Origin of the sequence: Archangium sp. Cb G35, assembly GCF_001896145.1 — a bacterium.
Classification (GTDB): domain Bacteria; phylum Myxococcota; class Myxococcia; order Myxococcales; family Myxococcaceae; genus Archangium; species Archangium violaceum.
The window spans coordinates 57,672-113,091 of sequence record NZ_MPOI01000016.1; the positions used below are offsets into that span (position 1 = coordinate 57,672).

A 55,420-nucleotide genomic window follows, 5' to 3' on the forward strand; every position below is an offset into this window, starting at 1 on the left:
CCTCGAGGAGGAGGACGAGCTGGACGACGAGGACGAGGACGACGAGAAGGTGGCGTAGGCGCGCCAGTATCTGCGCGTGCCGGGGACGGCGGGTGCGGCTAGGATGCGCCGCCCATGCGCGTCGAGCTGCTGTGCACCGGTGACGAGCTCGTCACCGGACTGACCACCGATACCAACAGCCCGTACCTGGAGGCGCGGCTCTTCGAGCTGGGCCTCAAGGTGACGCGGGTGGTGCTGGTGGGGGACGTTCGCGAGGACATCACCGGGGCCTTGAAGGAGGCCGCCCACCGGGCGGACGTGGTCATCGTCTCGGGAGGGCTGGGTCCCACCGCGGATGACTTCACCGCCGAGTGCGCCGCCGCGGCCGCGGGTGTGCCGCTCGTCGAGGACGCGCGGACGCTCCAGTTCCTGCGCGAGCGGGCGAGGAAGCAGGGCCGGGAGCTGCTGCCCAACGTGGCGCGCATGGCGCTGGTGCCCCAGGGCTCGGAGGTGGTGCTCAACCCGGTGGGAGCCGCGCCCCTGTTCATCGTGAGGATGGGAGGCTGCCGGCTCTTCTTCCTGCCGGGCGTGCCGCGCGAGTACCGGGCGCTGGTGGACGGCGAGGTGTTGCCGCGTGTGCGCGACGAGCTGGAGAAGCAGCCGGGCCGCACGTACCGGGCCTTCCGCCTGCTGCGCACGGTGGGCATCCCCGAGTCCGTGCTGGACGCGCGTGTGGCCCCGCTGGCGGCGGCGCATCCGCGGGTGGTGTTCGGCTTCCGCACGCACGCGCCGGAGAACCAGCTCAAGCTGATGGCGGAGGCACCCTCGCGGGCCGAGGCCGATGCCGCCCTGGCCGCCGCCGAGAAGGCCGCTCGCCAGGAGCTCGGCCTGGCGGTGTACGGCGCGGATGGGGACACCTATCCCGTCGTGCTGGCGAAGCTGCTGACGGAGGCGAAGGCCACGCTGTCGCTCGCGGAGAGCTGCACGGGAGGCCTCATCGCGGCGCAGCTCACCGGGGTGTCCGGTGCGAGCAACTTCCTGCTGGGTGGAGCGGTCGTCTACACCGAGCCGATGAAGACGGCCTGGGCCGGAGTACCGCCCGAGCTGCTGGCCACGCACGGCGCGGTGTCGAGGCCGGTGGCGGTGGCCATGGCCGAGGGCATCCGGGCCGCGTGCGGGACGACCCATGGCCTGTCGGTGACGGGCTTCGCGGGCCCGACGGGGGGAACCCCCGAGGATCCGGTGGGCACCGTCTACTGTGCGCTCGCCACGGAGGGGGCTCCCACCCGCTGTGAGCGTTTCTCCATTGCTGGCGATCGGGACCTCGTGCGCCTGTTCGCCGCCTCGTACGCGCTCGAGCTGCTGCGTGAGCGCCTGTTGACCCCGCCTTCCGCCCCATGAGCCGCTCCAAGTCCAAGCGTCCCAAGCAGTCCTCCGCGCCGGTGCCCGAGTCCGCGCCGTCCGCCGCGCCGGCCAGTGAGTCCCGGACGGCCCCGCCGGAGTCCACTCTCCCCGAGCAGCCCGTGGAGCCCTCCGTATCCACGGGAGCGCCAGGTGGAGTCGCGGGAGCCGCGTTGAGGATCTGGCTCTCGGCGTACCGGGTGGAGGTGGTGCTCTTCCTGGTGAGCTTCGTGGTGTTGGCCAGCTTCAGCTCGCAGCGGTTCCTGCGGCAGAGCGAGGCGCCGCACTTCGTGTACCAGTCGAAGGCGTGGCTGGAGGGACGGCTGGACCTGGACCCCGAGGTGCTACCCAACCTGGAGGACTGGGCGTGCGTGCGGGAGGGGGCGGGGGAGAAGGTCCGGTGCGAGGGCCGGGTGAGGCCTGGGGACCGCTGGTTCGTGAGCTTCCCGTCGTTCCCGGCGGTGGTGATGCTGCCCTTCGTGGCGCTGCACGGCTACCAGTTCAACGACACCTCGTTCGGGGTCATCGTCGGGGCGCTGGCGGTGGCGCTCTTCTACTCGCTGCTGCGCTTCCTCGCGAAGGAGGGGGAGACGTCGAGGGACCGCACGGAGAACATCGGCCTGGCGCTGACATTGGCCTTCGGCACGTTGTTCTTCTACGCGGCCATCCGGGGCGAGGTGTGGTTCAGCGCGGAAGTGATGGGCGTGGTCTTCACGTGCCTCTACGTGCGCAACGCGGTGCGGGCCCACCGCCCGGTGCTCGCGGGACTGTTCTTCTCCATGGCCACGCTCACCCGCACGCCGCTGCTGTTCTCCGGGCTCTTCTTCGTGCTGGAGGCGCTGTGCCCGGGGCCGGACCGGCTCGGACAGCTCAAGGCGCTGGGCGAACACTGGAAGCCCGTGGTGCGCAAGCTGGGCCTGTTCGCGCTCGGGGCCGCGCCGCTCGCGCTGCTGGCGGCGGCCTACAACGTCTACAGGTTCGGCAGCCCGGGCGAGTTCGGCCACGCGTTCCTCTACAACAACCGCGTCAACGTGGACATCGACCGCTGGGGCCTGTTCGATCCGGTCTACCTGTCGCGCAACCTGGAGGCGGCCTTCTTCAAGCTGCCGAAGGTCTCGTTCAATCCGCTGCGGCTGGGCTACGACCCGCATGGCCTGTCGCTGCTGCTGACCTTGCCGCTGCTCGTCTTCCTGGTGGTGCCGAAGCTGAGGCCGCGCCTGCACTGGCCGCTGTGGCTCACCGTGGCCGTGACGGCGCTGCCCGGGCTCTTCTACCAGAACACCGGGTACATGCAGTTCGGCTTCCGGTTCAGCATCGACTACACGCCCTACCTGCTGTTGCTCTTCGCCATCGGTGGCTGGTCCCTGCGAAATCGCGCGGTGCAGGCCGTGGTGGTGCTCGGCGTGCTGGTGAATTTCTGGGGCGCGGTGGCCTTCCGGGGCTACACCGAGCTTGTCCGGAACTGGTAGGGCCGGGCACGTGGGCTTGACCGGCCGCCCTCGGGCGAGCAGATAACGAGACGTGACTCAACCGCCCTCAGGACCCACACCTCCCTCGGGACCGCCGCCCCCGGGCAAGCGCTGGCACACCCGCGAGGACAGCGGCATCCGGCTCGATGCGCGGCTGCGCTGGTGGCACGACGACGAGCCCATCGAGCACCCGCGCATCATCGAGCTCTTCAACAGCTCGCTGGTGCTCGACGAGCAGGGCCGCTACCAGCTCCAGATCGGCCAGGACTGGTGCTTCATCCAGGTGGAGGACGCCGCCTACGAGGTGCGCACCGTGGACGTCACCGCGGACGAGCGCGTGTCCGTGCGCCTGAGCGATCGCACCGCCGAGGCGCTCGAGCCAGACACCCTCGCCGTGGACTCCGAGGGCGTCCTCACCTGCCGGGTCAAGCGCGGCCGGGCGAAGGCGCGCTTCTCCCGGGATGCCCAGTACCAGCTCGGCGAGCTGATGGAGCAGGGCGAGGACGGCGGCCTGTACCTGCGTGCCGGCCAGCGCCGCCTCGCGGTGCCCGTGTCGCTCGAATCCCTGGGCGCCTGAGCTCCTTCAGCAAAGTGAGCGAAGACATCCCCTCTCCCCTCGGGAGAGGGTCGGGGTGAGGGTTCCCGAGCCCGTTCTTCAACCCGTGGCCAACAGTGTGGGCAGGGGATTCAACCCGGGATGCGTGGCACCCTCACCCCGTCCCTCTCCCGGAGGGCGAGGGGATGGGGTCACGGTCAGCGCATGGAGCGCTCCTTCGTGGACTTCCCTGAAGGGGCTCAGGCCATCGCCGCGGGGGCTTCCATCTCGGCGGCCGCCGGGTTCGGTGCGGGGACGGGGAGGCTCATCCCCACCACGTCACGGGCAAGCGCCTCCATGGCCTCGGGGTGCTCGCGCAGCCACTCCGAGGCCCGCTCCCGGCCCTGGCCGATCCGCTCGCCGCGCAGGCTGAAGTGGCTGCCCGCCTTGTCCACCAGCCCCGCTTGCACTCCCAGGTCGAGCACCTCGCCCGGGCGGTTGATGCCCACGCCGTACAGCAGATCGAACTCGGTCTCCTGGAAGGGCGGGGCCACCTTGTTCTTCACCACCTTCACCTTCGCCCGCGTGCCCACCACGCTCTCGCCGTCCTTGAGGTTGCTCGTGCGGCGGATCTCCATGCGCACCGAGGAGTAGAACTTCAGCGCGTTGCCGCCCGTGGTCGTCTCCGGGTTGCCGAACACCACGCCGATCTTCATGCGGATCTGGTTGATGAAGATGATGCAGCACCCGGTGCGGCTCACCGCGCCCGTGAGCTTGCGCAGCGCCTGGCTCATCAGCCGCGCCTGCACGCCCATGTGTGCGTCGCCCATCTCGCCCTCGATCTCCGCGCGCGGCACCAGCGCCGCCACCGAGTCCACCACGATGAGGTCCACCGCCCCCGAGCGCACGAGCTGCTCGGTGATCTCCAGTGCCTGCTCACCGGTGTCCGGCTGGGAGATGAGCAGCTCCTCCACGCGCACGCCGAGCTTGCGCGCGTAGTTGACGTCCAGCGCGTGTTCCGCGTCGATGAAGGCCGCCACGCCGCCCTGCGCCTGCACCTGGGCAATCGCGTGCAGGGTGAGCGTCGTCTTGCCCGAGGACTCGTTGCCGAACAGCTCCACCACGCGCCCGCGCGGGTATCCGCCCACTCCGAGCGCCCGGTCCAGTCCCACCGAGCCCGTGGGGATGACCGCCACCCGCTGCTCGCGCACCTCGCCGCCCAGGGGCATCACCGCGCCCTTGCCGAACTGCTTCTCGATCGCCGCCACCGCCGCCGCCACCGCCTTCAGCTTCTCCGTCAGCTTGTTCATGTCGCTCCTCGCCGCCCTTGTTGAGTGGGGCTTCGCCTCGGAGCCGGAATGGCCCGGGCGTGCCGCGAGGAGCATGAGCAACAGCCGTGCCGTGCTCCGCTCACTCGGAGCGCGTGGCGCGGAGGGGTCTCATCTGGCGCGAAGGGTCCCGCTTGGTGGAACGGTGGGGTTCACGGGGAATGAGGACGGAGACGGATACCCTCGGAGAGAATCTCAGGCGGGCGTCTCGGAGAGGCCATCGTCGCTTCCGGCCGAGAGCGCGTCCTGGGGCACGCCGCCCTCTCCGCCGATGTCCCGGTGGAGCTGGATGATGACGTCCCGCACCTCGTTCATGAGGGCCTCGCGCTGGGGTCCCTTGCGTCCCGCGGTGGCGATGGGCTGGCCCACCTTCACGCGGATGGGGTGGCGCCGCAGCCGGACGCTGCCTCGGGGGAGCATTCCGCGCGTGCCCTCGATGGCGATGGGGATGATGGGGACGCCCGCCTCCACGGCCAGCGCGAACGAGCCCTTCTTGAAGGGGAGGATGCGCCCGTCCATCGAGCGGGTGCCCTCGGGGAAGGCGAGGATGTTGGAGCCGGCGCGGATGCGCTCGCCGGCCTGCTTGAGGCTGCGCATGGCCTCACGCCGGTTGGAGCGGTTGAGGAAGATCATCCCCGTGCCCGCCATGTACCAGCCGAGGAAGGGAATCCACTTGAGCACGTGCTTGGCGATGAAGCGGATGTTCACGGGAATCGCCGCGAAGGCCACGGGGATGTCGAAGGCGGACTGGTGATTCATCAGGAAGATGTGGGGCTTGCTCCAGTCGACATCCGGCAGGGGCTCCACGAGCAGGGGCGAGCCGGTGATGTGCCAGTGCATGGGGGCCCAGAAGCGCCGCGCCATCATCAGGGGCACCTCTCCGTTGAGGGTGAGGATCGCCGCCAGCCCGGACACGGTAATCCAGAACACCAGCCACAGGACGAGGAAGACGGCCTGGAAGAGTGCGATGAGGGGTGACAGGAGCATCATCACCCGGCCTTCTAGCTCGCCCAATCAACGGCGGGTACGGGGTAGACGCGGAGACGTCGATTGCCTTGAAGTTGCTCCCACTGGGAGGAACATCCTGAACATGACAGGCCCACGCGACACGCTTCCCCATGTGGTCATCCTGGGTGGTGGTTTTGGTGGTCTGTATGCCGCCCGTTCGCTGCGCAACGCTCCGGTGCGCGTCACCGTGGTGGACCGGCAGAACCACCATCTCTTCCAGCCGCTGCTGTATCAGGTGGCCACGGCCACCCTGAGCCCGGGAGAGATCGCCTCGCCCATCCGTGGATTGTTGGGGCGGGAGACGACGGTGCTGCTCGCCGAGGTGACGGGCGTGGACGTGGCGGGCAAGCGTGTGCTGCTGGCGGACGGGGAGTTGTCGTACGACTCCCTCGTCATCGCCACGGGGGCGACGCACTCCTACTTCGGCCACGATGAGTGGGCGAAGCACGCCCTGGGGTTGAAGACGATCGATGACGCGCTGGAGATCCGCCGCCGGGTGTTGCTGGCCTTCGAGCGGGCCGAGCGCGAGACGGATCCGGTCCGCCGCCGCGAGCTGCTCACCTTCGTCATCATCGGCGCGGGGCCCACGGGGGTGGAGATGGCGGGGGCGCTCGCGGAGATCTCCCGCCACACGTTGACGCGGGACTTCCACAACATCGACCCGTCCCAGGCGCGCATCCTGCTGTTGGAGGGACTGCCGCGCGTGCTGCCCGTCTACCCGGAGCACCTCTCGGAGAAGGCGCGCCGTTCGCTGGAGAAGCTGGGGGTGGAGGTCCGCACGGACACGCGGGTGACGAACATCGACGAGACGGGCGTGTACATCGGCGAGGAGCACATCCGGGCGAGGAGCATCATCTGGGCCGCGGGCGTGGCGGCTTCACCGGTGGCGCGCTCGCTGGGCGTGGAGCTGGACCGGGCGGGCCGCGTGAAGGTGGCGCCCGAGCTCACGCTTCCCGGCCACGAGGACGTCTTCGTCATTGGCGACCTGGCGCACTTCGTCCAGGACGGCCATCCCATTCCGGGAGTGGCGCCCGCGGCGATGCAGCAGGGCAAGCATGCCGCGCGCAACATCCTCCGCAGGTTGCGAGGCCAGCCGATGGAGGCCTTCCGTTACTGGGACCGGGGCACCTACGCGGTGATCGGACGAGGCAAGGCGGTGGGGGTGGCCTTCCAGCGCTTCGAGTCCTCGGGCTTCAGTGCGTGGCTGGCCTGGCTGGGCATCCACGTGCTCTTCCTGATCGGCTTCCGGAGCAAGCTGGCGGTGCTCATCAACTGGGCGTACTCGTTCATCGCCTTCAAGCGCTCGGCGCGGCTCATCACCGGCCCGTTGCCCGAGCTGGTGCGGCCCGAGAGGGCAGGGGAGGGCCCGCTCACGGGTCGTCCGGGGACCGGGGGCCCCGTCCGGGACGCGGCGGCGGGTTGACGTCGCCCTGCCAGGGGGGCGGGCCTCCCAGGGTATTGGTGTGCAGCCACGTCCGCCGGTCGATCTGCCGGCAGTCGATGGCCAGGTGCACGTCCGCGTCCTCGATGCGCTCGTGCCCTTCCAGGTCCGCCCGGGACAGGGCCAGCTTGAGGATGCGGTCATGGGCGCGCGCGGAGAGGCCGTACCGTGTCATGGCTTTCCCCAGGTCCTCGCCGGCCTTCTGGGACAGCTTGCAGTAGCGGCGCAGCAGCCGCGAGGGCATCTGCGCGTTGCAGTACACCCCGGGCTCGTCGCGGAAGCGGAACCGTTGCCGGTCGCGAGCTGCCTCCACGCGCTCGCGGTAGTACGCGCTCGTCGGCTCCTCCCCGTCGTTCCGGGCGATGTGGTGGTACTCCACGGGGCGCGTCTGCAGGGTGATGTCGATGCGGTCCATCAACGGTCCGCTCACCCGTGAGTGGTAGTCGTGGATGCGGAACTCCTGGCACGAGCACTTGCGGCCGGGGACGTTGAAGAAGCCACACGGGCACGGGTTCATCGCGGCCACCAGCATCACCCGGCAGGGGTAGGTCACGTGCTGGACGGCGCGCGCCAGGTGGATGGTGCCTTCCTCCAGCGGTTGCCGCAGCACTTCCAGCACGTTCTTGCGGAACTCGGGCAGCTCATCGAGGAAGAGCACTCCATTGTGTGCCAGGGACAGCTCGCCGGGCCGAGTGGCCGGGCCTCCGCCCACCAGCCCCGCGTCGGAGATGGTGTGGTGGGGCGCGCGGAAGGGCCGCTCGCGCATCATCGTCTGCTCCTCCCCCAGCAGGCCGAGCACGGAGTAGATCTTCGTCACCTCCAATGCCTCGTCGAACGCCATGGCGGGGAGGATGCCGGGCAGCCTCCGGGCCAGCATCGTCTTGCCCGAGCCCGGCGGACCGCACATCAGGATGTTGTGGCCACCGGCGGCGGCCAGTTCCAGCGCCGTCTTGACGTCCGCCTGCCCCCGCACGTCGGACATGTCCGGGGGCGTCTGGCGTCCGCGAGACGGGGCAGGGGAGCCTTCCTCGCGGGTGAAGGGGGCCAGGGGTTTCTCTCCGGTGAGGTGGTCCACCGCCTCGCGCAGATGGTGGACGGCCAGCACGTGGATGCCCGCGACGAGGGCCGCCTCGGCCGCGTTGGCCGCTGGCACCATCACCCCCTGGTAGCCCCCGTTCCGTGCCGCCACCGCCAGGGGCAGCACGCCCTTGATGGGCTTCACGGCCCCGTCCAGCGACAGCTCTCCGCCGAAGAGGTAGCGCGACAGGGGCTCCTCCTCCATCAGCTTCGCCGCCCCCAGCACTCCCAGCGCGATGGGGAGCTCGAAGGCCGCCCCTTCCTTGCGGATGTCCGCCGGGGCCAGGTTCACGGTGATGCGCTTGGAGGGCAGCTCGAAGCCACAGTTCTTCAGCGCCGAGATGACGCGCACCTTGGACTCACGCACCGCGCCTTCCGGCAGCCCCACCACGTTGAAGTAGGGCAGCCCCAGCGCCATATCCACCTCGCACTCCACCACCACCGCGTCGATTCCCATCAACGCGCCCGACCGCACCCGCGCCAGCATGTCCCGCCCTCCGAATGGTTTCCGCCACACGGGAGCAATGCGCGTACCGGCCTCTCTCCGAGGAGACGCCGCACCGAGGGGGTCCCCGGGCCCGGATGGCACGTCTCACCTCCGAGGGCTCTTCGTCGCTCGCCCGCTCGTACCGTGGGAGAGGAAGAAGACAGCTACCGTGAAAGTCAGGTAATCTGGCAAGCCATGGAACACTCCGTCCTGGCCCCGCACCCGGGAAGTCATTCCCGGTCGTCCTCCATCCACGTTCGTCGAGGCGATCTGAAGCGAAATGCCCGGCTGAAGCTGACGTTCGCGGTCTTCCGCTTCTGCCTCTACGGGATGGTGGGCCTGTCCTCGGAGATCTTCTTCTACAACCTGGTGCGCATTGCCCGGCACGTGCCGCTGCTCGAGATGCTCTTCCGCTTCCAGTGGCGGGTGGATGATCGGCTGCCCCTCAACGACATCTGGGACACGCCCATCGTCGCGGCGTACGGCCAGTGCTCGCTGTGGATGTTCCTCATCTACGGCGTGGCCTGCTTCTTCTTCATCGAGGCCATCTACCGCCGCACCTTCCGCCAGCACACGCTGCTGCGCGCGGTGCTCTACGGCCACGCCATCCTCCTCTTCGAGGGCCTGAGCGGGGTGTTCCTGGAGAAGCTGACGGGCTACCGCATCTGGTACTACGCGGACAGCGGCGCCATCCTCTGGCAGATGACGTCGCTCTACATCCTGCCCATCTGGATGGTGACGGGGCTGATCGCGGAGTTCATCTACAGGGAGATGATGGATCCGGATCTGGTGGCGGCGCTGGAGTCGCCCTTGCCAGCCACGCCCGAGGAGACGGAAGCCTCGCTCCAGCTGATGCAGTAGGTGCAGGCGTGGTTGTCGTAGCCGGACAGGCCGATGCGGATGTCCGCCGCGCCGGCCGTCCTCAGGCCCGCGTGGAGAATGCCGGCGGTGAACGTGGGCAGCGAGCCCACCTCGTTCATCCACAGCTCGAACTGGCGCGGGCCCAGTTCCTTGAGGCGTGACTCGGTGTAGTTGTTGCCAGCCCGGAAGTTCTTCGTGGTCCTCATCAGGGCCCGCCGCGGCCCCAGCACGCGCAGCAGCGAGAGCACGGCACGCCCCGGCAGCGTCTCGTGGAAGCCGTCGATGAAGGCCTCGCCCAGCTTGAAGGCTCCCTGCTCCAGCGGCTCGTCGGGGTGGAGTTCCTGCGCCGTGATGCGCAGGAACGTCATCCACGTGTCGAGCGGGTAGGCGGTGCGGAGCTTCAGATCCAGATCCAGCCCCGCCTGGCGCAGGCGGGCCTTGCAGGAGGGCGGGATGCGCCCGTGCAGACCTCAAGCGAAGACCGCCTCGACGGTCTGCTCGAAAACCAAGAGCTCGTCGGCCATCAGAGTCGAGGACTCTAGCCGACGAGCTCCTGGGTTGTGAATCTCACTGAGACTACGGGGCCGGGGCGGGGGCCGGAGCCGGAGGGGCGTTCGGATCCACCTCACCACCCGCGGCGGCGGCCGGGATGTCCTCGGTGGCCATGCCCAGCACGAAGGCACCGGCCTGCTTGGCGCCGTCGAAGGCGGCCACGAGCAGACCGTAGTTCGCCTTGTCGTCCGCCACGAAGAAGACGATGCGGTCCTCCTTCTTCTTGGCCGTCAGCATGCGCCGGAGCTTGTTGACGTACTCGTCCTTCTGCACCGTCTCGGTGTTGATGGAGTAGGTGCCGTCGGCGTCCAGCTTGACGATCAGCTGGCTGTTGTCCTGCGGCATCTGCTCCACGGGGACGTCTTCCGTCTCCGGAATGCGCACCTCGATGTCCTTCTCGAGGAGCGGCGTGACGACCATGAAGATGATGAGGAGAACCAGCACCACGTCCACCAGCGGCGTGACGTTGATTTCCGAGTTGGGCGGAGTTGAGGCTTTGACAAACTTGCGCGTGGTGCTCATGGCTAGTTCTTCAACTCCTCGACGCCCAGGAAGATCTTCTTGGCCTTGGCCTTGCGGGTGACCTCCATCACCTGGCGCACATCGCCCACGGTGAGGGCGCTGTCACCCTTGAGGAGGATCTTCTTGTTGGGCAGGTAGGCGAGCGTGTCCTTCAACTTCGCCTCCAGCCCCGCGGCGTCAAACTCGTCCTGCTCCACGAACATCTTCTTGTCCGTGGTGACGGAGAGGATGATCGGATCCGGGTCGGTCGTACCGCCCTTGTCTTCCTCCACCTTGGCCGCCTTGGGCAGGGTGACGGACTTGCCACGCTGGAGCATGGGCGTGACGACCATGAAGATGATGAGGAGCACCAGCACCACGTCTACCAGCGGCGTGACGTTGATCTCGCTCTTCGGGCCCCCTTGGGAGCCGCCTGCGGACATTCCCATGCGTGCACCTGTTCCTGGAGAAGAGAGCGCCCGCCTCCCACGGAGGGTCTCCGGTTCGCGGAGATCCGTTGGAAGGCGGGCCTTTGGCTCTCGTTGGGATTAGGCCTGGGGCGCGTGCGAACCACCCAGGTTGCGCGCGACCACGTCCAGGAACTCGTTGGAGGACTCGGAGATGTCCACCGAGCGAGCGTCCACCCAGCCCGACAGGAAGTTGTAGGCCATCACGGCGGGGATGGCCACCAGCAGACCGAAGGCCGTGGTGATGAGCGCCTCGGCGATACCGGCGGAGATGGTGCCCAGACCACCGGAGCCCGCGGCCGCCATGAGCTGGAAGGCGTTCACGATACCCATCGTGGTGCCCAGCAGACCCACGAACGGGGCCGTGGAGCCCACCGTGGCCAGCACGCCCAGGCCGCGCTTGAGGCTCTGCACCTCACGCTGCGCCTGACGCTCCAGGGCGCGCGCCACCGACTCCACCGCCACTTCCTTGTCGGAAGGGCTGATGCGGTACGCGGTCAGGCCGGAGCCGATCACGCGGCCCAGGTGGCCGATTTCCTTGCCCATGTTGGTGTTGGCGGCCTGCTGCAGATCGCCCTTGGCCAGGATGGAGCCCATCTTGGCCGCGAAGTTGCGCGAGTCCCTGCGGGTCTTGCGGAAGACGATCATACGCTCCGCCATGACCACCAACGACGCGACGGACATGATCGCCAGAGTGAAGATGATGCAACGGGCGAAAAGACCCGTGTGCGCCCAGATTTCGGCAAGCGTGAATTGCATGGTTGGGGGAAGCGCTCCTCCTCGAGCGCGGTTGGGGTACGGCGATTACGACAATGGCGACGCCCTGGACTAGCGGGGCAGGCTCAGACGGATGTTGAAGGTGTAGTCGACCTGCACGGGCCGACCCTGGAACGTCACCGGCTTGTAACGCTGAGCATACAGCGAATCCAACACCGCCTGCTCCATGTGGGGCAACGGCTTGATGATGCGGCAGCGCTCGATCGCTCCCTCGGTGGTGATGACGCACTTGACGATCATCAGACCCTGAACGCGCGCCTCGAGGGCCTCGCGGGTGTACTGCGGCGCCGGACCCGACATCTTCTCCGGGCGGGTCATTCCCGCGCCGAACGGAAGCACGTCCGTTCCGGTGCTGCCCACCTGGCCGCCGAGCACTCCGCCAACCACACCACCCACCACACCGCCGATCACGCCGCCGGCCACGCCACCTTCGACACCGCCCTCCACCTCCTCTTCAGTGGACTCCTCCTCCTCCTGACCCGCGTTCGGATCAGGCTCCACCTCGGGCGGCTTCTCCTGGGGGATCTCCTTGGGCTGGACGATGACGTCCGGCTTCTTCACCACCGGCTTCTTGGTGGGGTTGCTCTTCTTCGCCGGAGGAGGCGGAGGAGGCGGAGGAGGCGGAGCGGCCGAGACCGGGGGAGCCATGGCCTGCTTGAAGGTGACCTCCACCTCCTTCTCCTTCTCCTTCTCCGACGGCCGGGAGATGAACACGGCGAACACGAAGAGACCGATGTGAAGGACGACCGAGATGAAGGTGCCCACGCCGAAACGCGTCTTGGGGCCTTGTCCGCGGTCAAGGACAGAGTCGAACATGCGCTACGCTCCTGAACTCCGGTGGACACCCACCTCGTCCCGCCCGGATCGCAAAAGGCGCGCTACATTACAAAAACCGGGAACGGGTGCAAGTGACCCCACCCTGGAAGGCCACCTGCGTGATCGGCCAATGCCCCAGTAGTCACCAAAATGCAACGGCATATTGACAACTGGTGGACCCCAGGTATTTTCCCGTACCATTTTAGTTGCAGTGCAAGCCCACCTTGGAGGGGTTCCCAGCATGCAAGTGAGACGGATGCTCCGGGCAACTGGAGTGGTTGTGGTCGCGAGCCTGTCGTACGGCACCGCGGCTTACGCCGATAGCGTGATCATCGGTACGGTTGTCGGTGCCGATAACAAGAAGCCTGTCGCTGACGTGGTCGTCACGGCGACGTCGCCCAACCTTCTGGGCGAGCAGGTCGTGGTGACGGACGCTCAGGGTAACTACCGTATTCCCCAGCTCCCGCCCGGCGTGTACACGCTCCGGTTCGACAAGGAGTCGTACCGTCCGTTCTCGCGGTCGGAGATCCAGCTGCGCCTGGATCGCACCATCCGCGTGAACGTGGAGATGCTGCCGGAGGAGATGAGCGAGACGATCGTGGTCACGGCGACGCCGCCGACCATCGACGTCGGCTCGACGAGCGTCGGCGTCAACGTGGATCAGGAGTTCATCAAGCGCATCGCGGTGAACCGTCCTGGCGGCAAGGGGGGCGCGGCGCGCTCCTTCGAGTCCCTGGCCGAGCTCGCCCCGGGCGCCCAGAGCGACACGTACGGCGTGTCCATCAACGGCACCACGTCTCCTGAGAACGGGTACGTGGTTGACGGTCTGTCCACGAACGACCCGGCCTTCGGCGTCAACGCCAGCCCGCTGAGCGTCGAGTTCGTGCAGGACGTGAACATCATCACCGGCGGTTACATGCCGGAGTACGGCCGCTCCACCGGCGGCGTGCTCAACGCGGTGACGAAGTCCGGCTCCAACGAGTTCCACGGCTCCGTCTACGGCAACCTGACCCCGGGCATCTTCGAGGGCCAGCGCACCCCCGTGGTGAGCAACGCCTCCGTTATCACCGGCCGCAACAACCTGCAGGCCATGGGTGACTTCGGCGCCACCTTGGGCGGTCCGATCATCAAGGACAAGCTCTGGTTCTTCGCCGGTGTGGCCCCGTCCTTCAGCAACTACACCCACACGCGCGCGGTCAACGCCTACGAGATCGAGGAGTTCACGCGGGCGGACGGCACCACGGGCCGCCGGGTCGCGAAGGATCCGGTCACCGGCTTCAACAAGGCGACCAAGATCCCGGGCTCCGATCGCGAGTTCGACGTGTTCGGGCAGAGCCTGCAGTACATGGGCAAGTTGACGTACCTGATCAACCAGGACCACAACGTCTCCGTCTCCCTCGCGGGCACCCCGAGCGTGTCGGGTGGTAACGGCGCGCTGGGCATCAACGCCCGCTCGGGCGCGCTGCCGGGCACGCTGGCCGGTGATCCGGACAGCTACGGCAACATCCAGAACCTGTCGGGCGCCACCACGGTGGCCCTGAAGTACGCCGGCGCCCTGATGGACAAGAAGGTGCTGGTGGACGCCAACGTGGGTTGGTTCCACCAGACGGCCTCCACGCTGCCGGATGACGGCTCGAAGATCGGTGACACGGGGAACGTCCTCGCCAACCTGTCGCTGATCCAGTTCCGCAACCTGCGCTCCATCGCCGACGTCGAGACGAACCTGAACGCGCAGGCCCTGTGCAACGCGGACGGCCAGGGCGGCACGCTCGCCTGCCCGGTGCGCACGTACGCCGCCGGTGGCGCTGGCCTCATCACGGACGGTCTGCTGGACCGCTACCAGGCGAACGCCAAGGCCACGTACATGTTCTCGGCCCTCGGCAACCACGTCCTCAAGGCGGGCGCCGACCTGGAGCTGCTCACCTACCAGCAGCGCAAGACCTTCTCGGGTGGCGTGGTGCTGGCCGAGGAGCTCGACGGCAGCTGGCTGGACTCGCGCCGCTACGGCTACCAGAACGGCCCTGACCTGCCGGAGAACCTGCGGTTCCAGGACTCCCTGTCGCGCAGCACCACGGTGGGTGGCTTCATCCAGGACAGCTGGACGATCGCCAACCGCGTGACGCTGAACGCCGGTGTCCGCTACGACACGCAGTGGATGTACGGCGCCACCGGTCAGCTGGGCATCGTGCTGCCCAACCAGGTGTCTCCGCGCCTGGGCCTCGTCGTGGACCCGCTGGCCAACGGCCGCATGAAGGTGTACGCGAACTTCGCGCGCTACTACGAGCAGGTTCCGCTCAACATGGCGGACCGCGCGTTCCCGCCCGAGGCCAGCTACGCGGCCTACCGCCAGGGTGGCACGGGCGCTCCGTGCGATCCCGCCACCATCACCACCTACGAGGGCCAGGAGGCGTGCCGTCAGCAGTCCTCCGTCATCGAGAAGGAAGGGTCGCTGACCGGTCTGGATCCGAGCTTCAAGTACCTCGGCGGCAAGGTGGACACCACCCCGGTGGATCCCGCGCTGAAGCCGCAGGGCTCGGATGAGTTCCTCGTGGGCGCCGAGTACGAAGTGCTCGCCAACATCCGCGTGGGTGCCAACTACACCCACCGCTACATGAACTCGGTCATCGAGGACATGAGCCGGGATGACGGCCACACGTACTTCATCGGCAACCCGAACGAGGGCTTCGCCAAGGAGTTCCCGAAGGCCACGCGTAACTACGACGCGGTCACGGTGCTCCTCAACCGCACCTTCAGCGATGGCTGGCTGGCGCAGGCGAGCTACACTTGGTCGCGGCTGTACGGCAACTACGCCGGTCTGTTCCGTCCGGAGAACGGCCAGCTCGATCCGAACATCACCTCGGACTTCGACCTGACGTCGCTGCTGGAGAACCGCGAGGGCCTGCTGCCCTACGACCGCACCCACGCCATCAAGCTGTTCGGCGCCAAGGAGTTCAACTTCACGAAGGACCTGAGCGCCAGCCTGGGCCTGTCCTACCGTGGTAACTCCGGTACGCCCATCAGCGCCCTGGGTGGTCACCCCATCTACGGCGGCACCGAGGCGTTCATCCTCAACCGCGGCTCCGTGGGCCGGACCCCGTGGCTCCACAACGTCGACTCCAACATCGGCGTGAACTACCGGATCAGCAAGAGCAACGTCGTGTCGTTCAGCCTCGACGTGTTCAACCTGTTCAACTTCCAGGAGGTCGCGACGGTCGACAACGCCTACACCAACGCGGGCGTGTACGTGCTGCCCATCGAGGGTGGCAAGATCGACGGCAACCCGATGGACCTGCAGGCTGGGCAGGTGACGCAGTCCAACGGCAATCCGATGACGGAGAGCCAGCGCAACCTGAACTGGACGAAGGCCACCTCCTACCAAGCCCCGCGTCAGATCCGCCTCGGTCTGAAGTACACGTTCTAGGAACCTCCAGCCGGATTGGGATTCGAAACAATGAGCAAGCGTATTGTTACTGCAGTGGCTCTCATCGGTGCGGCTGGCATCATCTCCGGTTGCGCCCTCGAGCAGCCTTCCGCCGGTTGCATCGTGCAGGACTCCACGGACTACCCGTGGCAGGCCGTGTACGTGCTGAAGAGCGGCGACGCGACCAAGTCGTGCGGCCAGCTGAAGGGTGAGGCCCTGGGCGTCTGGAAGTACGTGCAGTTCACCAAGGACGAGCAGACCCAGCAGCTCACCAAGGTCGGCTCCAAGCTGGCCCTCCGTCCGCAAGGGCTGGCCGATCGGTTCTTGCCCTACGTCTACGAGGACGAGGCGCTCAACGCCGATGGCTCCGTCAAGGTGGATGAGGACGGCAACCCGGTGATGGAGGAGAAGGAGGTGGATCGGGTCGAAGGTGCTCGCGCCGACGACTACAAGATCGCCAAGGCCTCCACGGCTCTGTCCGAGACCCTGGCCGACGAGCCGGATGACAAGGGTCTGTGCGCGACCACGGGCTTCAATTCCGCCTCCGTGACGTCCAAGGCGGTGACCCGTACGGTCGAGGAGTCGGGCGAGACCATCACGGTTGTCCCCGAGGAGACCCTGTCCTACACGTTCACCGACGTGAAGGTGTACTCGGATCCGTCCGCGCCTGGCACCCAGCTGACGGGTACGCTGAAGTACGCGGACCCGGAATGCGAGGCAGAGTACCAAGTGCTGGCCCTGTGGCCGCAGGTGGAGTGCGATGTTGAGGCCTTCAACAATCCGACCGAGGCCAACGCGGCGGATCGTTGCGACGTGGGCTCCGGTCTGAACCCGGACTTCGACGCGGTGTGCGTGGACGGCATCGGCCCCGGTGGTGCGGCCGCCTGCGTGCCGAACCCGGCGACGGGCGTGCCTGCCTTCAAGAACAAGTAGGCAGCCAGCCTCCGAGAGGCTGAACTGAAGTGAATCGCGGCCCCGGTTGCTCCTCCCCCACGCGGGAGTGGCGGCCCGGGGCCGCGGTGTTTATGGACGATTGAACTCCGTTTCGAATCTTTCCGGGAAGGTGCATGGAGGGTCGGTACTCACTGGTTGAACGTGTCGCGGCGCTGCTGGCCGATGAGCAGGGAACGCTCCGCAAGGAGGCGCCCTACCGGGTGGCCCTCTGCTACCCGAGCCCCTACCACGTGGGCATGAGCTCGCTCGGCTACCAGGCCATGTACCGGGAGATTTACGGCCACCCGGGAGCCACCGCCGAGCGCGCCTTCCTGCCCGACGACGTCGAGGCGTACCGCCGCACGCGCACGCCCCTGTTCACCTTCGAGTCGCAGGCCCCCGTCTCCAGCTTTCACATGCTGGCCTTCTCCGTGGCCTATGAGCTGGAGATGACCGGCCTGTTCTCCATGCTGGAGCTCTCCGGCATTCCCCTCCTCAAGGAGGAGCGCGACGAGCGCCACCCCCTCGTGGTGGCCGGCGGGCCGCTCACCTTCTCCAATCCGGATCCGCTCGAGCCCTTCGTGGACGTGCTCGTGCAGGGCGAGGCCGATGACCTCATCCACGTCCTGCTGGAGGCAGCGGAGTCCATGGAGAAGGATGCCCTGCTGGTGCACCTGGCGGGCGTCCCCGGCTTCCGCGTGGCCGGGCGGGGAGGGAAGCGCTACCACGTGGCCAAGGCCACGGACTCCCGGCTGCCAGCGCGCTCCGCCATCATCACCCCCCACACGGAGCTGCGCTCGATGTTCCTCATCGAGCCCGAGCGCGGTTGCTCGCGCGGGTGCCACTACTGCGTCATGCGGCGCACCACCAACGGCGGCATGCGCACCGTTCCACCCGAGCGGGTGCTGTCGCTCATCCCCGAGCATGCGAAGCGCGTGGGACTCGTGGGCGCCGCCGTGACGGATCACCCCCGCATCGTCGAGCTGCTGCGCACCCTGGTGGACTCGGGCCGCGAGGTGGGTGTGTCCTCGCTGCGCGCGGACCGGCTTACCCAGGAGTTGGTGGATCAGCTGCGGCGCGGAGGTGCCACCAACCTCACCGTGGCCGCGGATGGGGCCTCGCAGCGCATGCGGGACCTGGTGGATCGCAAGCACTCGGAAGAGCAGATCATCCGCGCGGCCCACTTCGCCAAGACGGCGGGGATGCGGCAGCTCAAGGTGTACAACGTCGTCGGCCTGCCGCTGGAGGAGGATGCGGACGTCGACGAGCTGGCCCGCTTCACCACGGAGCTGTCGAAGATCCTCCCGGTGGCGCTGGGCGTGGCGCCCTTCGTGGCCAAGCGCAACACCCCGCTGGATGGAGCCCCCTTCGCCGGTATCCGCGAGGTGGAGGGCCGGCTGGAGCGGCTGCGCAAGGGCCTCAAGGGACGCGCCGAGGTACGTCCCACCTCGGCCCGCTGGGCATGGGTGGAGTACATGCTCGCCCAGTGCGGTCCCGAGGCGGGGCTCGCCGCCATGGACGCCTGGAAGGCCGGTGGGAGCTTCGCCGCCTTCAAGCGTGCCTTCCAGGAGCGCGAGTGCCAGCCCTTCATCGCCCGCCGGGTGGAGGATGGACGGCGCCGGCCCACCGAGTGGCCCCGGGTGGAGAACATCGCTCCGCCCTACGTCTGACACTGGCGCGGCCAGACCTTGCCCCGGGCCGCCCGCTCTCTGCTACAAGGCCGCACGCGCCGCTTCCAGGCGCCAGGAGGCTTTCAGCGGCAGTGAGCACGGATCGCGTGGACAAAGCGTGGCAGCGCAAGGGGCTCAAGGACTACTCGACGGAGTCCATCGTCGGGACGCTCGGGCACTATGGCGTGACGGTCAGCGAGGCGGACTTCCGCCAGCTCGCCGAGAAGCAGTACCCGGCTGGAATCGCCGAGAGCTGGATGCCGAAGTGGAAGGGCACCGGCCAGTTCGCTCCCTTCCCGTATGCCGCCGCCGGGGAGCTGTGGAAGCGCTGGCTGTCCGGCCGGCTCGCCCCGTACGAGCTCTCCGAGAGCCTCGCCCAGTTGATGGGCGCCCTCGGGCAGCTCCTCCAGGGCGTTCAGCAGGCCCCCGTGGCCTCCTCCTTCGAGCGGATGAACGAGGTGCGCAAGCGCGTGCCCGTCAATGACAAGGGCGAGCCCGACACCGGCTTCATGCAGGAGGCCCTGCGCGTGTTCGACGAGCGCGCCGCCCGCGCCTTCGACGACCTGGCCGAGATGCTCGCCAAGGCCGGCCACCGCGAGCACGCCGAGGCCTTCGCCGACCTGGAGGAGTTCATCCTTCCGGATCGCCGCGGCATCTCCAAGCCCATCATCCGCGCCTCTCTCGGTGAGCGGGACGCGGCGCTCGAGGAGCTGCAGAAAGCGGCCACGGACAGCGCGCGCACGCCCATCTCCCGCGTGCTCGCCGTGGACGGCCTGCTGCACCTCAAGGCCAATGACAAGGTCGCCACCGTGGGCCGCCCCATCCTCGAGGAGGCCGAGCGCGTCCAGGACTGGCACCTCGCGCTGGATATCGTCGCCCGCCTGGAGCACGCCAACAAGCAGCTCGGCGATCGCACCGCGCTCGCGGCCCTCGAGAAGGACCGCGCCCGCATCGAGAAGGCCCACGACGAGGCCCACCCCACGCACCGCCGTCACCAGCATCAGCACTGAGCGGTGTTCCCAACCCGTGGTTCCCAAGTGGGGCCACGGGGTTCAACCCGCGAGCCCAGATACCCTCACCCCGTCCCTCTCCCGGGGGGAGAGGGGAAGTGGGCTCAGTACGGGACGTCTTCCTCGGTGGGTCGTGGGGCTTCCGCGGTGGCCTGCGCCTCCGCGGCGGCCTGGATGTCCTCGGCCGTCTGTCCCCGGCGGGGCAGGGGAATGTACTTCACCTCCGGCACCGCCTCCTGCACGTCCTTCACCGGTACCACCGCACCCACCGTCGTGTAGCGGATGGCTCCCGTCTGCGTGAAGGTGTGCCGCAGCTCGTACGACTTCGCCCTCGGCAGGAACCACTCGCGCACCGTCTTCAGCGGCAACACGTGCAGCTCCCCCTGCGCCAGGAACACGTACACCAGCAGATCCGCGCCGCTGTACAGGAAGCACCCCGGAGTGTCCCGCTCCAGGTTGGACACCAACTCGAAGAAGTAGCGCCGGCGCCGGGGTTGCCGGTCACCCTTCACCTCGATGCCGCGCACCTCTCCCGAGGGCAGCTCCCACAAGAGGTCCACCCCTCGGTGCTGGAAGCGCGGATCGTCCTGCACGTCATGGACGCGCGAGCCGGGCTCGGTCGCCAGCAACCAGTTCCGGGCGTATTGCACGGCCCGATCGGCCGCGCCCATCACGCCCCTCATGCTGAAGCCGCGTGCCATCGCTCAGCGGCGCAGCTCCACACCCGTGGCCACCAGCTGCACCTCGCGCGGCTTGCCGTCCGCGCCGCGGGGCACGATGGCGCCCTCGGCCTCGTAGTGCTTCGCCATGGAGTCGCTCAGTTCCGTCACCTTCACCACTCCCTCCACCCGCGCCGCCGAGCCCGCCGAATCCAGCGGCACGAAGAAGCCGTAGTCCTTGAACGTCACCCGCACCCCGGCACCCTTCGCGCCCTCGGCGAGTTCCATCCAGCAGCCCTTCTTCTGGCACGCCTTGCGCACCTGGCCCTCCACCCGCACCGTCTTGCCGTCGTGCGGCTGCGGCTTCGCCAGCAGCTCGGAGAGCTTCACCGCCGGAGCCCCCTTGAGCGCCTCGCCACGCGTCAGCGTCCAACCGTCGGTGGACTTCTTGGCCTCGGCGGGCGGCGGCGGGTGGGGGCAGTCCTCTTGAACGGCCGGCTTCGAGGCAGGAGCCTCGGCGAGCGCCATGAGGGGAAGGGCCAACAGCGTCAGCAGGGCGGAGCGGAAGGTCTTCATCCCCCACGGATAGCCCGAAGCCTTTGTCCGGGCAAGGTGCCCGCCATCCCGGTTACACTACCGGACGTGAAGGTCACCCTCCCCAAGCCCAACCGCACCTTCGGCCCCGCCGATGTGCTCGGCCTCGTGGGCCTCTTCGGACTGCTCATCGCCCGCTACATCCCCGTGGCCCGGATCGTTCCCTTCTGGGGTTGTGTCCTGCGAGAAACGACCGGCTGGCCCTGTCTCGGCTGCGGATTGACGCGGGTGGCCGACCGGGTCGCCCACCTCAACCTCGCCGGCGCCTGGGACGCCAACCCGCTCGGGACGGTGGCCGCCCTCTTCTTCGCCCTCATGATCGTGGTGATGGTGCTGCACCTCGTCTTCGCCATGCCCATCCCCCGGCTCCACCTGTCCCCCACCGAGTGGCACTGGGCCCGCATCACCGTCGCCACCGTGATCCTGCTCAACTACGCCTGGGTGGTGGTGAAGACGAAGTTCCCCCACCTGCTCGCCTAGGACGCTCCCGTGCACCCCGCCGCCCTCCTGCTGCTCGGCTACCTGGCGGGCTCCGTGCCCTTCGGGGTGCTGCTCACCCGCTGGGTCCGCGGCGTGGATGTGCGCCAGAGCGGCAGCGGCAACATCGGCGCCACCAACGTCACCCGCGTGGCCGGGAAGAAGCTCGGCGCCGTGGTGCTGCTGCTGGATGCCCTCAAGGGGGCCCTCGCCGTCGCCCTGGCCCTCTGGCTCGAGCCCGAGGCGCCCCGCCTGCATGCCGCCGTGGGCCTCTCCGCCTTCCTCGGCCACGTCTACCCCGTCTGGCTCAAGCTCCACGGCGGCAAGGGCGTGGCCACCGCGCTCGGGGTGCTCGTCGTGCTCGTGCCGCTGGGGGCACTCGCCGGGGCACTCGTCTACGCCGGGCTCGTGGCCGCCTGGCGCGTCAGCTCCGTCGGCTCCCTGGCCGGGGGGGTCACCGCCGTCGCCGTCGCCTCCCTCACCGCCCGCGCCCCCGAGTACGCGTGGCTCTCAGCGCTGCTCTTCGCCCTCATCGTCTGGACGCACCGGAGCAACATCCAGCGGCTCATGCGGCACTCCGAGCGGCGCTTCTGACTTCGGCTCGCCCCCGCGCGGCGAATAGCCCAGCAGCGTGCAGGCGATGGGGCCGTTCCACAAATCTCGCCGGCTCCGGGGCCGCGAGTGGAAGGCGCTCTCGAAGGCCGGGTTGCCCGAGAGCACCCAGACGCGCCAGCCCGCCTGCGCCCGCAGGCTGTCGCCCAGCTTGAAGTAGAAGCTCTTCATGCCCTTCTGCCCGCCCGAGCCCAGCCGGTCTCCATAGGGCGGATTGGTGAGCAGCAGGCCCCCCGAGGCGGGCAGGGGAGGCAGCTTCGTCGCGTCTCCCTCCTCGAGGAGAATCTCCTCGGCCAGCTTCGCCGCCTTCACGTTGCGCCGCGCCGCCTCCAGCGCCTCGGGGTCCTTGTCGAAGCCGAGAATCGGGACGGCCACCTTGCGCTCGTTGCGGCGGGCATCCGCCCTCAGGTCCTCGAGCAGCTCCCGCGCCCGCGCGCCCAGGTGCGGCCACTTCTCCACCGCGAAGTCCCGGGCGATGCCGGGCGCGCGCCGCCGGGCGATGAGGCCTCCCTCGATGAGGATGGTGCCCGAGCCACACATCGGGTCCACCAGCGCCTCCTCACCCGTGTAGCCCGCCGCGCGCAGCAGGGCCGCCGCCAGCGTCTCCTTCAGCGGCGCCGGAGTCGGACGCACCCGGTAGCCCCGGCGGTGCAGCGGCTCGCCACACAGGTCCAGTGAGAGTGACAGCCGCTCGCGCACCAGGTGGGCGACCACGCGCACGTCCGGATTCCGGGGGTCCACGTCCGGCCGCGCGCCCCGCTTGTCGCGCATCCGGTCCACCACCGCGTCCTTCACCTTCAGCGCCACGAAGCCCGTGTGGCTGTGCTCGCTGTCCTTGAGCGTGGCCTCCACCGCGAAGGTGGTCTCCGGCGTGAGGTGCTCCTCCCACGGCACGCTCGCCACCGCCTCGTACAGGCCCTCGGCTCCATGGGCCTCGAACTCGCCCAGCGGGTAGAGCACGCGCATGGCGATGCGCGACCAGAGGCATACCTTGAGCGCCTCGTCGAGCGAGGCCATGAAGCGCACCCCGCCCCGGTCCTGCCGGATGCGGCGCGCTCCGAGCTCCTTCAACTCCTCGGCCAGGAGGTCCTCGGTACCGCGAGCAGTGGTGGCGAAGAGGGCGAGACGTTCAGCCATAGGGGGCCCGCCTTATCAAGCTGCTCACTCCGCTACCACCTCGTACATGCTGAAGGTGGCGTCCTGCCGGGCACTGGCCGCCTTGGTCGCCTTGAAATCCTCGGACTGGAAGTAGGCCTTCAGGCTCTCCCGGTCCCTCCAGCGCGTCACCAACAGGAACTCGGGCTCCGGCTCGAAAGAGCGCAGGACCTCCAGTCCCAGGAATCCCTCGTACTGGTCCACCCGGCGCGAGCGCTCCCGGAAGGAGGCCTCCAGGTGCTCGGCTTCCTCCGCGGATGTCCGGAAGCGATTGATGGTGACGATCATCGTGGGGGCAACGGTCCTGCGCGGGGCTTGCTTCCCGCTTCAGTGGCGCGGGTGCGATGGGGGCGGTCTGGGTACTGGAGACCCTCACCCCAGCCCTCTCCCAGAGGGAGAGGGGGCATACACGGGTTCAACCTGGGGCCTCGATACCCTCACCCCGTCCCTCTCCCGGAGGGAGAGGGGATATTGGCGGGGGAGGGGCATGGGCGGCGTGGGATTACGCGGCTCCGGCTCCGGGCATCTCGCCCACTCCGCGGATGAGCACCTCGCGCGGCTTGGCTCCGTCCGCCGCGCCCACCACTCCGTCCCGCTCCATCCGCTCGATCATGCGCGCCGCCCGGTTGTAGCCGATGCGCATCTTGCGCTGCAGCATCGAGATGGACACCGCCCTCATCTCGCTCACCGTCGCCAGCGCCTGGTCGTACAGCTCGTCGGACAGCTCGTCCTCCTCGCCACCACCGCCCTCGCTTTCATCGTCGCGCGGCTTGAGGATGGAGTCATCGTAGACGGGCTTGCCCTGCGCCTTCAGGTGGTCCACCGCGTGCTTGATCTCGTTCTCCGAGACGAACGCGCCGTGCACACGCTGCAGGTGTGCACTCGTGGGCGGCATGATGAGCATGTCGCCCATGCCCAGCAGCGCCTCGGCGCCCACCGTGCCGAGAATCGTCATCGAGTCCGGCTTCGAGCGCAGCATGAAGCTGATACGCGTGGGGAAGTTGGCCTTGATGATGCCCGTGACGACGTCCGTGGACGGACGCTGCGTGGCCACCATCAGGTGGATGCCGGCCGCTCGAGCCATCTGCGCCAGGCGCGCCACGTACGTCTCCACCTCGCGGCTGGCCACCATCATCAGGTCCGCCAGCTCATCGATGATGACCACGATGTATGGCAGCTTCTTCCACTCCCGCTTCTCCTCCCGCGACGACTCGGACTCCCCGGCCGCCTCGAGCGCCGCGTCCACCGCGTCGGACATCCCGTCGTCGTCGTCCTCGTCCGCGGCCTGCATGCTCTCCGGAGCCTCCTCGGGCTCGGGCAGGGCCTCGCGCAGATCCTCCACGTCGTCCTTCGGGGCGGCGACCCCGGGACCCGCGTTGGCGCTGGCGGAATGGGACTCCTCGATGACGGCGTCCTCGGGCGTGGCCACGTCCACCACGACCACCTTCTTGGGCTTCTTCGGCGCGGCCTTCTTCGCGGACTCCTCGGCGGGCTTCGCGTTGGACTTCTCCGCGTCCTGCGTCTCCACGAACTTGTTGAAGCCGGCGATGTTGCGCACGCCCGCCTCGGACAGCATCTGGTAGCGCCGCTCCATCTCCTCCACGGCCCAACGCAGCGCGAGCGCCGCCTTCTTCGGATCCGTCACCACCGGCAACAGCAGGTGCGGAATGCCCTCGTACACCGAGAGCTCGAGCATCTTCGGGTCCACCATGATGAAGCGGACCTCCTCCGGCGTGGACTTCAGGAGGATGCTCATGATCATCGAGTTCACCGCCACGGACTTACCCGAGCCGGTGGTGCCTGCGATGAGCAGGTGGGGCGCCTTGGCCAGGTCGAAGACGTACGGCATGCCCTCGATGTCCTTGCCCACGCACATGGTGAGCCGGCTGCCCGCCTTCTGGAACACGTCCTGCTCGGCGATCTCCTTGAGGTACACCGTCTCGCGGTCGCGGTTGGGCACCTCGATGCCCACCACTCCCTTGCCGGGGATGGGCGCCACGATGCGCACCCGCATGGCCTCCATGGCCATGGCCAGGTCATCCTGGAGCGCGGCGATCTTGCTCACCTTGATGCCGGGCCCCGGGAGGAACTCGTACATGGTGACCACGGGGCCGGGACGGATCTCCACCACCTCGCCGGAGATGCCGAAGTCCGCCAGCTTGGCGCGCAGCTTCTCCGCCGTGGTGAGGAAGGCGTCCTTGTCGAGCGCCGAGCGCTCCTTCTTCTCGATCTCCAGCACGTCCAGCGGGGGCAGCGAGAAGCTGGTGCGGCCACCGACGAACTGGAACTGCTCCTGATCCTTCTTCTTGATGGCGACGGCGGTGGGCTTGGGCGGTGCCTTGGGCTCCACGATGAGCGGCGTGCGCGCCAGCGCCGAGGGCGGAGCCGGCACGATGGCCGCGGGCGAGGCCGGAGCCTGGGCCGCCGGAGCGGACGCCGCTGCCAGGGGCGCGGCGGCCACCATGGGCTCGGAGTCCTGCGCGTCGGCGGGCGTCTCGGGACCCGTGACGATGTTCGGTGCCTTGCCTCGCTTGCCCTTCGCGGTATCGGCCGGAAGCGCGGCGGCAGCGGGCGCGGCGGGGACGTTGGGCAGCGCGTTGGCGGCGGGCGAGGGCGACAGGAAGGCGGCCCACGCTGGATCCGCTCCCGGCGCCGGGCGAGCGGGCGCGGCCGGAGGCGTCACGATGACGGGCTGCTGGCCCGCCTCGAGCTTCTTCTCCCGGGCCTCGCGTGCGGTCTGCTTCGCCGTCTCGCGTGCATCCTTGGCGGCCAGCTTCGCCGCGGTGGCGCGCTCCTTCTCCTCCTGGCGGGCCAGACGCACGGCCTCCTCGGCCATGGCCTCCTGCTCGGCCTCCTCCGCCTCGAGGGCCAGACGCTCGGCCTCCTCCAGCTCGGCCTCCTCCTCCTCGAGCTCCGCGAGGAAGGCGTCCTCCTCCTCCTTCTCCTGGGCGGCGCGCACCTGCCGCTCCTTGTAGGCCTCCTTCTGCTGCTCCCAGAAGAGCAGGGCGTTCTCCTGTACGCGCCGGCCCACCACACAGGCCCCGGCCCACGCCAGCGAGCACAGCTTGAGGAAGGTGTACTGCGTGCCGACGATGAGCGCGGCGGCACACACCGTGGTCACCAGGATGATGGTGCCCACCGTGGAGAACATCCCCACCATCATGCCGCCGAGCGTGGCGCCCACGAAGCCTCCAGGCGGGTGGGCCTGGCCGGGCTGGGTGCCGATGAAGAGCTGGGCCAGCACCGCGCCGCTCAGGGTGAGCAGCACGAAGGCCACCAGCTGCGGCCAGCGGCGCCGCTCCCGGTTGCCCACGAAGACGACCATGGCCGCGTAGACGCCGCACAGGGGGAGCAGGTAGGCCCACACCCCGAGCATTCCCCTCAAGCCCTCGGCGATGAGGTGGCCCATGGGACCCACCGCGTTCTCGAAGCCCGGGCCCCTGCGGTCCTTCGCGCTGAAGGTCGCCACCGACACCAACGACAGGACCGAGGCTGCCATCAGGACGAGGCCGAGCAGCGCCCGTTGTCCGGGCCCTGACTCTCCTCCGATTCCCTTCTGCGCCTTCTTCTCAGCCAGGGCCTTGCGGCGCGTGGCGATGTCCTGCCGCGAAAGGACCGTCTTCTCCGCTCTGGCCTTCCGTTCCGCCATGACTTCCTCTCACTCCCCGTAGCGGGCTGTAGCAGCCGTCCGCGGAGTGTAGGGAGGGAGGGGGTCCGGTCAATTTTCCGGCGGGCGTCCAGAGGTACACGGCGCTACCACTTTGAAGCACCACCCGGGAGCGGAGCATGTATGTTGCTCCGGCCGCGTAGTGAAACCAAGGAGACCTACATCATGTCCACCCAGGACAAGCCGTCGTCGACTGAAGAGGAGTACTTCGCTCGCGAGGAAATCGAGAAGAAGCGCAAGCTGGCCCTCCAGCAGTCCCAGTCGCTGGCCGCCCAGCAGCGCGAGGACCTCAAGAAGCTGCACTTCATGAAGTGCCCCAAGTGCGGCATGGACCTGCAGGCCGTCAAGCGGGGCGACATCGAGATCGACACCTGCTTCAACTGCCACGGCATCTTCCTGGATGGGGGCGAGCTGGAGCGGCTGCAGCACCAGATGTCGCACGAGAAGGATGGCCGGTGGATGGGCGCCGTCCTCAACCTCTTCAAGAACAAGTAGTCCAAGGGAGGTCGGGTCCATGAAGCTCACCGTCGAGCAGGTCCGGCACGTGGCCACCCTGGCCCGGCTGTCGCTCTCGCCCGAGGAGGAGGAGCGCTACGCCACGCAGCTCTCCGCCATCCTGGACGCGGTGGCGCAGTTGCAGGAGCTCGACGTGAGCGGAGTGGAGCCGACCTCGCATGCCACGCTCGCGTCCTCGCTGCTGCGCGAGGACGTGACGCGGCCCTCGCTGCCGCCCGAGAAGGCGCTGGCCAACGCGCCGGCCAAGGTGGGCACCAGCTTCGCCGTCCCGAAGATCCTGGAGTGACGCCATGCAGCTGACCGACCTCACCCTGCTGGAGCTGGCGGCGAAGCTGGCCTCGGGGGAAACCACCTCCGTGGAGGCCACGCGGGCCTGTCTGGCGCGCATCGCCCAGGTGGATGGGAAGGTGAAGGCCTTCCTGCGGCTGGACGAGCACGGCGCCCTCGCGGCCGCCGAGGCCAGCGACGCTCGCCGCAAGAAGGGCAACCCGCTCGGGCCCCTGGATGGCGTGCCCGTGGCCGTGAAGGACATCTTCCTCACCGAGGGCGTGGAGACGACGTGTGCCTCGCGCGTCCTCGAGGGTTTCGTTCCCCCGTACGACGCCACCGCGGTGCGGCTGTTGAAGGAGGCGGGGGCGCCCATCCTGGGCAAGCTCAACCAGGACGAGTTCGCCATGGGCTCGTCCAACGAGTCGAGCGCCTATGGCCCCTGCCACAACCCGTGGGACGTGACGCGCACGCCGGGAGGCTCCTCGGGAGGCTCGGCGGCGGCGCTGGCGGCGCGCGAGGTGTTCGGCACACTGGGTACGGACACGGGTGGCTCCATCCGTCAGCCGGCGGCGTTCACCAACACCGTGGGCATCAAGCCCACCTACGGGCGCGTGTCGCGCTACGGCGTCATCGCCTACGCCTCCTCGCTGGATGCGCCGGGCCCCATGGCTCGCACGGTGGGAGACGTGGCGGCGCTGCTGCAGGTGCTGGCGCGGCATGATCCGCGGGACTCCACCTCGGCGCCGGCGGACGTGCCGGACTACCTGGCGGACCTGGAGCACGGAGTCGCGGGCCTGAAGCTGGGCGTGCCCCGCGAGTACTTCGTCGAGGGCATGGACCCCGAGGTGGAAGCCTCCGTGCGCGAGGCGCTGAAGGCCTACGAGCGGCTGGGCGCCACGTTGGTGGACGTGTCGCTGCCCCACACGAAGTACGCGCTGGCCACCTATTACCTGCTGGCCCCGGCGGAGGCCTCGAGCAACCTGGCCCGCTACGACGGCGTGCGCTACGGCCGGCGGGCGCGGGATGCGAAGGGCCTCCGGGACATGTACGGCCTGTCGCGTGACCAGGGCTTCGGCCCCGAGGTGAAGCGCCGCATCATGCTGGGCACCTACGCGCTGAGCGCGGGCTACTACGACGCCTACTACCTGCGGGCCCAGAAGGTGCGGACGCTCATCCGCGACGATTTCGCGAAGGCCTTCACGCAGGTGGACGCGCTGGTGACGCCCACCTCGCCGGTGCCGGCCTTCAAGCTGGGCGAGAAGGTGAACGACCCCGTGTCCATGTACCTCATGGACGTGTGCACGCTGCCGTGCAACCTGGCGGGACTGCCCGGCGTGTCGCTGCCGTGCGGCTTCACGAAGGCGGGCCTGCCCATCGGGTTGCAGCTCATGGGCCGCCCGTTCGACGAGGCGAAGTTGCTGAGGATCGCCCGGGCCTTCGAGCGCGAGCACGACTACGTGCGCCGCCCGGCCCCCATCTAGAGAGTTCCGGAGACGCCATGCCCCTGAGCGATTTCCAGCCGGTCATCGGGCTCGAGGTCCACGCCCAACAGCTGACGCACACGAAGATCTTCTGCCACTGCGCCACCAGCTTCGGCGCGGCGCCCAACCACAACACCTGCCCGGTGTGTCTGGGCCTGCCCGGCGTGCTGCCGGTGCTCAACGCGAAGGTGGTGGAGTTCGCCATCCGCACGGGATTGGCGCTCGGCTGCACCATCAAGAAGACGAGCGTGTGGAGCCGGAAGAACTACTTCTATCCGGACCTGCCCAAGGGCTATCAGATTACCCAGTTCGACCAGCCCATCTGCGAGTGGGGACAGCTGACCCTCGACACGCCCGAGGGCGAGAAGGTCATCCGCGTCCGCCGCATCCACATGGAGGAGGACGCGGGCAAGAGCGTGCACGACGCCTCGGCGGCCGAGAGCCTGGTGGACCTGAACCGCGCGGGTGTGCCGCTCCTGGAGATCGTCAGCGAGCCGGACCTGCGCAGCGCGGACGAGGCGGTGGAGTACCTCAAGGCCCTGCGAGACGTGCTGGTCTACATCGGGGTGAATGACGGGAACATGGAGGAGGGCTCGCTGCGCTGCGACGTCAACGTGTCGGTGATGCGCAAGGGCAGCACGGAGTACGGCCAGCGGGTGGAGTTGAAGAACATCAACTCGTTCCGGTTCATCAAGCAGGCCACCGAGTATGAAATCTCCCGGCAGGTGGACCTGCTGGAGTCGGGCGGGAAGGTGGAGCAGGAGACGCGGCTGTACGACCCGAACAAGGGCGTGACGCGCTCGATGCGCTCGAAGGAAGAGGCGCACGACTACCGCTACTTCCCGGAGCCGGACCTGCCGCCGCTGCACCTGAAGGACGAGCAGATCGACGAGGTGGCCAGGTCCCTGCCGGAGCTGCCGAAGGCGAAGGTGTCGCGCTTCACGAGCCAGTACGGGCTGCCGGCGTATGACGCGAAGATTCTGTGCGCGGAGCGCCCGCTGGCGGACTACTTCGAGGCGGTGGCGCAGCACTTCAAGGACTACAAGCGGCTGTCGAACTGGTTCCTCGGAGAGCTGCTGAGGCTGCTGAAGGAGGAGGGCGGGAGCGTCACCACGCTGCGCTTCACGACGGTGCAGTTCGCCCACCTGCTGACGGCGGTGGAGAAGGGGAGCATCTCGGCGAACGCGGGCAAGGACGTGTTCGGGGAGCTGTTCCGGACGGGGAAGGACCCGGAGGCCATCATCGCGGAGAAGGGCCTGGCGCAGGTGAGCGACACGGGCGCCATCGAGGCGGTGGTGGACGAGGTGCTGGCGAAGAACGCCGGCGAGGTGGAGAAGTACAAGGCCGGGAAGAAGCACATCTTCGGCTTCTTCGTGGGCCAGGTGATGCGGGCCATGAAGGGCAAGGGCAACCCGGCCCTGGTCAACGAGCTGCTCAAGAAGAAGATCGGGGAGTAGCCCTCGGAAGAGGCGCTCCCCCCGATTGGAAGGGCAGGGCGCTACTTCTTCGTGAGCGTGCCCTGCTCGACGAGGACGACGTCGCCTTCAGCGGACGTCTTCCACTGGAGCTCGAACCCTTCGACGTCCGTGTGGTACAGCTCACCGCTGCTCAGGATGTGCTCGGTGCCGTTGATGACGCACTTCTGGTTCGCCTCGATTTCCGCGCCGTATCCGCCGTGATTGTCGCTCCCGTGGCTCGCGAGCAGGGTGCAGGCCGCGTCTCCGGTGCGCTCGCGGAGTATCTGGATGACGCCGTCGTTCTTGTTGTGGGTGACCTTCCAGACGTCCTTCACTGCCGTTGCGGCCTCCAGTTCCGTGGCACTCGCCGCGCGCTTCGAGGTGCCTTCGTAGGTTCCCGACCAGTCCTGCACGGCGCCGCAGCCAACGATGAGCGAGAGAGCGAGAACGAAGGTGAGCTTCTTCATGATGGGTACATCCTCCTTGTTGTGGGCCGCCGCCCAATGCAGACCTCAGGCCACCTGCGCCCCTCTGGAATCCCGAGGGTTTGCGTGTTACCCGGCCCGAGCAACGCTCCCGGCATGACGCGGCTGCCATGGCATCCGTGCCCTGTCCGGTGGCGCCTGCTCTCTCGCTGCCCAGGCATCACAACCCGGGCTGAACCGGCCCTCCCTCGCGATTACACTCCGCCGCCTCCGTGTCCCTCCCCACGCCTCGCACCCCCGCCTCTTCCGGACCTGTAGTTCTCCCTTCGCCTTTCGGGACCCGGAAGGAATTGGAGCAATGGGCCGAGGCCCACTCGCTCCAGGACGCCCTGGCGACCTCAGCGGAGGTGCTGCTGCCCGCACTCGCGGTGGATGAGGCGCAGAAGAACAGCCTACGCTACGCGCTCAGCGGTCTGCCGATCCGGGACATCGGTTCTCGCGAGGGGGCCGCGCGCTATCTGGCGGCCCGTGCTCGTGGTGTCCTCGAGGAGGCGGTGCCCCTCGCTGTCGCGGCGTTCCTGGCCGATGAGGCGGAATCCGTCCGGCTCGGAGTGCTCGAGGAGGTTTCGCGTCCGGAGTCGCACGAGGACCCCGGCCTCGCGGTGCTCTGGTCCCGGTTGATGCAGCTCCGGCGCGGCATCCGCCCGCGTGCCCATCCCCGCTCCCGCGCCGCACGGGCCTCTGGCACCTGGTCGTTCCTCGCCGAGCCCTGTGCCGTCTCGTGGAAGGAGCGCTGGCGGCGCGTTCGGGGCGGGCCGTCCTATGGCTCCTTCGCGGCCGAGTCGAGGCTGTCGTTCCCGAATGATGGCGAGCCCCGGCTCGAGTGCACTTGTGAGGCCCGGGGCGGTGGCTGCACGCATGCCCTCGCGTTGCTCGATGCCACGCTGGACCTGCTCGAAGACCCCGCGCGGCGCGACGAGGCTCGGGTCCTGGCCGATGAGCTCCTGCGGCCCTCCTGGGCCCGGGCCCTCAAGGCGCTCGAGGTATTCGAGGCGAAGCTCGCCGAGCCGCGCACCTTCATCGAGGTGTGGTGGCGCATCGAGCATGAGCTCGGGATGCTCACCGCGGTGCCCTCGGTGAAGAAGCGGAACCGCCGGGGCACGTTGAGCTCGGGGGCGCGCACGACTCCCGCCCGCCTGCTCGAGGAGCACCGAGAGTCCCTCTCCGAACAGGATCTGCGCGTCGCCGAGCTCTTCTCCTCCTGGTCGGCACGCCCGGGCGCCCGGGGCAGCACGTACGCGGCCCGTGCCTTTCTCGCGCTCGTGGGACATCCGCGTGTGGCGCTCGACGTCTCGCCCGATGAGCCGCTCGAGCTGAAGCGGGTCCGGCTGGGATTCATCGCGGTGCCGTCTGGCGATCATATCCGGCTCGAGCCCTCCGTCGACGGCGAGGTCTTCGATGCACGCCTGCTCACCGCGTTGATGAAGTCCTTCGTGCCGGGCGAGCCGCTCTTCACCGCCGAGGAGCAGCGGGGCCGGTGCCTGCTCATCGACGTGAGCGACGAGGCCCGCCAGCTGTTCGAGCTGCTCCAGAAGCACGGCGCGCGGTTCCCCCCCGAGGCGCAGCAGCCGTTGCTCGAAAGGCTCTCGCGCCTGGAGGCCCGCCTCCCGCTGGTCGTCCCGGAGTCGCTCAAGGGCCGCGAGATTGCCTCCGAGGCGGAGACGGTGGTCCGGTTGAGGCTCCTTCCGGACGTATCGCTCGAGCTCGAGCTACTCGTGCGTCCGGGTCCGGGTGCACCGCTCTTCCATCCGGGCGTGGGTCCCCGGGACGTCCTGCTGCTGCGAGGCGCCGAGCGCGCGTACGTGCGGCGCTCCCTGCTCACCGAGGATGAGCGGGCGCGTGCGATGCTCTCGACGCTTCCGCTCGCCAATTCGGAAGAAGGCCCTCCCTACTGCTTCCGGATGAAGGACACCGACTCCGCCTTGGAGCTCGTCGCCGCCCTGCAGAATCCGCCGCGTGGACTCGCCGTCGAATGGCTCGACGAGAAGCCGAGGGTCATGTCGTCGATCGGCCCCGAGTCGCTCAAAGTCCAGATCGAACGGAAGCGGGATTGGTTCGGCATCAACGGCCAGCTGAAGGTCGAAGTGGGCCGGCTCGAGCTCGCGGTGTTGCTCGATGCGGCGCGGCGGCAGCAGCGGTTCGTTCGGGTCGACGAGCGGCGATGGGTCGAGCTCAGCGACACGTTGCGCCACCGGCTCCAGGCCGTCTCCGACCACGCCTTCATTCGAAGCGGGAGGGTGGAGCTGTCACCCGGTGCCGTCCCCGCGATCGAGGCACTCGGCGGCGCGGGAGCGGAGGTGGAGGCGGCTCCCTCCTGGAAACTGCTCACCGAGCGCCTCGCGGCCTCGTTGTCGCTCCGGCCCAAGCCGCCCGCGGCGCTCAAGGCGACCCTCCGTGACTATCAGGTGGAGGGGCATGCGTGGCTCAGCCGGGTCGCCGCGTGGGGCGCGGGTGCCTGCCTCGCGGACGACATGGGCCTCGGGAAGACGGTGCAGGCGATCTCGGTGCTGGTGGACCGGACACGCCTCGGGCCCGCGCTCGTCCTTTGCCCCACGTCCGTGGGCTTCAACTGGGTGGAGGAGCTCCGCCGGTTCGCGCCCGAGCTCCGCCCCATCCTCTACGCCGAGCAGCCGGATCGTGCGGCGTGTCTCGTGAAGCTCACGAAGAAGGACGTGCTGATCGTCAGCTATGGCCTGCTCACGCGGGACATCGCGAGCCTGAGCGCCGTCACCTTCGCCACCCTCGTCATCGACGAGGCCCAGGCGCTCAAGAATCCGGCCACGCACCGGGCCCGCGCCGCGCGAAAGCTGAATGCCGGCTTCCGGCTCGCGATGTCGGGCACGCCCCTGGAGAACCATCTCGGGGAGCTGTGGAGCCTCTATTCCATCGTCTTCCCTGGCCTGCTCGGGAGCTGGGAGCAGTTCCGTGAGCGCTTCGCCGCGCCCATCGAGCGTGGCAAGGACCCCGAGGCGCGAGAGGCGCTCGCCCGGGTGATCAAGCCCTTCCTGCTCCGTCGCACGAAGCGCGAGGTGGCTCGTGAGCTGCCGTCCCGCACGGAGATTCAGGTCCCCGTCGCGCTCTCCGAGGAAGAGTGGGCGCTCTACGAGGACGCGCGCCTGGCCGCCGTGGCCGAGGTCTCGAAGGAGGGGAGGAGCGTGCGCAACGAGCAGCAGCAATTCCAGGTGCTCGCGGCCCTGACGCGCCTGCGGCTGCTGGCCTCCCATCCGCGGCTCTACGACTCGAAATCGAGCGTCGGCTCCTCCAAGATGCGCCGCCTGCTCGAGTTGCTCGAGGAGCTCCGTGACGCGGGCCACCGCGCGCTCGTATTCAGCCAGTTCACCTCGCACCTCGCCCTGGTGTGCGAGGAGCTCGACCGGGCGGGGTTCCGCTACCAGTACCTGGATGGCTCGACCCCGGCGGGTGCTCGGGCGAAACGGGTGGAGGCCTTCCAGCGCGGCGAGGGCGACTTGTTCCTCATCTCGTTGAAGGCGGGAGGAACGGGCCTCAACCTGACCGCGGCCGACTACGTCATCCACCTGGATCCCTGGTGGAACCCGGCGGTGGAGGATCAAGCCACCGACCGAGCCCATCGCATCGGCCAGGAGAAACCCGTCACGGTGTACCGGCTCGTCACCCGTGGAACCATCGAGGAGCAGATCCTCTCGCTGCACGCGGACAAGCGCGCGCTCGTGGCGGGTATTCTCGAGGGGACGGACGCCGCGGCACGGCTGACGACGAAGGATCTCCTCCAGCTGCTCGAAGCGGGCGGTGCTCCGGTGGGCGAGGAGACGTCTTCCGCGTCCGGAAGACTCGTGCACTGAGGCGCGGGGGCGAGCCGCTGAAGACGAAGCCGGTCTCCAGCGGCTCGGGCCGTGCGCGCGGCTACTTCACCTGGCGCATCTGGCTGAAGAGGGCGTACTTGATGCCGTTGGCGTCCAGCGGATTGTCTTTGTCGTCGCGCAGCTTCCGGGCCCTGGCCATCCAGGCCTCGACGTTGGGGCCGTTGGCGCCGTTGCCGAAGACGAGGGTGTGGGCCTCGTCAAAGGTCTGGAAATCGATGGTTTACGGGCTCGATGGGTCAGAAAAGCCGTACTCCCACGAAGAAGGCGGTGCTGAGGCCGAACTGGAGCCACCGGCGATCCTCCTCGGTGAAGTCGTAGGTGCCCCGGGTGAGGGTGAGCGCGTAGGTGCCGGTGGAGAAGCGGAGCCGGGCCTCGAAGCCCAGGAAGAAACGGGAGGCGGAGGGGAAATAGTTCCCTCCCATGCCGAGCCCGAGGATGACGCCCCGGCCACGGCCCTCGAAGCGGTAGCCGGGGGCGGTGACGGTGGTGTGCGGCTCGAAGATGCCCCCGAGCAGGACTCCGAAGAGGTCCATCCGGCTGTAGTTCCGGTTGGCCACGGTGAAGTGGTAGCCCAGGCGGCCCACGACGGAGAGGTCCCAGCGCGAGGTGTCGCGCTCGGAGAAGAGGTTGGGAACCCAGCAGGCGAGCGCGCACAGGTTGGCGCCAAGCTCCGCGCCGAGGGAGAGCGTGCCGGTGGCGATGGGCAGCACGCCGGCCTCCACGGTGGCCCCGGCCTCGAGGGACAGGGGGAGGATCGAGGCGGCCCCCTCGACGCGCAGGTCGACGTTGCCCGGGCGCAGGAGGGGACGGGGCAACTCCTCGGCCCCGGCAACACCGGGAGCCATCGCCAGCCATCCGAGCAGGAGCAGGTTCCAGCAGCAGGCGTGCGTGGGAGTCTCCACGCCGCCGAGACTACTTGATGAGGCCGATCTCCCGCAGGCGCTGCTTGAGGAAGGCGTCGGCGGTGATGGGGGGCTGGCCCGGCTTCTCCGGCGTCACGGTGCTGGGCAGGGGCTTCAGCACGCACTCCGGATAGGGGTGCACGAAGAAGGGCATGGAGTAGCGCGTGTTGTCCTCGGCGGCCGAGGGCGGGTTGACCACGCGGTGGGTGGTGGCGGGGATGACGCCGTTGGTGATGCGGCTCATCATGTCGCCCGAGTCCACGACGATCTGCCCGCGCAGCGTGTCCACGGGAATCCACTCGCCGTCGCGGGTGAGGATCTCCAGGCCCGAGGCGGTGCCCTCGCACAGCAGGGTGAGCAGGTTGATGTCCTCGTGCTCGGCGGCGCGCACCGCGCCGGGGATGAACTTCTCCTTCAGGGGCGGGTAGTGGATGACGCGGAGCACGGAGGTGCCGTCCTGCGCCATGTCGCTGAAGGTGTTGCGCTCGATGCCGAAGTACTCGGCCACGGCCTGCAGCATCAGCCCCGCGGCCTCGTCCAGCGCGTTGAAGAGGTCGAGCGTGTGGGTGCGGAAGGACGGCACCTCCTCCGGCCAGACGTTGTAGGCGGCGGTGTCCGGGCGGCGCGGGTGGCCCTCGGGGAGGTCACGGCCCACGTGGTAGAACTCCTTGAGGTCGCCCACGGTGCGGTTCTTCGCGTGCTCCTTGCCGAAGGGGGTGTAGGCGCGCTGACCGCCGAACTCGGCCACGTGGTAGCGGTGCTTCACCTGCTCCGGCAGGCGGAAGAAGGACTCCACGTCCGCGTAGGTGCGGCGGATGAGCCCGTCGTCGATGCCGTGACCCTCGACGGAGACGAAACCGAACTCCTTGAGGGCCTCTCCGAACACCCGGACGAAGCGCGCTCGCTCCTCGGGGTTACCGGAGCGGTAGTGGGACAGGTTGACGAGGGGGATGCGGCGGGGGGAAGGAGACATGGCGTGCGCACTCTAGCCGCCCTCCCGGGGGCAGGTGAACTGTCCCCGCTCCCAGGGACGCCGCCCCGTCTGGTTGACATGGGGACCTTTCTCCGGCAGTCACGCCCCCATACATGAAGTGAACCCCCGCCTCCTGTCGCCGTGGAGCGGGATTTCGATGAGGGAGGGAAGACCCATGAGGATGTTCCGGATTCAGATGGCCGTGGCGCTGGCCTGCAGCAGTCTCGTCGTTGGTTGCTCTTCCACCGAGCAGCAGTTCTGCAAGCGTGCGGATGAGTGCAACATCCTCCCGGCGGGCCTGAGCGCGGACGAGTGCACGGACCAGTACACGAAGTGCACGGATGACCTCACCTCCTCGGAGCGCGCGGACTGGGAGAACGGGACGAATGATTGTCTCGAGCTGCAGTCCTGCACGAACTTCTTCAACTGCTTCCAGAACGTCCCGGGCTGCTAGGCGGTCCGCGGTCCGGCTGGCTTCTGGGGTACGTCCAGGAGCCGCCGGGCTAGAAGATGGCCGCCTCGCAGGTGTTGCTGAGGGCGTTGCCGCTGCTGTCACAGGCGGTGAGGGCCTGGAAGAAGGACGCCTGCTGCTCGGGCTGGCAGGTGCCGAGCCGCTCGTAGCACTCCACCTGGGCCCGGAGCCGCTCCAGGTCATCCCCGTCGCACTCCTGGAGGTTCTGCTCGCACCGGCCGGCCTCGAAGGCGGGCAGGGGCGCCTGCTCCACGCAGGGCTGGGACTTCCGGCCCACCTCCGCATAGGCCTCCGCCAGATCCGCGCAGGCGGTGCTCCGGCACCCGCTCAGGAGCAGCGCGGCGGCCAGGGGGGCGAGCATCCATCCGGACTTCCGCATCGGGAGCACTCCTAGTAGAAGGGGAGGGCCCAGCCTACCGGCGGGGCAGGCGGCCGGGCGGGCCAGGGAGTACCGCCTGTCCACGGGTGGGCAGGGCGAGGGGTGGGGGCTCCGGGAGTGCACTCCGTGCGCCACCGAGTGCTATCTGCCTTGACTCCCCTGTCCTTCTCCCGTAGATCGGGCGACCTTTGCATCGTAGGACGGTTTTTCACGTCCGAAATGCACGCCGGCCTTTCACGGGTTGAATCAACCCGGAACAAAACTCAGGGGTTCAACGATGTACGCAGTCATTCGCACGGGCGGGAAGCAGTACCGCGTGGCCGAGGGCGACGTGCTCCGGATCGAGAAGGTCACGGGAGACGTCGGCGCCGAGGTGACCTTCAACGAAGTCCTGATGCTCGGTGGTTCGGACAGCCCGAAGGTGGGCCGTCCGACCGTGTCGGGCGCCAGGGTCGTGGGCAAGATCCTTGCCCAGGACAAGCACCGCAAGGTGCTGCACTTCCGCAAGGAGAAGGAGGGCTGGACGCGCCGCCGTGGCCACCGTCAGCCCTACACCGAGGTCAAGGTGACCTCCATCTCCGGCTAGTCCGGGTCACAACTTCCCGGAGCGCTGTGAGGCGCGCCGGCCTCATCAGGAATCGGTGTCATGGCTCATAAAAAGGGACAAGGTTCTTCGCGCAACGGTCGCGATTCCAATCCGAAGTACCGCGGCGTGAAGGTGTTCGCCGGCGAGACTGTCAGCGCGGGGAGCATCCTCGTGCGGCAGCTCGGCACGGTGATCCACCCGGGCGCCAACGTGAAGCTCGGTCGTGACTACACGCTCTTCGCCACGGTGGACGGAGTGGTGAAGTACGAGCGCCAGGGCCGGGACCGCAAGAAGGTCTCCGTGCACCCGGCGCAGACGAGCGCCTAGTCCGCGCGTCGTCTGAAAGGGGAACTGGCCCTGGCCGGTTCCCTGTTTGCCTCGTGAGCGGGTCGCTCCCGGTCCATACGCCTCCTGGCGTGGGACGTGGAGGCGGCCCGTTCCGCATTTCTGGGGTCTGGGATGAAATTCGTCGATGAAGTCCGCATCTTCGTGAAGGCCGGAGACGGGGGCAACGGGGCCGTTGCCTTCCGCCGGGAGAAGTACGTCGATCGCGGCGGCCCCAATGGTGGGGATGGGGGAGACGGCGGCTCGGTCATCTTCGAGGCCAATCCGCAGCTCACCACGTTGCTGGACTACCGCTACCAGCAGCACCACCGGGCGAAGGGTGGCGAGAACGGGATGGGCAGCGACTGCAATGGCCGCTCGTCCGAGGATCTGATCCTCAAGGTGCCGGTGGGGACGATCATCCGCGACGTGGACACCGAGGAGGTGTTGGCGGACCTGAACACGGCCGGCGAGCGCACGGTGGTGTGCAAGGGCGGCCGGGGCGGGTTGGGCAACATGAACTTCGCCACCTCCACGCGGCAGACGCCGCGCTTCGCCCAGGACGGCACCAAGGGCGAGGAGCGCACCCTGCGGCTGGAGCTGAAGCTGCTGGCGGACGTGGGACTGCTGGGCTACCCCAACGCGGGCAAGAGCACGCTCATCTCCGTCGTGAGCCGGGCGCGGCCGAAGATCGCCGACTACCCGTTCACCACGCTGGTGCCCAACCTGGGCCTGGTCCAGTACAAGGACGGCCTGTCCTTCGTGATGGCGGACATCCCCGGAATCATCGAGGGCGCCAGCGAGGGCGTGGGGCTGGGGCACCAGTTCCTGCGGCACGTGGAGCGCTGCAAGGTGCTCATCCACCTGTTGGACATGGGCACCGAGGTCGAGGACCGGGCGCCGCTCAAGGACTTCGACATCCTCAACGAGGAGCTGCGCAAGTACAGCGAGGAGCTGTCGCACAAGCCCCAGGTGGTGGCCGCGAACAAGCTGGATCTGCCGCACGCGCAGGAGCGGCTCGGGAAGCTGACGGAGGAGATGCGCAAGCGCGGCATCGCCGTGTTCCCCGTCTCGTGCGCCACGGGCGAGGGCATGCAGCCGCTGCTGGACGCGGTGGCCGAGGTGCTCTTCACCGGCCGCACGGACAAGCTGCACGTGGAGCCGCCGCCCAAGCCCCGGGCGGAGAAGAAGGCCGCTCCGGCGCCCGCGAAGAAGGCTCCGGCGGCGGTGAAGACGGTCGCCGCGAAGAAGGCGCCCGCGAAGAAGGCGCCCGCGAAGAAGGCCGCGGCGGTGAAGAAGGCGCCCGCGAAGAAGGCGGCAGTCGCGAAGAAGGCGCCCGCGAAGAAGGCGGCGGTGAAGAAGGCGCCCGCGAAGAAGGCCGCGCCCGCGAAGAAGGCGCCTGCCAAGAAGGCGGCGGCGAAGCGGGTGGTGACGAAGAAGGCCGCGGCGAAGAAGGCACCGGCACGCGGGGCGGCGGCGAAGAAGGCCGCGCCGAAGCGGGCCCGGAGGTCCTGACGCGATGGCTGGTGGCGGCCCCCGTTACGAGAAGCTCGAGAAGGCTCCGATCGACGCGGAGTCCCTGTTGCTCGACGTGCGCAAGGAGAAGATCGACAAGGTCATCTCCCAGCGCACGCGCACCTTCACCATCGTGCTGGACCGGCTGGAGGACAGCTTCAACATCGCCGCGGTGTTGCGCACCTGCGAGGCCAATGGCCTCCAGGAGGTGCATGTCATCGTCAACCCCGCGGCGCCGTTCATGCCCAACTCGCGGGTGGGGCAGGGGTGCGACAAGTGGCTCGACGTGAAGCTCTACAAGGACTTCGCCTCGTGCCGCGAGCACCTCAAGTCGCGGGGCTTCTCGATCTACGCCTCGGCCATCCGCGAGGACGCCACCAGCCTGTACTCGATGCGTTTCGACTCGAAGATCGCCCTCGTCTTCGGCAACGAGCGTGAAGGGGTGAGCCAGGAGGTGCTGGACGGTTCGGACGGCACCTTCTGGATTCCGATGCGCGGCTTCAGCCAGAGCCTGAACATTTCCGCCGCCGTGTCGGCCTGTGTCACCCGGGTCATCTCCTGGCGCGAGGAGCACCTCGGGCACGTGGGAGACCTCACCGAGGCCGAGGCCCAGGTGCTGCGCGACCGCTTCTATATGCTCGCTGTGAAACAGCGGAAGCGCATCTTCAAGAAGGCGCCCCCCTCCAGGCCTTGAATGCCGGGCCGGGTGCCCCGTCTGTAGGTACAGTTGGATTCGCGGGCGGCTCGCCCGCCTGGAGAGAGCTCAAGCCATGTACCTCGAGAAGCTGCTCGTGACCCTGCTCGCCGCGCCGGTGATTGCTCCGGTGCCTACCACCGTTGCCCACCAGGTGGTTGCTCAGGCGCCCGCTCAGCCGGCCCCTGCTCCGGCCGCTCCCAAGGCGGAAGCGCCGAAGGCCGCCGAGGCCCCCAAGGCCGCCGCGAAGAAGATCGCTCCCGAGGTGAAGGAATTGGTGGAGCGGATGCAGGCCTTCTACGAGAAGACGCAGGACTTCTCGGCCGAGTTCAAGCAGGACTACAAGTACAAGGTCCTGCGGCGCACGCAATCGTCCACGGGCACGGTCATCTACAAGAAGCCGGGCCTGATGCGCTGGGAGTACCTGAAGCCCTCCACGCGCACCTTCGTGCTGGCCGGCGAGAAGGTGTACGCGTACGACCCCGAGGCGCAGACGCTGAGCGTGGGCCGCATCGACACCAGCCAGCTTTCCGCGTCGGTGACGTTCCTCTTCGGCCAGGGCAAGCTGGCGGACGAGTTCTCCATCAGCAAGGGCGCGTGCAAGGACTGCAAGGGCACGCTCCTGGTGCTGGATCCCCTCAAGCCGGATCCGCGCTTCCAGCAGGTGCGCCTGGAGGTGGACTCGAAGACGGCGCAGGTGCTGAAGAGCACGGTGGTGGACCCGGACGGCAGCGAGAACGCCATCGCCTTCATCAACCTGAAGACGAACGTGGGCGTCGGGGCGGATGCCTTCAAGATCAACCCGCCCGAGGGGACGCGCATCGACGACTTCACCAAGCCGCGGAAGTAGCCGATGAGGAGCGCGCGTCTCGGGGCCCTGCTGTTGTTGCTCGCCGGGTGTCACCGGGGAGCGGGCCCCGCCGCGCCCGAGGCCCCGGGCAGTCTCGTGGGCCAGACGTTGCCTCTGCTGCCCTCGCCGAACCTGCGGCTCGTGGTGGAGGGGAAGCTGAATGGGCGTCCGGTGCCGGTGGTGCTGGACGTGGCCCGGGGGCTCTCGGCGGTGTCCTCGGCCTGCTGGGATGAGAAGAAACCGCCTCCGCCCGTGATGGGCTCGGCGCGTGTTCCGGATGTCTACGGCGTGCCCGGGACCCTGCGTGACTGGCCCCTGGTTCGCCTGCCGGGCCTGCGCGTGGGCGGTATCAACCTGGGGCCTCGTGGCATGGGACTCACCGATGAGCGGGCCTGCGCGGTGACGCTGGGGGCCGATGTGCTCGCCGCCTATGCGTTCACGGTGGACCCGCTGCGCCGGGAGATCACCTTCGAGAAGTCCCGCCCGCGCGCGGAGCACCTCGCCGACGCGGCCGCTCCTGGCGGGGACCCTGCCGAGGAGGTGCACCGGCTCGAGCTCGCGAGGGACCCGGTGGGTGACTGGCCACTGCTGGCGGCGCGGGTGACGCAGGGAGAGCCGGCCCTCACGGGGCCCTTCGTGCTGGGCTCGCGCGAGCCCTTCTCGCGGCTGGCGATGGGGGCCGCGGATGCGCAGGGATTCCAGGCGCTGGAAACGGCCGCCAACCTGCCGCCGAGGGCCTACCTGGTGGACGCGGTGGAGGTGACGTCGGGACTGGGGGTGACGCCCCTGGTGATGGAGGCCGGGGTGGGTTGGAGGAACCCGGCCACGCTGGGCCGGCTGGGGCCGGACGTCTGGGGCCGCTTCCGCGCCACGGTGGATGTGCAGGGGGACACGCTGGTGCTGCGCCGGCCGAGCGTGCAGGCCACCGAGGGCCGCCAGCGTTGCGCGCGTCCGGGCTCCCAGAATCCGGAGGAGGCGCGTGAAGAGGCCTGCTTCGGGTTGCACGTGCGGCGGGGGGCGGACGGCCGGATGGCCCTCACGAGCGCGGTGTTCCGCGACCTGCCCGAGGGAGGGCGGGTGCACGTGGAGCCACTGGGCGAGGACGGCAAGCCGCTGACGCTGGACTGCCAGGTGGGTTTCTCGTTCTCGCCCACGAGCCGGGGCGTGACGACCCAGCACCTGGTGCCGTGGCCGAGGCTGACGCAGGCGATGCCCGAGTGCGCCGAGGCCTTGAAGTCGGTGCGCGGGTATTCGCTGGCGCTGTTCGAGGAAGGGCAGCTCCAGGAGTGCCCGAACGCGTGCATCTTCGTGCACCAGGGGAGCACGAGGCGCACGGTATGCGAGTGCCAGCCGACGCCACTGGGAGACGCGGTGGCGGTACCCCAGCGGAGCAAGACGTCGAAGCCGCCGACGAAGAAGGAGCGCGAGCAGGAGCCCGAGGACCCGCGCTAACCCATTTCCCCTCGCCCTCCGGGAGAGGGACAGGGTGAGGGTGCCACGGACCCCGGGTTCCCCTCTGGAAGCGGTATAAGGCGGGCCGGAATGTCCCGAGAGCCGCAGGCCGCACCTGCCCCCCCGCGCGAATCCTGGAAGATCGCCCTCCTGCTGATGGCATGGGGGCTCTTCGCCGCGTGGTGCGTGAGCGGCATTCCTCCCGCCGTGGATCTGCCCGCCCACGCGGCCCAGATGCAGACACTCGCGGAACTGCTCCGCGGCAATCCGCAGGTGTCCGCCTACTACGAGGCGCACTTCCCGCTCGGCTACGGGCTGCCCATCTGGCTCTTCCTGCCGGTGACGCTGCTGACGAATGGGGCCTTCGCGGCGCGGTTGGCCGCCTGGACGGCCCTGATGCTCTTCCCCCTGGCCCACCTGGCGTTCACACGCGTCCTGCACCGGCCCGCGTGGACGGTGGTGTTCGGGCTCCCGCTCGCCTTCAACATCTCCTACTGGTACGGCTTCCTGCCGAGCCTCTTCTCCCTGCCGCTCGCCCTGCTGTCGCTCGCGCTCTACCTGCACGCGCTGCGCGGCTCCGGGCGCATGGTGGGCGCGGTAGTGGGGCTCGCGCTCCTGTCCACGGCGACGATGCTCTCGCACCTCGTGGCCTTCGGGGCGCTCTGCGTGGGCGTGGCCGCGCTCGCGCTCACCTCGGATGATCGGAGACGAGCGATAGGTCTCGCCGCCGCGGGGTTCGCGCTTCCCCTGGCACTCTGCGCGACCCGCGTGCTGACGCTCGCATCGAGGGCCGTCACCCCCGGCAACCACATGGCCACGGACTATGGCTGGGGCTCCCACTTCAACTGGCTGCTGCGCAACTACCGTCCCGAGGGCCGTCTCGCCGTCATCGGCCCGGTGCTGGTGACGCTGGTGTTCGTGGTGGCGTACCTGCGCCACCGGCGCGAGGAGCCTCGGGCGCCCTGGGTGCTCTTCCTCGCGCTGGGGGCCCTCTTCCTGGTGACGCCCAAGGCGCTCTCGGGCGCATGGCTCATCCACGTGCGCCTGCCCGTGCTCGCGGGCATCGTCGCCCTCGTGCTGGTGGACCCGGCGCGCATCGATCGGCGGCTGCGAACCCTGCTGTTGCTCGTGGTGGTGGCGTCACTCGCGGAGACGGCGCGCTACCACTGGCGTTTCAAGCAGGAGGTGGCGGGACTCGAAACACTGGTGGCGAGTCCTCCGCCGCCGGGAGTGCACGGCTACGTCTCACTCGTGGGGAACCGGGCCCAGGGAAGCCGCCTCGTCTACCTGGAGCACCTGGGCCAGTGGTGGACGGCGACGCAGGGCGGGGTGGGGCACCACTTCTTCGCCGATGCGGATCACCAACCGGTGCGCTTCCGTCCGGGCCAGTCGCTGCCCCAGTGGATGGACGCGGGCTCCGAGGAGCAGCTGGCGCCTTTCAGCGCCCTGCTGGTGTACGGGGATGCGCCGCTGCCCGGGACCCTCAAGGGCTTCGAGGAGACCGGGCACGCGGGCTCGTGGCGCCGCCTGGAGCGGCGCTGAGTCACTCCGGGGACGTCAGCGCTGCGACGTCACCACGGGCATGGGGAAGGCCTCGCGCGGCTTGTGCACGCGGTCCTTCGGGTTGGGGCGCTCGACCACCTTGGCGATCAGGTCGTAGTCGTGCGCCTCCGTCACCTCCACGGTGACGAACTCGCCCGGGTAGGCCAGACCGTCGTTGATGTAGACCAGACCGTCGATCTCCGGCGCCTGGCCCTCGTGGCGGCCCACCAGCAGGTGCTCGGACTCCTCGCTCGGGCCCTCCACCAGGACTTCGATGCGCTGCCCCACGAGCTTCTTGTTCTGCTCGCGGTTGATGCGCTTCTGGATGGCCATCACCTCGCGCCACCGGCGCTCGATGGTCTGCTTCGGCACCTTGTTCTCGTACTCGTACGCCGCCGTGCCTTCCTCGTCCGAGTACTGGAACACGCCGAGCCGCTCGAAGCGCTGCTCCTTCACGAACTCCTTGAGCATCTCGAAGTCCTCCTCGGTCTCGCCGGGCAGGCCGACGATCATCGAGGTGCGCATCACCAGCCCCGGCACCCGGGCGCGCAGCTTAGTCAGCAGCTCCTTGAGGAACTTGCTGTCCCGGCCGCGCTTCATCGACAGCAGCAGCTTGTCGCTCGCGTGCTGCAGCGGCATGTCCAGGTACCGGGCGATCTTCTTCTCCGTGGCCATCAGCTCGATGAGCTCGTCGGTGAAGACGCGCGGGTATGCGTAGTGCAGGCGGATCCACTTCACGTCCACCTTCACCAGCTCGCGCAAGAGGTCATGCAGCTTGGGCTTGCCGGGCAGGTCATGCCCGTAGGCCGTCAGGTCCTGCGCCACGAGGTTGAGTTCCTGCACGCCCTGCTCGGACAGGCGCTGGGCCTCGGCGACGACGTCCGCGATGGGCCGCGAGCGCTGGCCACCGCGCAGCGTGGGGATGATGCAGAAGGCGCACGCGTTGTCGCAGCCCTCGGAGATCTTCAGGTATGCCGTGTAGGACGGCATCGAGTTCTCGCGCGGCGTCTGCGCGTCGTGGATGTAGTCCGGATCCGGAATCACCTGACGCGGGCTGGCCTCGGCGGCGAGCAGATCACCAATCTGGGCGTAGGCGCTCGTGCCCAGGAAGTGGTCCACCTCGGGCATCTCCTTGGAGAGCTCGGCGCCGTAGCGCTGCGAGAGGCAACCGGTGACGACGAGGGTGCTGCACTCCCCCGACTTCTTGTACTCGGCCATCTCCAGGATGGAGTCCACGGACTCCTGCTTGGCGGGCCCGATGAAGGCACAGGTATTGACGACGATGACCTGGGCCGCGGCGGGATCCTGCACCAGCGAGTAGCCCCGCTGCTTGAGGGTGCCGAGCATCACCTCGGAGTCCACCCGGTTCTTCGGGCAGCCGAGGGTCATCATGTAGAGGCTCTTGGTCTCTGGGGGATTCTGCACAGCTTTACCTTACCGCTTTCCGAGTTCGGTCCGCTCGAAGTGGTCGCCACTCCAAGCAAAGTTGATGGTCGGGCCGTTCGAGTAACGGATGCTCAACGCGCCCTCTTCATCGAGCACCACCGAGGTGGCTCGTCCCAGTGCACAGGTAGCGGCCGGCCACTCGAGCACCCGTTGCGCCGTCTTCCCCTTCACCATGTAGAGGCCGAGGCGCAATTCCTTGTCCGCGTCACACGTGCCATTGGCGGTGTAGGGGCTCTCGCCCGACAACACCACCAGCAGGGTCTTTCCATTCGGCAGCAGGAGCGTCTTGGGGACGTTCACCCCCACCGACGCCGCGTCCACCGTCTTGGGAGCCACCAGCACCTCCAGCAGCACGGGCGTCAGGGGCTCGTCCGCCTCCACCCAGTCCGGGTAATGGAGGATGCCGTAGCCCAGCCAGCCGTCCGGTTGGGCCTCGAGCCCGATGACGCCCTGGGGCGGCTTCAGCTTGAGGCCCTTGCGGAAGTCGTCCGGTAGCCGGAGCGCCTCGCCCACCATGCCGCCGCCCTTGCAGTTGGAGACGGCCGGGGGGGTGGAGCCCTCCGCGTCCACGTCCTCGTAGGTGAGGCACAGGTCGAAGGTGAGCGGCTCCTCCGCTGGGAAGCGCGGCAGGGCCCGGGCGGGAATGGCCACCTCGAGCGCCAGGGTGTTGTCCTTGCGCTTCACGCCCACTTCCACCAGCTCCTGGGCGTACCGGGAGGTACCACTTTCCGGCGGCGAGGCCCGCTTGCCGTCGAAGGCGAAGCGGAAGATGTGACCGCTGGCGGTGGTGCCGGCGTCCGGGAAGAAGACGGTGAGGGTGAGCAGGTCCGAGGCCTGGAGCTGATCGTCCGTGGCCTCCACCCCCACGAAGAGGGTGTCCTTGCGCCACCCGGCGCGGGCGGTGAACGAGGCGCTCGCGTCCACGGAGGCCGGCGGCTTCAAGGTGAGCGTGGCGGGGAAGTCCTTGAGGTTGCCATCGAGCTTCGGCGCGCGCCCCAGCGAGGGCACGGACTTCACCGTGCGGGGCCTGGCGGGGGCCTGCTCCTTCTCCTGGGCGAAGGCGGCCCCTGGCACGAGCGCCGAGAGGAGGGCGGAAACGACGAGTGAGCGCACGGCTAGTCCCGGAAGTTGGTGAACTGCATGTCGAGCTGCAGCTTGTCCGCTTCCTTCCGGAAGAGGGCGATGGCGGCCTGCAGGTCGTCCTTGTTCTTGCCCGTCACCCGGAGCTGATCAGCCTGGATGGAGCCCTGCACCTTCATCTTGGAGTCCTTGAGCAGCTTCACCAGCTCCTTGGACTTCTCCACCGGGATGCCCTGCTGCAGCTTGATGAGCTGCTTCACGTTGGACAGGCCCGTCTTCTCGATGGGCTCGTACTCCAGCGCCAGCAGCGAGATGCCGCGCTTGGCCAGCTTGGAGAGGAGGACTTCCTTGGCGGCCTGGACCTTGTCCTCGCTGTTGGCCTTCACCGTGATGGAGGTCTTGTCCGGCGCGAGCACGATGTCCCCGTTGACGCCCTGGAAGTCGTAACGGGTGGAGATCTCCTTCTTGGCCTGGTTGACCGCGTTGTCCAGCTCGGCAATGTCGATTTTGGAGACGACGTCGAAGGAAGGCATGGCAGTTCGCGCCCTTATCACACCTTGATGACCATCGGCACCACGACGGGCCGCTTGGATGTATACAGCTTGAAGGCCCGGCGCACCGCCTTCGCCAGTTCCTCCCGCACCCGGGCGTCATCCCCCCGGAGTTGCTGGGACATCTCCAGGAAGAAGGCCCGGGCGTCCTCGGCCACCCGGGGCAGCAGGACCTGCTCGTCCAGGTTGAGCCCCTGTCCGGACAGCTGGGGGCCCGCCAGGACGGACAGGCTGGCCCGCTCGATGACCAGGGCCGCCACGATGATGCCCGTCTCGGCGATGCGGGTGCGCTCCTGGAGGATGTCGGGCGTCACCACACCCTGGCCGAACCGGTCCTGGTAGATGCGGCCGGTCTGGACGCTGCCCGAGAAGCGGCCCCGGCCCTCCTCGAAGACGAGCAGATCCCCATCATGGGCCAGCAGGAGCTGGTCGGGGGTCAGCCCGGATTCCTTGGCGGTGGCCAGGTGTCGGTGGAGGTGGTGCAGCTCGCCGTGGATGGGGACGAAGTTCTTGGGGCGCACCAGGTCCAGCACCCGCCGCTGCTGGGGTTGGCTGGCGTGGCCGGACACGTGAATGCCCGGCTCCAGGTCCGGGTAGACGACGCGGGCGCCGCGCCACAGGAGCTGGTCGATGAGGCCGGACACGGCGCGCTCGTTGCCGGGGATGGCGCGGGCACTGAGGACGACGAGGTCCCCCGGGCCCAGGCGCAGGGGGCCTTCCCCGGCGGCGAGCTGGGAGAGGCCGGCACGGGGCTCGGCCTGGGAGCCGGTGGCGAGCACCAGCACGCGCTCCGGGGGGAGTCTGGCCGCGTCCTCGAGCGGGATGAAGAGCCCGTCGGTGACGGAGGGGAGGAAGCCGAGCTCGCGGGCCATCTCGATGTTGCGCATCATGCTGCGCCCCATCGTCACCACCTTGCGCTCCAGCGTCCGCGCCAGGTCCAGCACGTGGTGGATGCGGTGCAGGTTGGAGGCGAACATGCTCACCACGATGCGGCCGGTCACGTCGCGGAAGAGCCGCTCGAAGGTCTGCTCCACCTCGCGCTCGCTGCCCGTCTCGTGGGTGCGCTCGGAGTTGGTGGAGTCGGACAGGAGGCAGAGCACGCCCTGGTCACCGAGCTCGCCCCAGCGCTCCAGGTCGGTGCGCAGGCCGTCGATGGGGTCCGGGTCCAGCTTGAAGTCCCCGGTATGGATGACGGGGCCCTCGGGGGTGTGGACGACGTAGCCCACGGCATCGGGCACGGTGTGGGTGACGCGGGTGGCCTCGACCTTGAAGTGGGCGCCCACGGGGAAGGGGTTGCGGGGCTCTATCTCCCGCAGGTCTGCCTCCACGCCCAGCTCGTGGAGCCGGTGGCGCACCATGCCGAGCGTGAAGCGGGTGCCGTAGACGGGGACGGGCACCTCGTTGAGCAGGAAGGGCAGGGCGCCGACGTGGTCCTCGTGACCATGGGTGAGGAGGATTCCCTTGAGCAGGGAGGCGTTCTGCCGGAGGTAGGTGAAGTCCGGGAGGATGATGTCCACGCCCAGGGTGCCAATGGGGGGGAACATCAGCCCGCAGTCGATGAGGAGCATCTCCCCACGGCAGGCGATGACCATCGCGTTGAGGCCAATCTCGCCGAGTCCTCCGAGGGGAATCACGTGGAGCATGCGTCTACATATATGGCCACGGAGGGGCAGGCGGCCTCAGGAATCGCCCGCCCACTCCCTCGTGTCCTGACGCGGAGTCCCGTTATTCCCGAAGCTCGGGGCGTTACTGCTCCTCGGCAACCGCGGTCATTCTCCACCAATGCTCGTAATCTCGCGAAGGCAGGCTCGGGAGCCGGATGACGGTGAAGGGGGCTTCCCGGAGCTTCTCGTCGTAGATTTTGCCGTCGGGAATGCGGAAGGACTGGTAGTCGAATTGATTCTCGCGCTGCTTGAGCCACTCCTCGACCTGGGTCTGGCTGTCGGCGAGCACCAGTCCGTATTCGTAGTCGAGATAGTCCGGGAGCGAGACCCAGACCTCGAGCTGGCGCCAATCGGAGGCCCGGGGGAAGGTGAGCTCGGTGACGGAGGCGCGATCCTTGAACAGCGTCGCGCTGAAGGTATCCGGGTCGGAGGAGCCGCCCTCGAGGGGGATGGAATAGAAAAGCAGACGCTTGCCGTCCGGGCGTTCCGTGAGCTCATGGGGCCGGAAGTAGAGGTAGGCGGAGGAGTCGAAGCGGGCGGCGACCCTCTCGCTCCACTTGCGGTACATGGGGCGCAGGACGCGAGAATAGGTGGACTGCGCGTCGATCAGCTCGGAGGGAGGCTCGCAGATGCCCTCGATGCAGAAGGATTGCGGCTCCATCGGCTCACGCAGGTCGATGCCTCCGATGCAGGCATGGGGTTCCTTCATCATCGGTTCGGCCGCTTCCGGACCGGCCCACGTGCCATATCGATCGGATAGGTCGTAGACGCGGGCCTTGGCGAGCTTCCCATGGCAACCCAGGATGAGGAGCGGATAGCTCGGAGACTCCACCTCGGATGGCGGAGGCGTCTTCTGCTTGAGGGAGGTGAGCCACTGGAAGAGGCTCTCGAAACGTCCGCTGGCGAAGCTGGCCTGGACCAGGGCGGCATGGGCCTCGGTGGAGGGGGCCTGGCCCAGACTGGCGGCGGCCGCGAGCGCTCGGTGCAGGAGCACGGTGGCTTCCTCGGGTCTGCCGGCGCTCAGGGCTTCCTTGCCTTGGGCAAGGAGCAGCCCGGGCTCCAGCGGTGTGCGGCTGAGGAAGCGCAGCGCGGCGTACCCGGTGACAGGAGGCTGGTCCACGAATTCCACCTCTCCATCGGAGACCTCCACCCGGTGTCCGGGGTAGGCGATGACCTCTGCCCAATCTTCGTCGATGGAGCGGAGCTCGAGCGGCTGGTTCACGTTCAGGAGAGCGAGGGCCTTCGCCGAGGCTCTCGGCTCCTGGCGGATCCGCAGTCCCACCGCCGCGGAGTAGACCCGGGGTCCTTCATCGCTCGCCTCCTCCTCCTCGCTCGAGGTGAGGAGGGGAACGACGGGGAGGTCGGGAAGGGGGGCGAGTTCAGGCAGGGCCCCTGAGGTCGTGGGTGGCTGGCTTCCATTGAAGGCCGCGAGCGCCCCGAGCAGTCGCTGGAGGCGGGCCTCCTTGGGGAAGTGGTCGAAGGCACCGCGGGCGAGCAGCTCGGCCTGGGGGAACTCGGAGCGGGTGAGAAACGCGGCGAGTTGCTCCGCATAGCGCTCCACGGGTGGGGGTTTCTCGCCCACGGCTTGCGCGGGGACGAAGCCGAGGAACGCGCCCTCGTGGATCAGGGCGATGCTGCCCGGGCGGCCCCAGGTCTCGTGGGTCAGGGTCAGCGCTTCGACGGCATCTCCAAGGCTCTTGGTGGAACCGGCCTGCTGCGGCGCCGTTCCGATGGATTGCTCGACGGAGACGGTGGCCGTCTGGATCCACCGTGGCTCTCCCTTGAGCGGATACGGCGCGACACAGCTCTCGGACAGGTAGCGGCCCGTGCCGCTGCCCAAGGCTTCGAGCATGTGCAGGCGATCGCTGAAGGATACGCCCTGGACCTTGACCGTGGTCCCGAAGGAGAGCGAGCCCTGGGGCTCGGACCCCCAGCGGGAGGAATAGGTGGGGGTCTCGGTACAGGTGATCTGAACGTGCCGGGGCGCTTCGCTGGTGCAGCCCAGGGCGAGGAGGCACAGGCCGAGCTGGACCGGGATGAAGCGGGAGTGTGTCATGGCTCCCGCCAGTATATCCGGGCGCTCCCGTGGCGTGCTCCGGCCGACGGAGGTGGGCCGGATGTGGAATTCCGGATGGGTCTTCGCTTCACTCGGGGGGCAGCTCCTCCTTTCGAAGCACCTCGGCTGGGAGGTTGCGGCGCAGGGGCTCCAGGATGACGACGATCCATGCCGTCAGGGGCGAGGGCAGCATCACCAGGCCGAGGATGAAGAGGAAGCGAAGCACACGAAAGGCAAGGCGCAGGCTGGCGCGCACGAAGGTGCGCACGGCCTTGGGAAGCAAGGTCATGACGTGACTCCTTCAGCTGAAAGACACTCCGGGAACGGGACTCCGGAGCGGCTCAGTGAAGGAGCGCGCGATGCGTGAGGAAGAGGCGGCGCGGTGGCCCTGGCGCACGAGCCTCGCGGACGCCGCCGATGGAGAGCGGACGCGACATGCGCCGCACACCCTCCGAACCCTCCTGCCCACCATGCACGGGAGCCCGGGCTACGACCTGGGGCCTCTCGGACTCGCTCCGCTCGACCAGGACGGCCACCACGGCCGTGGCGGCCGAGGGGGTGTGCGCCGACGCACTGGCCCCGGCGAGCGCGAGGCACGCCAGCGCCAGCCTCAGCCAGCGAGCCATATGGTGCAGAGGACCGGACATCTGGCCTCAACGTAGCCACGAAGGCACTTTCGTCAAACCGCCCGCGGGGGCCGGTCTACACTCCGGGTCCGTCTCTTGCCCGCGGAGCCCCACACATGCCTCTGCCTCTCGAAGACTACGCCCTCATCGGTGATACCCAGAGTGCTGCCCTGGTGGGCAGGGATGGCTCCATCGACTGGCTGTGCTGGCCGCGCTTCGACTCGGATGCGTGCTTCGCGGCGCTGCTCGGGGACTCCTCGCACGGGCGATGGTTGCTCGCGCCAGTGGGCAACATCCGCAAGGTGACGCGCCGCTACCGTCCCGGCTCGCTCGTGCTGGAGACGGACTTCGAAACGGACTACGGCTCGGTGCGCGTGGTGGACTGCATGCCCCCGCGTGGCGCCGAGCCGGATGTCGTCCGCGTGGTGCATGGCCTCAAGGGCACCGTCCCCATGCGCATGGAGCTCTCCGTCCGCTTCGGCCATGGCGATCGCACACCCTGGCTGCGCTTCGGAGACAACCATGCCGTCGCCAAGGCCGGCCCGGACGCGGTGGCCCTGCATACCCCCATGGCCCTGCGGCGCAGCCAGTCCGTCCTCACCGCGGACTTCCCCGTCAACCCGAAGGAGCGAGTCCCCTTCGTGCTCTCCTGGTTCCCCTCGCACCAGTCCGTGCCGACCGCCATCGATGGCCTCGCCGCCGCCGACGATACCGAGGCCTGGTGGAAGGCGTGGTCCTCGCGCCTGCCGGCAACCACCCCCTGGTTCGAGCACGTCCAGCGCTCGCTCATCACCCTCAAGGCCCTCACGTATTCGCCCACGGGTGGCATCGTGGCGGCTCCCACCACGTCCCTGCCCGGCGGCTCCGGAGGGGATGCCCGCTACTGCTGGCTGCGCGACGCGACCCTGGCGCTGCAGGCCCTCCTGGATGCGGGTTACCTGGACGAGGCCCGTGCCTGGCGCGACTGGCTGGTGCTGGCCGTGGCCGGTGAGCCGGACGAAATGCAGCCGGTCTATGGCATTGCTGGCGAGCGCCGCCTGCCCGAGCAGGAGCTGCCGTGGCTGCCCGGCTACCAGGGCCACGCTCCGGTGCGCATTGGCCGGCGGGCCGAGCGAAAGGTCCACGTCGAGACGCTCGGCGAGCTGATGGACTGCTTCCACGAGGCCGAGCGCCTGGGCCTGCCGCCCACCGGCGACATGTGGTCGTTGCAGCGCGCCCTGCTGGAGCATCTGGAAGGCGCCTGGAAGCGTCCGCCCGAGGGCCGTCCCACCACCTTCTCCGGGGTGATGGCGTGGGTGGCGGTGGACCGGGCCCTGTCGAGCGCCGCGCGCTTCGGTCTGGACGCTCCAGTGGACCGCTGGAAGCAGCTGCGGGCGGACATTCACGCCGAGGTGTGCCGCGAGGGCTTCGACCCGGGCCGCAACACCTTCGTGCAGGAGTACGGCGGCAGTGCGCTCGACGCGCGGTTGCTGCGCATTCCGCTCGAGGGCTTCCTGGCCCCGGAGGACGCGCGGGTGCGCGGCACCGTGGATGCCATCGAGCGGGAACTGGGCGAGGGAGACTTCGTGCGCAGTGGAAGCGCGCGCGACAGCGGCCTCTCTCTCCCGTGCAGCTTCTGGCTGGCGGACTGCCTGCAACTCATCGGCCGGCGGGTGGAGGCCCAGGCGCTCTTCGAGCGGCTGTTGCTGGTGCGCAACGACGTGGGCCTGCTTCCCGAGGAGTACAGCCTCCAGCGCCGGCGTGGAGTGGGCGCCTTCCCCCACAGCTCCAGCCATGTGGCGCTCGTCCACACCGCCCTGGGTTTCGCCGGCCGCCAGGCTCCGGCCCCGGGGCGTTGATGTTCGCACCGCTGGCGCTCCCCTCTGGGACGAAGTACGCAGGGAGCTGAACGTCCCGCTCCTCCGGGCGGGAGAAAGGACCCACTGTGAGCACGTTGAAGGGGAAGACCCTGTTCATCACCGGCGCGAGCCGCGGCATTGGCCTGGCCATCGCGAAGCGCGCGGCCCAGGACGGCGCCAACGTCGTCATCGCCGCCAAGACGGCCGAGCCCCACCCGAAGCTGCCCGGCACCATCTACTCGGCCGCCGAGGAGATCGAGAAGGCCGGTGGCAAGGCGCTGCCCCTGATGGTGGACATCCGTTTCGAGGATCAGCTCCACGCCGCGGTGAAGCAGACGGTGGAGCGCTTTGGCGGCATCGACATCCTCGTGAACAACGCCAGCGCCATCAGCCTGACGGGCACGCAGGAGACGCCGATGAAGAAGTTCGACCTGATGTTCGGCGTCAACGTGCGTGGCACCTACGCCACCACCCAGGCCTGTCTGCCCGAGCTGCTCAAGGCGAAGAACCCGCACGTCCTCACCCTGTCGCCGCCGCTCAACATGAAGCCCAAGTGGTTCCAGAACCACGTGGCCTACACCATGGCCAAGTACGGCATGAGCATGTGCGTGCTCGGCATGGCGGAGGAGTTCCGGGACCAGGGCGTGGCCTTCAACGCGCTCTGGCCGCGCACCGTCATCGCCACCGCGGCCATCAACATGATCGGCGGCCAGGACATGATGGAGGCCAGCCGTACCCCGGAGATCATGGCCGACGCGGCCCACGTCATCCTCACCCGTGACAGCCGCTCGAGCACCGGCAACTTCTTCATCGACGAGGACCTGCTCCGCGAGACCGGCGTGAAGGACTTCTCCAAGTACCTGGTGAAGCCCGGCACCGAGCCGATGCAGGACTTCTTCCTCGACTGAGCCGGATGACGCGTCTCGAATATCTTCGCGGGGCCCATGCGGCGGCGCTGCTCCGGGAGTTCCTGGCCCGCGAGCACGGGCCGGAGCGGAGCTGGGCCGCCGGTGGCGAGGAGGCGCTCTTCTCCCGCTTCGCCGAGGCGGATCCGACGGCGGGCAAGCCGCACCTGGAGTGGGTGCTGCGGCTCTATCTGTCGGGCCGCCTCCGGGCCGAGGATCTCTACAAGGTGCCGGAGACGCTCCAACTCTTCCGGCGCGTGCGGCGCCGCCTGCCCGAGCGCGCCCGCGATCTCAACACCTACGAGGATCTGCCATCGCTTTGGCGGACGATCGCTCCCCATGCGCAGTCCCCGTCCAAACGCGCCCGTGTGGCAGGGGAGCGGGAGCGGGCCCGCGCGGAGAGCCGTGTCCTCTTCGAGGACGAGGAGCTGATCGTCGCCGTCCCGCTGACCCGGGCCTCGGCCCAATGGTGGGGCAGGGGAACGCAGTGGTGCACCGCCGCGGAGGAGGACAACGCGTTCGAGGAGTACCACCGGCAGGGGCCACTCGTCGTCTTCATCGTGAAGGGGGCGAAGTTCCAGTTCCATGCGCCCTCGGACAGCTTCCACGACGACGCC

Annotated in this window: 52 protein-coding genes (2 of these 52 only partly in view); 28 read left to right on the forward strand and 24 right to left on the reverse strand. The window is 68.6% G+C overall.

The window, feature by feature from the left end:
• The 4 genes in view from pssA to BO221_RS40770 are tightly spaced (at most 56 nt apart) and all read left to right on the forward strand, a layout consistent with a single transcriptional unit that may run on beyond the window.
• Positions 1-58 carry the 3' end of a CDP-diacylglycerol--serine O-phosphatidyltransferase gene (gene pssA, locus BO221_RS40755; RefSeq protein WP_073566334.1) on the forward strand. It extends 782 nt beyond the left edge of the window, so only the last 58 of its 840 coding nucleotides appear in the window; the start codon falls outside the window, past its left edge; it ends in the stop codon at positions 56-58.
• Between the two features lie 56 nt (positions 59-114).
• Entirely contained in the window at positions 115-1,380 is a 1,266-nt protein-coding gene (locus BO221_RS40760) for a CinA family nicotinamide mononucleotide deamidase-related protein (RefSeq protein WP_073566335.1), read from the forward strand.
• On the forward strand, positions 1,377-2,849 hold the full coding sequence (locus BO221_RS40765; protein WP_073566336.1) for a hypothetical protein: 1,473 nt from the start codon (positions 1,377-1,379) through the stop codon (positions 2,847-2,849). Before BO221_RS40760 ends, BO221_RS40765 begins: the two co-directional genes overlap by 4 nt.
• A gap of 52 nt (positions 2,850-2,901) precedes the next feature.
• Entirely contained in the window at positions 2,902-3,426 is a 525-nt protein-coding gene (locus tag BO221_RS40770; RefSeq protein WP_073566337.1) for a DUF1285 domain-containing protein, read from the forward strand.
• Positions 3,427-3,644: 218 nt separating this feature from the next.
• Here the strand turns inward: BO221_RS40770 and recA are convergent, their stop codons facing one another.
• A complete protein-coding gene (gene recA, locus BO221_RS40775; protein ID WP_073566338.1) occupies positions 3,645-4,694 on the reverse strand; it encodes a recombinase RecA in 1,050 nt (349 codons plus the stop codon).
• A 213-nt stretch (positions 4,695-4,907) separates the two neighbouring features.
• A complete protein-coding gene (locus BO221_RS40780; protein WP_073566339.1) occupies positions 4,908-5,702 on the reverse strand; it encodes a 1-acyl-sn-glycerol-3-phosphate acyltransferase in 795 nt (264 codons plus the stop codon).
• Between the two features lie 100 nt (positions 5,703-5,802).
• On the opposite strand from BO221_RS40780, the gene BO221_RS40785 reads away from it, so the two are divergent.
• Positions 5,803-7,143, forward strand: coding sequence for an NAD(P)/FAD-dependent oxidoreductase (locus BO221_RS40785; RefSeq protein ID WP_073566340.1), 1,341 nt, complete (start codon positions 5,803-5,805; stop codon positions 7,141-7,143).
• On the opposite strand, the gene BO221_RS40790 is transcribed toward BO221_RS40785, so the two are convergent.
• The gene (locus tag BO221_RS40790; protein ID WP_073566341.1) at positions 7,091-8,725 is read right to left on the reverse strand and encodes a YifB family Mg chelatase-like AAA ATPase; all 1,635 of its coding nucleotides are present in this window, start codon (positions 8,723-8,725) and stop codon (positions 7,091-7,093) included. The two genes, BO221_RS40785 and BO221_RS40790, sit on opposite strands and share 53 nt — an antisense overlap.
• Positions 8,726-8,920: 195 nt before the next feature.
• Here BO221_RS40790 and BO221_RS40795 point away from each other — a divergent pair, with 195 nt between their 5' ends.
• Positions 8,921-9,586, forward strand: a complete 666-nt coding sequence (locus BO221_RS40795) for a hypothetical protein (RefSeq protein ID WP_073566342.1) — start codon at positions 8,921-8,923, stop codon at positions 9,584-9,586.
• Here BO221_RS40795 and BO221_RS40800 read toward each other — a convergent pair.
• The 5 genes from BO221_RS40800 to BO221_RS40820 all read right to left on the reverse strand — a co-directional run bounded on the left by BO221_RS40800 (position 9,487) and on the right by BO221_RS40820 (position 12,699).
• Positions 9,487-10,053, reverse strand: a complete 567-nt coding sequence (locus tag BO221_RS40800; RefSeq protein WP_369866015.1) for a DUF2378 family protein — start codon at positions 10,051-10,053, stop codon at positions 9,487-9,489. The two genes, BO221_RS40795 and BO221_RS40800, sit on opposite strands and share 100 nt — an antisense overlap.
• Before the next feature lie 109 nt (positions 10,054-10,162).
• Positions 10,163-10,660, reverse strand: coding sequence for a biopolymer transporter ExbD (locus tag BO221_RS40805; protein ID WP_073566343.1), 498 nt, complete (start codon positions 10,658-10,660; stop codon positions 10,163-10,165).
• Positions 10,661-10,662: 2 nt separating this feature from the next.
• Entirely contained in the window at positions 10,663-11,088 is a 426-nt protein-coding gene (locus BO221_RS40810; RefSeq protein WP_073566344.1) for a biopolymer transporter ExbD, read from the reverse strand.
• Positions 11,089-11,187: 99 nt separating this feature from the next.
• Positions 11,188-11,865, reverse strand: a complete 678-nt coding sequence (locus BO221_RS40815; RefSeq protein ID WP_043394067.1) for a MotA/TolQ/ExbB proton channel family protein — start codon at positions 11,863-11,865, stop codon at positions 11,188-11,190.
• A gap of 69 nt (positions 11,866-11,934) precedes the next feature.
• Positions 11,935-12,699 (reverse strand): energy transducer TonB, encoded by a 765-nt coding sequence (locus BO221_RS40820; protein ID WP_073566345.1) that lies wholly within the window; start codon positions 12,697-12,699, stop codon positions 11,935-11,937.
• Positions 12,700-12,940: 241 nt separating this feature from the next.
• Here BO221_RS40820 and BO221_RS40825 point away from each other — a divergent pair, with 241 nt between their 5' ends.
• From BO221_RS40825 to BO221_RS40840, 4 genes are all read left to right on the forward strand, one after another.
• Entirely contained in the window at positions 12,941-16,120 is a 3,180-nt protein-coding gene (locus BO221_RS40825) for a TonB-dependent receptor domain-containing protein (RefSeq protein WP_073566346.1), read from the forward strand.
• Positions 16,121-16,150: 30 nt separating this feature from the next.
• Complete coding sequence (locus BO221_RS40830; RefSeq protein ID WP_143195979.1) at positions 16,151-17,053, forward strand: hypothetical protein; 903 nt, start codon at positions 16,151-16,153, stop codon at positions 17,051-17,053.
• Positions 17,054-17,187: 134 nt separating this feature from the next.
• Complete coding sequence (locus tag BO221_RS40835) at positions 17,188-18,723, forward strand: radical SAM protein (RefSeq protein WP_073566348.1); 1,536 nt, start codon at positions 17,188-17,190, stop codon at positions 18,721-18,723.
• 92 nt (positions 18,724-18,815) lie between these two features.
• Positions 18,816-19,733, forward strand: coding sequence for a hypothetical protein (locus tag BO221_RS40840; RefSeq protein WP_198956294.1), 918 nt, complete (start codon positions 18,816-18,818; stop codon positions 19,731-19,733).
• 104 nt (positions 19,734-19,837) lie between these two features.
• Here BO221_RS40840 and BO221_RS40845 read toward each other — a convergent pair whose 3' ends face one another.
• Both BO221_RS40845 and BO221_RS40850 read right to left on the reverse strand, forming a co-directional pair.
• Entirely contained in the window at positions 19,838-20,434 is a 597-nt protein-coding gene (locus tag BO221_RS40845) for a hypothetical protein (RefSeq protein WP_073566349.1), read from the reverse strand.
• Between the two features lie 3 nt (positions 20,435-20,437).
• Complete coding sequence (locus BO221_RS40850; RefSeq protein WP_073566350.1) at positions 20,438-20,968, reverse strand: DUF4920 domain-containing protein; 531 nt, start codon at positions 20,966-20,968, stop codon at positions 20,438-20,440.
• A gap of 66 nt (positions 20,969-21,034) precedes the next feature.
• Between BO221_RS40850 and BO221_RS40855 the strand changes: the two genes are divergently transcribed.
• Together BO221_RS40855 and plsY are read left to right on the forward strand one after the other, a co-directional pair.
• Complete coding sequence (locus BO221_RS40855; protein ID WP_073566351.1) at positions 21,035-21,466, forward strand: DUF2752 domain-containing protein; 432 nt, start codon at positions 21,035-21,037, stop codon at positions 21,464-21,466.
• A 9-nt stretch (positions 21,467-21,475) separates the two neighbouring features.
• Positions 21,476-22,057: a glycerol-3-phosphate 1-O-acyltransferase PlsY gene (gene plsY, locus BO221_RS40860; protein ID WP_073566352.1), complete on the forward strand. Its 582-nt coding sequence runs from the start codon at positions 21,476-21,478 to the stop codon at positions 22,055-22,057.
• On the opposite strand, the gene BO221_RS40865 is transcribed toward plsY, so the two are convergent.
• The 3 genes from BO221_RS40865 to BO221_RS40875 form a co-directional block, all read right to left on the reverse strand.
• The gene (locus tag BO221_RS40865; protein ID WP_073566353.1) at positions 21,974-23,212 is read right to left on the reverse strand and encodes a class I SAM-dependent RNA methyltransferase; all 1,239 of its coding nucleotides are present in this window, start codon (positions 23,210-23,212) and stop codon (positions 21,974-21,976) included. The two genes, plsY and BO221_RS40865, sit on opposite strands and share 84 nt — an antisense overlap.
• A gap of 24 nt (positions 23,213-23,236) precedes the next feature.
• Complete coding sequence (locus tag BO221_RS40870) at positions 23,237-23,518, reverse strand: antibiotic biosynthesis monooxygenase (protein ID WP_073566354.1); 282 nt, start codon at positions 23,516-23,518, stop codon at positions 23,237-23,239.
• Between the two features lie 214 nt (positions 23,519-23,732).
• Complete coding sequence (locus BO221_RS40875) at positions 23,733-26,879, reverse strand: DNA translocase FtsK (RefSeq protein ID WP_073566355.1); 3,147 nt, start codon at positions 26,877-26,879, stop codon at positions 23,733-23,735.
• 183 nt (positions 26,880-27,062) lie between these two features.
• Here BO221_RS40875 and BO221_RS40880 point away from each other — a divergent pair, with 183 nt between their 5' ends.
• Genes BO221_RS40880 through gatB form a run of 4 tightly spaced genes read left to right on the forward strand, consistent with a single transcriptional unit; the run spans position 27,063 to position 30,621 of the window.
• Entirely contained in the window at positions 27,063-27,392 is a 330-nt protein-coding gene (locus tag BO221_RS40880) for a zf-TFIIB domain-containing protein (RefSeq protein ID WP_073566575.1), read from the forward strand.
• Positions 27,393-27,411: 19 nt separating this feature from the next.
• Positions 27,412-27,699: an Asp-tRNA(Asn)/Glu-tRNA(Gln) amidotransferase subunit GatC gene (gatC, locus tag BO221_RS40885; RefSeq protein ID WP_073566356.1), complete on the forward strand. Its 288-nt coding sequence runs from the start codon at positions 27,412-27,414 to the stop codon at positions 27,697-27,699.
• Between the two features lie 4 nt (positions 27,700-27,703).
• Positions 27,704-29,164, forward strand: a complete 1,461-nt coding sequence (gene gatA, locus BO221_RS40890) for an Asp-tRNA(Asn)/Glu-tRNA(Gln) amidotransferase subunit GatA (RefSeq protein WP_073566357.1) — start codon at positions 27,704-27,706, stop codon at positions 29,162-29,164.
• Between the two features lie 17 nt (positions 29,165-29,181).
• Positions 29,182-30,621: an Asp-tRNA(Asn)/Glu-tRNA(Gln) amidotransferase subunit GatB gene (gatB, locus tag BO221_RS40895; RefSeq protein ID WP_073566358.1), complete on the forward strand. Its 1,440-nt coding sequence runs from the start codon at positions 29,182-29,184 to the stop codon at positions 30,619-30,621.
• A gap of 41 nt (positions 30,622-30,662) precedes the next feature.
• On the opposite strand, the gene BO221_RS40900 is transcribed toward gatB, so the two are convergent.
• The gene (locus BO221_RS40900; protein ID WP_073566359.1) at positions 30,663-31,088 is read right to left on the reverse strand and encodes a hypothetical protein; all 426 of its coding nucleotides are present in this window, start codon (positions 31,086-31,088) and stop codon (positions 30,663-30,665) included.
• 308 nt (positions 31,089-31,396) lie between these two features.
• On the opposite strand from BO221_RS40900, the gene BO221_RS40905 reads away from it, so the two are divergent.
• Positions 31,397-34,927 (forward strand): DEAD/DEAH box helicase, encoded by a 3,531-nt coding sequence (locus BO221_RS40905; RefSeq protein ID WP_233166485.1) that lies wholly within the window; start codon positions 31,397-31,399, stop codon positions 34,925-34,927.
• Positions 34,928-35,184: 257 nt separating this feature from the next.
• Here BO221_RS40905 and BO221_RS40910 read toward each other — a convergent pair whose 3' ends face one another.
• Together BO221_RS40910 and BO221_RS40915 are read right to left on the reverse strand one after the other, a co-directional pair.
• A complete protein-coding gene (locus BO221_RS40910; protein ID WP_073566360.1) occupies positions 35,185-35,850 on the reverse strand; it encodes a hypothetical protein in 666 nt (221 codons plus the stop codon).
• Positions 35,851-35,860: 10 nt separating this feature from the next.
• Positions 35,861-36,823, reverse strand: coding sequence for an isopenicillin N synthase family oxygenase (locus BO221_RS40915; protein WP_073566361.1), 963 nt, complete (start codon positions 36,821-36,823; stop codon positions 35,861-35,863).
• Between the two features lie 175 nt (positions 36,824-36,998).
• On the opposite strand from BO221_RS40915, the gene BO221_RS40920 reads away from it, so the two are divergent.
• The gene (locus BO221_RS40920) at positions 36,999-37,277 is read left to right on the forward strand and encodes a hypothetical protein (protein ID WP_073566362.1); all 279 of its coding nucleotides are present in this window, start codon (positions 36,999-37,001) and stop codon (positions 37,275-37,277) included.
• A 49-nt stretch (positions 37,278-37,326) separates the two neighbouring features.
• Here the strand turns inward: BO221_RS40920 and BO221_RS40925 are convergent, their stop codons facing one another.
• On the reverse strand, positions 37,327-37,674 hold the full coding sequence (locus BO221_RS40925; protein WP_073566363.1) for a hypothetical protein: 348 nt from the start codon (positions 37,672-37,674) through the stop codon (positions 37,327-37,329).
• Positions 37,675-37,951: 277 nt separating this feature from the next.
• Here BO221_RS40925 and rplU point away from each other — a divergent pair, with 277 nt between their 5' ends.
• The 7 genes from rplU to BO221_RS40960 all read left to right on the forward strand — a co-directional run bounded on the left by rplU (position 37,952) and on the right by BO221_RS40960 (position 44,637).
• Positions 37,952-38,260 (forward strand): 50S ribosomal protein L21, encoded by a 309-nt coding sequence (gene rplU / locus BO221_RS40930; RefSeq protein WP_043394101.1) that lies wholly within the window; start codon positions 37,952-37,954, stop codon positions 38,258-38,260.
• A 60-nt stretch (positions 38,261-38,320) separates the two neighbouring features.
• A complete protein-coding gene (gene rpmA / locus BO221_RS40935; RefSeq protein WP_043394103.1) occupies positions 38,321-38,587 on the forward strand; it encodes a 50S ribosomal protein L27 in 267 nt (88 codons plus the stop codon).
• 132 nt (positions 38,588-38,719) lie between these two features.
• Complete coding sequence (gene obgE / locus BO221_RS40940) at positions 38,720-40,099, forward strand: GTPase ObgE (RefSeq protein WP_073566364.1); 1,380 nt, start codon at positions 38,720-38,722, stop codon at positions 40,097-40,099.
• Positions 40,100-40,103: 4 nt separating this feature from the next.
• Positions 40,104-40,793, forward strand: coding sequence for an RNA methyltransferase (locus BO221_RS40945; protein ID WP_073566365.1), 690 nt, complete (start codon positions 40,104-40,106; stop codon positions 40,791-40,793).
• Positions 40,794-40,869: 76 nt separating this feature from the next.
• Positions 40,870-41,643 (forward strand): outer membrane lipoprotein carrier protein LolA, encoded by a 774-nt coding sequence (locus BO221_RS40950; RefSeq protein ID WP_073566366.1) that lies wholly within the window; start codon positions 40,870-40,872, stop codon positions 41,641-41,643.
• A 3-nt stretch (positions 41,644-41,646) separates the two neighbouring features.
• Entirely contained in the window at positions 41,647-43,095 is a 1,449-nt protein-coding gene (locus tag BO221_RS40955) for a hypothetical protein (RefSeq protein WP_073566367.1), read from the forward strand.
• 90 nt (positions 43,096-43,185) lie between these two features.
• Entirely contained in the window at positions 43,186-44,637 is a 1,452-nt protein-coding gene (locus BO221_RS40960) for a hypothetical protein (RefSeq protein WP_073566368.1), read from the forward strand.
• 15 nt (positions 44,638-44,652) lie between these two features.
• Here BO221_RS40960 and rimO read toward each other — a convergent pair whose 3' ends face one another.
• From rimO to BO221_RS40995, 7 genes are all read right to left on the reverse strand, one after another.
• Positions 44,653-46,026, reverse strand: coding sequence for a 30S ribosomal protein S12 methylthiotransferase RimO (gene rimO, locus BO221_RS40965; protein WP_233166504.1), 1,374 nt, complete (start codon positions 46,024-46,026; stop codon positions 44,653-44,655).
• Positions 46,027-46,071: 45 nt separating this feature from the next.
• Positions 46,072-47,196, reverse strand: coding sequence for a hypothetical protein (locus BO221_RS40970; protein WP_073566369.1), 1,125 nt, complete (start codon positions 47,194-47,196; stop codon positions 46,072-46,074).
• Between the two features lie 2 nt (positions 47,197-47,198).
• On the reverse strand, positions 47,199-47,696 hold the full coding sequence (locus BO221_RS40975; protein ID WP_073566370.1) for a YajQ family cyclic di-GMP-binding protein: 498 nt from the start codon (positions 47,694-47,696) through the stop codon (positions 47,199-47,201).
• Between the two features lie 17 nt (positions 47,697-47,713).
• Positions 47,714-49,357: a ribonuclease J gene (locus BO221_RS40980; RefSeq protein ID WP_073566371.1), complete on the reverse strand. Its 1,644-nt coding sequence runs from the start codon at positions 49,355-49,357 to the stop codon at positions 47,714-47,716.
• A 103-nt stretch (positions 49,358-49,460) separates the two neighbouring features.
• On the reverse strand, positions 49,461-51,434 hold the full coding sequence (locus BO221_RS40985; RefSeq protein WP_073566372.1) for a hypothetical protein: 1,974 nt from the start codon (positions 51,432-51,434) through the stop codon (positions 49,461-49,463).
• An 88-nt stretch (positions 51,435-51,522) separates the two neighbouring features.
• Positions 51,523-51,723 carry a hypothetical protein gene (locus BO221_RS40990; RefSeq protein ID WP_073566373.1) on the reverse strand — a complete coding sequence of 67 codons (201 nt, stop codon included), beginning with the start codon at positions 51,721-51,723 and terminating at the stop codon, positions 51,523-51,525.
• Between the two features lie 52 nt (positions 51,724-51,775).
• Positions 51,776-52,081 carry a hypothetical protein gene (locus BO221_RS40995; RefSeq protein ID WP_143195980.1) on the reverse strand — a complete coding sequence of 102 codons (306 nt, stop codon included), beginning with the start codon at positions 52,079-52,081 and terminating at the stop codon, positions 51,776-51,778.
• 95 nt (positions 52,082-52,176) lie between these two features.
• Between BO221_RS40995 and BO221_RS41000 the strand changes: the two genes are divergently transcribed.
• From BO221_RS41000 to BO221_RS41010, 3 genes are all read left to right on the forward strand, one after another.
• Positions 52,177-53,898 (forward strand): glycoside hydrolase family 15 protein, encoded by a 1,722-nt coding sequence (locus tag BO221_RS41000; protein ID WP_073566375.1) that lies wholly within the window; start codon positions 52,177-52,179, stop codon positions 53,896-53,898.
• An 86-nt stretch (positions 53,899-53,984) separates the two neighbouring features.
• A complete protein-coding gene (locus tag BO221_RS41005; protein ID WP_073566376.1) occupies positions 53,985-54,806 on the forward strand; it encodes an NAD(P)-dependent oxidoreductase in 822 nt (273 codons plus the stop codon).
• Positions 54,807-54,811: 5 nt separating this feature from the next.
• On the forward strand, positions 54,812-55,420 hold the 5' portion of the coding sequence (locus tag BO221_RS41010) for a DUF4116 domain-containing protein (protein ID WP_073566377.1). 1,563 nt of this gene lie beyond the right edge of the window; 609 of the gene's 2,172 nt are visible here — the first part of the coding sequence; the start codon lies at positions 54,812-54,814; its stop codon lies beyond the right edge, outside the window.

What these genes read in the sequence shown, in the direction of transcription:
- BO221_RS40760 (WP_073566335.1), top strand. Translation starts at nt 115, where the DNA reads ATGCGCGTCGAGCTGCTGTGCACCGGTGACGAGCTCGTCACCGGACTG.
- BO221_RS40765 (WP_073566336.1), top strand. Translation starts at nt 1,377, where the DNA reads ATGAGCCGCTCCAAGTCCAAGCGTCCCAAGCAGTCCTCCGCGCCGGTG.
- recA (WP_073566338.1), bottom strand. Translation starts at nt 4,694, where the DNA reads ATGAACAAGCTGACGGAGAAGCTGAAGGCGGTGGCGGCGGCGGTGGCG.
- BO221_RS40780 (WP_073566339.1), bottom strand. Translation starts at nt 5,702, where the DNA reads ATGATGCTCCTGTCACCCCTCATCGCACTCTTCCAGGCCGTCTTCCTC.
- BO221_RS40785 (WP_073566340.1), top strand. Translation starts at nt 5,803, where the DNA reads ATGACAGGCCCACGCGACACGCTTCCCCATGTGGTCATCCTGGGTGGT.
- BO221_RS40790 (WP_073566341.1), bottom strand. Translation starts at nt 8,725, where the DNA reads ATGCTGGCGCGGGTGCGGTCGGGCGCGTTGATGGGAATCGACGCGGTG.
- BO221_RS40795 (WP_073566342.1), top strand. Translation starts at nt 8,921, where the DNA reads ATGGAACACTCCGTCCTGGCCCCGCACCCGGGAAGTCATTCCCGGTCG.
- BO221_RS40805 (WP_073566343.1), bottom strand. Translation starts at nt 10,660, where the DNA reads ATGAGCACCACGCGCAAGTTTGTCAAAGCCTCAACTCCGCCCAACTCG.
- BO221_RS40810 (WP_073566344.1), bottom strand. Translation starts at nt 11,088, where the DNA reads ATGGGAATGTCCGCAGGCGGCTCCCAAGGGGGCCCGAAGAGCGAGATC.
- BO221_RS40815 (WP_043394067.1), bottom strand. Translation starts at nt 11,865, where the DNA reads ATGCAATTCACGCTTGCCGAAATCTGGGCGCACACGGGTCTTTTCGCC.
- BO221_RS40820 (WP_073566345.1), bottom strand. Translation starts at nt 12,699, where the DNA reads ATGTTCGACTCTGTCCTTGACCGCGGACAAGGCCCCAAGACGCGTTTC.
- BO221_RS40825 (WP_073566346.1), top strand. Translation starts at nt 12,941, where the DNA reads ATGCAAGTGAGACGGATGCTCCGGGCAACTGGAGTGGTTGTGGTCGCG.
- BO221_RS40830 (WP_143195979.1), top strand. Translation starts at nt 16,151, where the DNA reads ATGAGCAAGCGTATTGTTACTGCAGTGGCTCTCATCGGTGCGGCTGGC.
- BO221_RS40835 (WP_073566348.1), top strand. Translation starts at nt 17,188, where the DNA reads ATGGAGGGTCGGTACTCACTGGTTGAACGTGTCGCGGCGCTGCTGGCC.
- BO221_RS40845 (WP_073566349.1), bottom strand. Translation starts at nt 20,434, where the DNA reads ATGGCACGCGGCTTCAGCATGAGGGGCGTGATGGGCGCGGCCGATCGG.
- BO221_RS40850 (WP_073566350.1), bottom strand. Translation starts at nt 20,968, where the DNA reads ATGAAGACCTTCCGCTCCGCCCTGCTGACGCTGTTGGCCCTTCCCCTC.
- BO221_RS40865 (WP_073566353.1), bottom strand. Translation starts at nt 23,212, where the DNA reads ATGGCTGAACGTCTCGCCCTCTTCGCCACCACTGCTCGCGGTACCGAG.
- BO221_RS40870 (WP_073566354.1), bottom strand. Translation starts at nt 23,518, where the DNA reads ATGATCGTCACCATCAATCGCTTCCGGACATCCGCGGAGGAAGCCGAG.
- BO221_RS40875 (WP_073566355.1), bottom strand. Translation starts at nt 26,879, where the DNA reads ATGGCGGAACGGAAGGCCAGAGCGGAGAAGACGGTCCTTTCGCGGCAG.
- BO221_RS40880 (WP_073566575.1), top strand. Translation starts at nt 27,063, where the DNA reads ATGTCCACCCAGGACAAGCCGTCGTCGACTGAAGAGGAGTACTTCGCT.
- gatC (WP_073566356.1), top strand. Translation starts at nt 27,412, where the DNA reads ATGAAGCTCACCGTCGAGCAGGTCCGGCACGTGGCCACCCTGGCCCGG.
- gatA (WP_073566357.1), top strand. Translation starts at nt 27,704, where the DNA reads ATGCAGCTGACCGACCTCACCCTGCTGGAGCTGGCGGCGAAGCTGGCC.
- gatB (WP_073566358.1), top strand. Translation starts at nt 29,182, where the DNA reads ATGCCCCTGAGCGATTTCCAGCCGGTCATCGGGCTCGAGGTCCACGCC.
- BO221_RS40900 (WP_073566359.1), bottom strand. Translation starts at nt 31,088, where the DNA reads ATGAAGAAGCTCACCTTCGTTCTCGCTCTCTCGCTCATCGTTGGCTGC.
- BO221_RS40915 (WP_073566361.1), bottom strand. Translation starts at nt 36,823, where the DNA reads ATGTCTCCTTCCCCCCGCCGCATCCCCCTCGTCAACCTGTCCCACTAC.
- BO221_RS40920 (WP_073566362.1), top strand. Translation starts at nt 36,999, where the DNA reads ATGAGGATGTTCCGGATTCAGATGGCCGTGGCGCTGGCCTGCAGCAGT.
- BO221_RS40925 (WP_073566363.1), bottom strand. Translation starts at nt 37,674, where the DNA reads ATGCGGAAGTCCGGATGGATGCTCGCCCCCCTGGCCGCCGCGCTGCTC.
- rplU (WP_043394101.1), top strand. Translation starts at nt 37,952, where the DNA reads ATGTACGCAGTCATTCGCACGGGCGGGAAGCAGTACCGCGTGGCCGAG.
- rpmA (WP_043394103.1), top strand. Translation starts at nt 38,321, where the DNA reads ATGGCTCATAAAAAGGGACAAGGTTCTTCGCGCAACGGTCGCGATTCC.
- obgE (WP_073566364.1), top strand. Translation starts at nt 38,720, where the DNA reads ATGAAATTCGTCGATGAAGTCCGCATCTTCGTGAAGGCCGGAGACGGG.
- BO221_RS40945 (WP_073566365.1), top strand. Translation starts at nt 40,104, where the DNA reads ATGGCTGGTGGCGGCCCCCGTTACGAGAAGCTCGAGAAGGCTCCGATC.
- BO221_RS40950 (WP_073566366.1), top strand. Translation starts at nt 40,870, where the DNA reads ATGTACCTCGAGAAGCTGCTCGTGACCCTGCTCGCCGCGCCGGTGATT.
- BO221_RS40955 (WP_073566367.1), top strand. Translation starts at nt 41,647, where the DNA reads ATGAGGAGCGCGCGTCTCGGGGCCCTGCTGTTGTTGCTCGCCGGGTGT.
- BO221_RS40960 (WP_073566368.1), top strand. Translation starts at nt 43,186, where the DNA reads ATGTCCCGAGAGCCGCAGGCCGCACCTGCCCCCCCGCGCGAATCCTGG.
- rimO (WP_233166504.1), bottom strand. Translation starts at nt 46,026, where the DNA reads ATGACCCTCGGCTGCCCGAAGAACCGGGTGGACTCCGAGGTGATGCTC.
- BO221_RS40975 (WP_073566370.1), bottom strand. Translation starts at nt 47,696, where the DNA reads ATGCCTTCCTTCGACGTCGTCTCCAAAATCGACATTGCCGAGCTGGAC.
- BO221_RS40980 (WP_073566371.1), bottom strand. Translation starts at nt 49,357, where the DNA reads ATGCTCCACGTGATTCCCCTCGGAGGACTCGGCGAGATTGGCCTCAAC.
- BO221_RS40985 (WP_073566372.1), bottom strand. Translation starts at nt 51,434, where the DNA reads ATGACACACTCCCGCTTCATCCCGGTCCAGCTCGGCCTGTGCCTCCTC.
- BO221_RS40990 (WP_073566373.1), bottom strand. Translation starts at nt 51,723, where the DNA reads ATGACCTTGCTTCCCAAGGCCGTGCGCACCTTCGTGCGCGCCAGCCTG.
- BO221_RS40995 (WP_143195980.1), bottom strand. Translation starts at nt 52,081, where the DNA reads ATGTCCGGTCCTCTGCACCATATGGCTCGCTGGCTGAGGCTGGCGCTG.
- BO221_RS41000 (WP_073566375.1), top strand. Translation starts at nt 52,177, where the DNA reads ATGCCTCTGCCTCTCGAAGACTACGCCCTCATCGGTGATACCCAGAGT.